At 69.3% G+C, this 56152-nt stretch carries 57 protein-coding genes (2 of these 57 running past the window's edge); 27 read left to right on the top strand and 30 right to left on the bottom strand.

Features of this window, described 5'->3' with window-relative positions; genetic code table 11:
* On the bottom strand, nt 1–140 hold the start of the coding sequence (locus ACFXI3_RS18370) for a serine/threonine-protein kinase (protein WP_378400639.1). The gene continues 1576 nt to the left of window position 1, outside the view; only the first 140 of its 1716 coding nucleotides appear in the window; it begins with the start codon at nt 138–140; the stop codon falls past the left edge of the window.
* 241 nt (nt 141–381) lie between these two features.
* Here ACFXI3_RS18370 and ACFXI3_RS18365 point away from each other — a divergent pair, with 241 nt between their 5' ends.
* The 5 genes from ACFXI3_RS18365 to ACFXI3_RS18345 all read left to right on the top strand — a co-directional run bounded on the left by ACFXI3_RS18365 (nt 382) and on the right by ACFXI3_RS18345 (nt 7395).
* Nucleotides 382–2256 (top strand): methylmalonyl-CoA mutase family protein, encoded by a 1875-nt coding sequence (locus ACFXI3_RS18365; RefSeq protein WP_378400635.1) that lies wholly within the window; start codon nt 382–384, stop codon nt 2254–2256.
* Nucleotides 2253–4421, top strand: a complete 2169-nt coding sequence (gene scpA, locus ACFXI3_RS18360; protein ID WP_344287501.1) for a methylmalonyl-CoA mutase — start codon at nt 2253–2255, stop codon at nt 4419–4421. Before ACFXI3_RS18365 ends, scpA begins: the two co-directional genes overlap by 4 nt.
* Before the next feature lie 3 nt (nt 4422–4424).
* Nucleotides 4425–5414, top strand: a complete 990-nt coding sequence (gene meaB, locus ACFXI3_RS18355; RefSeq protein WP_378400633.1) for a methylmalonyl Co-A mutase-associated GTPase MeaB — start codon at nt 4425–4427, stop codon at nt 5412–5414.
* A gap of 189 nt (nt 5415–5603) precedes the next feature.
* Complete coding sequence (locus ACFXI3_RS18350; RefSeq protein ID WP_344287497.1) at nt 5604–5918, top strand: hypothetical protein; 315 nt, start codon at nt 5604–5606, stop codon at nt 5916–5918.
* A gap of 190 nt (nt 5919–6108) precedes the next feature.
* Nucleotides 6109–7395 (top strand): amidohydrolase, encoded by a 1287-nt coding sequence (locus tag ACFXI3_RS18345; protein ID WP_344287495.1) that lies wholly within the window; start codon nt 6109–6111, stop codon nt 7393–7395.
* A 625-nt stretch (nt 7396–8020) separates the two neighbouring features.
* Here the strand turns inward: ACFXI3_RS18345 and ACFXI3_RS18340 are convergent.
* Nucleotides 8021–8473 (bottom strand): gamma-glutamylcyclotransferase, encoded by a 453-nt coding sequence (locus tag ACFXI3_RS18340; protein ID WP_344288881.1) that lies wholly within the window; start codon nt 8471–8473, stop codon nt 8021–8023.
* Between the two features lie 133 nt (nt 8474–8606).
* Here ACFXI3_RS18340 and ACFXI3_RS18335 point away from each other — a divergent pair, with 133 nt between their 5' ends.
* Nucleotides 8607–10010 carry an NAD(P)H-quinone dehydrogenase gene (locus ACFXI3_RS18335; RefSeq protein ID WP_344288879.1) on the top strand — a complete coding sequence of 468 codons (1404 nt, stop codon included), beginning with the start codon at nt 8607–8609 and terminating at the stop codon, nt 10008–10010.
* Nucleotides 10011–10088: 78 nt separating this feature from the next.
* Entirely contained in the window at nt 10089–10541 is a 453-nt protein-coding gene (locus tag ACFXI3_RS18330; protein ID WP_344288877.1) for a hypothetical protein, read from the top strand.
* On the opposite strand, the gene ACFXI3_RS18325 is transcribed toward ACFXI3_RS18330, so the two are convergent.
* The gene (locus tag ACFXI3_RS18325) at nt 10538–10741 is read right to left on the bottom strand and encodes a hypothetical protein (RefSeq protein ID WP_378400630.1); all 204 of its coding nucleotides are present in this window, start codon (nt 10739–10741) and stop codon (nt 10538–10540) included. The two genes, ACFXI3_RS18330 and ACFXI3_RS18325, sit on opposite strands and share 4 nt — an antisense overlap.
* On the opposite strand from ACFXI3_RS18325, the gene ACFXI3_RS18320 reads away from it, so the two are divergent.
* From ACFXI3_RS18320 to ACFXI3_RS18310, 3 genes are all read left to right on the top strand, one after another.
* Nucleotides 10740–11381, top strand: a complete 642-nt coding sequence (locus ACFXI3_RS18320) for a hypothetical protein (RefSeq protein ID WP_378400628.1) — start codon at nt 10740–10742, stop codon at nt 11379–11381. The two genes, ACFXI3_RS18325 and ACFXI3_RS18320, sit on opposite strands and share 2 nt — an antisense overlap.
* 58 nt (nt 11382–11439) lie before the next feature.
* The gene (locus tag ACFXI3_RS18315; protein ID WP_344288871.1) at nt 11440–12024 is read left to right on the top strand and encodes a class F sortase; all 585 of its coding nucleotides are present in this window, start codon (nt 11440–11442) and stop codon (nt 12022–12024) included.
* Nucleotides 12025–12130: 106 nt separating this feature from the next.
* Nucleotides 12131–12928, top strand: coding sequence for a VOC family protein (locus ACFXI3_RS18310; protein WP_378400626.1), 798 nt, complete (start codon nt 12131–12133; stop codon nt 12926–12928).
* A gap of 662 nt (nt 12929–13590) precedes the next feature.
* Here the strand turns inward: ACFXI3_RS18310 and glpK are convergent.
* Nucleotides 13591–15099, bottom strand: coding sequence for a glycerol kinase GlpK (gene glpK / locus ACFXI3_RS18305; protein ID WP_344288867.1), 1509 nt, complete (start codon nt 15097–15099; stop codon nt 13591–13593).
* A 22-nt stretch (nt 15100–15121) separates the two neighbouring features.
* Complete coding sequence (locus ACFXI3_RS18300) at nt 15122–15868, bottom strand: MIP/aquaporin family protein (RefSeq protein ID WP_344288917.1); 747 nt, start codon at nt 15866–15868, stop codon at nt 15122–15124.
* 213 nt (nt 15869–16081) lie between these two features.
* Between ACFXI3_RS18300 and ACFXI3_RS18295 the strand changes: the two genes are divergently transcribed.
* Nucleotides 16082–17851: a glycerol-3-phosphate dehydrogenase/oxidase gene (locus ACFXI3_RS18295; RefSeq protein ID WP_344288865.1), complete on the top strand. Its 1770-nt coding sequence runs from the start codon at nt 16082–16084 to the stop codon at nt 17849–17851.
* A gap of 45 nt (nt 17852–17896) precedes the next feature.
* On the opposite strand, the gene ACFXI3_RS18290 is transcribed toward ACFXI3_RS18295, so the two are convergent.
* Complete coding sequence (locus tag ACFXI3_RS18290) at nt 17897–18430, bottom strand: GNAT family N-acetyltransferase (RefSeq protein WP_344288863.1); 534 nt, start codon at nt 18428–18430, stop codon at nt 17897–17899.
* A gap of 150 nt (nt 18431–18580) precedes the next feature.
* On the opposite strand from ACFXI3_RS18290, the gene ACFXI3_RS18285 reads away from it, so the two are divergent.
* Nucleotides 18581–20035, top strand: a complete 1455-nt coding sequence (locus tag ACFXI3_RS18285; RefSeq protein ID WP_378400623.1) for a class I adenylate-forming enzyme family protein — start codon at nt 18581–18583, stop codon at nt 20033–20035.
* On the opposite strand, the gene ACFXI3_RS18280 is transcribed toward ACFXI3_RS18285, so the two are convergent.
* The 5 genes from ACFXI3_RS18280 to ACFXI3_RS18260 form a co-directional block, all read right to left on the bottom strand.
* Nucleotides 20029–21309 (bottom strand): sensor histidine kinase, encoded by a 1281-nt coding sequence (locus tag ACFXI3_RS18280; RefSeq protein ID WP_378400621.1) that lies wholly within the window; start codon nt 21307–21309, stop codon nt 20029–20031. The two genes, ACFXI3_RS18285 and ACFXI3_RS18280, sit on opposite strands and share 7 nt — an antisense overlap.
* Nucleotides 21294–21677 carry a DUF1707 domain-containing protein gene (locus ACFXI3_RS18275; protein ID WP_378400619.1) on the bottom strand — a complete coding sequence of 128 codons (384 nt, stop codon included), beginning with the start codon at nt 21675–21677 and terminating at the stop codon, nt 21294–21296. The genes ACFXI3_RS18280 and ACFXI3_RS18275 overlap by 16 nt, the downstream gene beginning before the upstream one ends.
* An 8-nt stretch (nt 21678–21685) precedes the next feature.
* On the bottom strand, nt 21686–22249 hold the full coding sequence (locus tag ACFXI3_RS18270; protein WP_378400618.1) for a DUF1707 domain-containing protein: 564 nt from the start codon (nt 22247–22249) through the stop codon (nt 21686–21688).
* A gap of 54 nt (nt 22250–22303) precedes the next feature.
* The gene (locus ACFXI3_RS18265) at nt 22304–24097 is read right to left on the bottom strand and encodes an acetyl/propionyl/methylcrotonyl-CoA carboxylase subunit alpha (RefSeq protein ID WP_378400616.1); all 1794 of its coding nucleotides are present in this window, start codon (nt 24095–24097) and stop codon (nt 22304–22306) included.
* Nucleotides 24098–24198: 101 nt separating this feature from the next.
* Nucleotides 24199–24519: an SAV_915 family protein gene (locus ACFXI3_RS18260; RefSeq protein ID WP_106961290.1), complete on the bottom strand. Its 321-nt coding sequence runs from the start codon at nt 24517–24519 to the stop codon at nt 24199–24201.
* 29 nt (nt 24520–24548) lie between these two features.
* On the opposite strand from ACFXI3_RS18260, the gene ACFXI3_RS18255 reads away from it, so the two are divergent.
* On the top strand, nt 24549–25268 hold the full coding sequence (locus ACFXI3_RS18255) for a hypothetical protein (RefSeq protein WP_344288851.1): 720 nt from the start codon (nt 24549–24551) through the stop codon (nt 25266–25268).
* A gap of 42 nt (nt 25269–25310) precedes the next feature.
* Here the strand turns inward: ACFXI3_RS18255 and ACFXI3_RS18250 are convergent, their stop codons facing one another.
* From ACFXI3_RS18250 to ACFXI3_RS18235, 4 genes are all read right to left on the bottom strand, one after another.
* The gene (locus ACFXI3_RS18250) at nt 25311–26657 is read right to left on the bottom strand and encodes a dicarboxylate/amino acid:cation symporter (RefSeq protein WP_378400614.1); all 1347 of its coding nucleotides are present in this window, start codon (nt 26655–26657) and stop codon (nt 25311–25313) included.
* A gap of 103 nt (nt 26658–26760) precedes the next feature.
* Nucleotides 26761–27372, bottom strand: coding sequence for a Maf family protein (locus ACFXI3_RS18245; RefSeq protein ID WP_378400612.1), 612 nt, complete (start codon nt 27370–27372; stop codon nt 26761–26763).
* A gap of 752 nt (nt 27373–28124) precedes the next feature.
* Nucleotides 28125–29744, bottom strand: coding sequence for a DHA2 family efflux MFS transporter permease subunit (locus ACFXI3_RS18240; protein WP_344288845.1), 1620 nt, complete (start codon nt 29742–29744; stop codon nt 28125–28127).
* Nucleotides 29725–30333: a PadR family transcriptional regulator gene (locus ACFXI3_RS18235; RefSeq protein WP_378400610.1), complete on the bottom strand. Its 609-nt coding sequence runs from the start codon at nt 30331–30333 to the stop codon at nt 29725–29727. Before ACFXI3_RS18235 ends, ACFXI3_RS18240 begins: the two co-directional genes overlap by 20 nt.
* 252 nt (nt 30334–30585) lie before the next feature.
* On the opposite strand from ACFXI3_RS18235, the gene ACFXI3_RS18230 reads away from it, so the two are divergent.
* Entirely contained in the window at nt 30586–31302 is a 717-nt protein-coding gene (locus ACFXI3_RS18230) for a tyrosine-protein phosphatase (RefSeq protein ID WP_378400608.1), read from the top strand.
* Here the strand turns inward: ACFXI3_RS18230 and ACFXI3_RS18225 are convergent.
* Nucleotides 31292–32596, bottom strand: a complete 1305-nt coding sequence (locus ACFXI3_RS18225; protein ID WP_344288839.1) for an MFS transporter — start codon at nt 32594–32596, stop codon at nt 31292–31294. The two genes, ACFXI3_RS18230 and ACFXI3_RS18225, sit on opposite strands and share 11 nt — an antisense overlap.
* A gap of 73 nt (nt 32597–32669) precedes the next feature.
* Between ACFXI3_RS18225 and ACFXI3_RS18220 the strand changes: the two genes are divergently transcribed.
* A complete protein-coding gene (locus tag ACFXI3_RS18220) occupies nt 32670–33281 on the top strand; it encodes a TetR/AcrR family transcriptional regulator (RefSeq protein ID WP_378400605.1) in 612 nt (203 codons plus the stop codon).
* A gap of 12 nt (nt 33282–33293) precedes the next feature.
* On the top strand, nt 33294–33698 hold the full coding sequence (locus tag ACFXI3_RS18215) for a hypothetical protein (protein WP_344288835.1): 405 nt from the start codon (nt 33294–33296) through the stop codon (nt 33696–33698).
* A gap of 1 nt (nt 33699) precedes the next feature.
* On the opposite strand, the gene ACFXI3_RS18210 is transcribed toward ACFXI3_RS18215, so the two are convergent.
* From ACFXI3_RS18210 to ACFXI3_RS18185, 6 genes are all read right to left on the bottom strand, one after another.
* Nucleotides 33700–34827 (bottom strand): alanine racemase, encoded by a 1128-nt coding sequence (locus ACFXI3_RS18210; RefSeq protein ID WP_378400603.1) that lies wholly within the window; start codon nt 34825–34827, stop codon nt 33700–33702.
* A 164-nt stretch (nt 34828–34991) separates the two neighbouring features.
* A complete protein-coding gene (locus ACFXI3_RS18205) occupies nt 34992–35597 on the bottom strand; it encodes a transcriptional regulator (protein WP_378400601.1) in 606 nt (201 codons plus the stop codon).
* A gap of 99 nt (nt 35598–35696) precedes the next feature.
* Nucleotides 35697–35909: an acyl-CoA carboxylase subunit epsilon gene (locus tag ACFXI3_RS18200; protein WP_344288829.1), complete on the bottom strand. Its 213-nt coding sequence runs from the start codon at nt 35907–35909 to the stop codon at nt 35697–35699.
* Between the two features lie 7 nt (nt 35910–35916).
* A complete protein-coding gene (locus tag ACFXI3_RS18195; RefSeq protein WP_344288827.1) occupies nt 35917–37554 on the bottom strand; it encodes an acyl-CoA carboxylase subunit beta in 1638 nt (545 codons plus the stop codon).
* A gap of 14 nt (nt 37555–37568) precedes the next feature.
* Nucleotides 37569–38336, bottom strand: coding sequence for a hypothetical protein (locus tag ACFXI3_RS18190; protein WP_378400599.1), 768 nt, complete (start codon nt 38334–38336; stop codon nt 37569–37571).
* 34 nt (nt 38337–38370) lie between these two features.
* Nucleotides 38371–38616: a hypothetical protein gene (locus tag ACFXI3_RS18185; protein ID WP_378400598.1), complete on the bottom strand. Its 246-nt coding sequence runs from the start codon at nt 38614–38616 to the stop codon at nt 38371–38373.
* An 83-nt stretch (nt 38617–38699) separates the two neighbouring features.
* Between ACFXI3_RS18185 and ACFXI3_RS18180 the strand changes: the two genes are divergently transcribed.
* On the top strand, nt 38700–39518 hold the full coding sequence (locus tag ACFXI3_RS18180) for a GNAT family N-acetyltransferase (RefSeq protein ID WP_378400596.1): 819 nt from the start codon (nt 38700–38702) through the stop codon (nt 39516–39518).
* Here ACFXI3_RS18180 and ACFXI3_RS18175 read toward each other — a convergent pair.
* Nucleotides 39515–40390, bottom strand: a complete 876-nt coding sequence (locus ACFXI3_RS18175) for an SRPBCC family protein (protein ID WP_378400594.1) — start codon at nt 40388–40390, stop codon at nt 39515–39517. The two genes, ACFXI3_RS18180 and ACFXI3_RS18175, sit on opposite strands and share 4 nt — an antisense overlap.
* Before the next feature lie 31 nt (nt 40391–40421).
* The gene (locus ACFXI3_RS18170) at nt 40422–41123 is read right to left on the bottom strand and encodes an NAD(P)H-dependent oxidoreductase (protein ID WP_378400592.1); all 702 of its coding nucleotides are present in this window, start codon (nt 41121–41123) and stop codon (nt 40422–40424) included.
* Between the two features lie 70 nt (nt 41124–41193).
* On the opposite strand from ACFXI3_RS18170, the gene ACFXI3_RS18165 reads away from it, so the two are divergent.
* Nucleotides 41194–42177, top strand: coding sequence for a GlxA family transcriptional regulator (locus tag ACFXI3_RS18165; protein WP_378400590.1), 984 nt, complete (start codon nt 41194–41196; stop codon nt 42175–42177).
* 126 nt (nt 42178–42303) lie between these two features.
* Here the strand turns inward: ACFXI3_RS18165 and ACFXI3_RS18160 are convergent, their stop codons facing one another.
* The 3 genes from ACFXI3_RS18160 to ACFXI3_RS18150 all read right to left on the bottom strand — a co-directional run bounded on the left by ACFXI3_RS18160 (nt 42304) and on the right by ACFXI3_RS18150 (nt 45080).
* Nucleotides 42304–43137, bottom strand: a complete 834-nt coding sequence (locus ACFXI3_RS18160; RefSeq protein ID WP_378400588.1) for an NBR1-Ig-like domain-containing protein — start codon at nt 43135–43137, stop codon at nt 42304–42306.
* 111 nt (nt 43138–43248) lie between these two features.
* Complete coding sequence (locus tag ACFXI3_RS18155) at nt 43249–44085, bottom strand: alkaline phosphatase family protein (RefSeq protein ID WP_344288813.1); 837 nt, start codon at nt 44083–44085, stop codon at nt 43249–43251.
* 134 nt (nt 44086–44219) lie between these two features.
* Entirely contained in the window at nt 44220–45080 is an 861-nt protein-coding gene (locus ACFXI3_RS18150; RefSeq protein ID WP_378400586.1) for an alpha/beta fold hydrolase, read from the bottom strand.
* A 70-nt stretch (nt 45081–45150) separates the two neighbouring features.
* Here ACFXI3_RS18150 and ACFXI3_RS18145 point away from each other — a divergent pair, with 70 nt between their 5' ends.
* Nucleotides 45151–48078 (top strand): BTAD domain-containing putative transcriptional regulator, encoded by a 2928-nt coding sequence (locus ACFXI3_RS18145; RefSeq protein WP_378400585.1) that lies wholly within the window; start codon nt 45151–45153, stop codon nt 48076–48078.
* Here ACFXI3_RS18145 and ACFXI3_RS18140 read toward each other — a convergent pair.
* Nucleotides 48038–48538: a hypothetical protein gene (locus tag ACFXI3_RS18140; protein WP_378400583.1), complete on the bottom strand. Its 501-nt coding sequence runs from the start codon at nt 48536–48538 to the stop codon at nt 48038–48040. The genes ACFXI3_RS18145 and ACFXI3_RS18140 overlap by 41 nt on opposite strands.
* 130 nt (nt 48539–48668) lie before the next feature.
* Nucleotides 48669–49775 (bottom strand): C40 family peptidase, encoded by a 1107-nt coding sequence (locus ACFXI3_RS18135; protein WP_378400581.1) that lies wholly within the window; start codon nt 49773–49775, stop codon nt 48669–48671.
* 80 nt (nt 49776–49855) lie between these two features.
* Here ACFXI3_RS18135 and ACFXI3_RS18130 point away from each other — a divergent pair, with 80 nt between their 5' ends.
* The 6 genes from ACFXI3_RS18130 (at nt 49856) to ACFXI3_RS18105 (ending at nt 53972) form a co-directional block, all read left to right on the top strand.
* Nucleotides 49856–50665, top strand: a complete 810-nt coding sequence (locus ACFXI3_RS18130; protein ID WP_378400579.1) for a biotin--[acetyl-CoA-carboxylase] ligase — start codon at nt 49856–49858, stop codon at nt 50663–50665.
* A gap of 83 nt (nt 50666–50748) precedes the next feature.
* Nucleotides 50749–51324, top strand: coding sequence for a PH domain-containing protein (locus tag ACFXI3_RS18125; protein WP_344288797.1), 576 nt, complete (start codon nt 50749–50751; stop codon nt 51322–51324).
* Between the two features lies 1 nt (nt 51325).
* The gene (locus tag ACFXI3_RS18120; protein ID WP_116204770.1) at nt 51326–52255 is read left to right on the top strand and encodes a hydroxymethylglutaryl-CoA lyase; all 930 of its coding nucleotides are present in this window, start codon (nt 51326–51328) and stop codon (nt 52253–52255) included.
* Complete coding sequence (locus ACFXI3_RS18115) at nt 52245–52820, top strand: GNAT family N-acetyltransferase (RefSeq protein WP_378400577.1); 576 nt, start codon at nt 52245–52247, stop codon at nt 52818–52820. The genes ACFXI3_RS18120 and ACFXI3_RS18115 overlap by 11 nt, the downstream gene beginning before the upstream one ends.
* Nucleotides 52821–52902: 82 nt before the next feature.
* Nucleotides 52903–53712, top strand: a complete 810-nt coding sequence (locus ACFXI3_RS18110) for a TNT domain-containing protein (RefSeq protein ID WP_378400575.1) — start codon at nt 52903–52905, stop codon at nt 53710–53712.
* Nucleotides 53709–53972 (top strand): hypothetical protein, encoded by a 264-nt coding sequence (locus ACFXI3_RS18105; RefSeq protein ID WP_344288791.1) that lies wholly within the window; start codon nt 53709–53711, stop codon nt 53970–53972. Before ACFXI3_RS18110 ends, ACFXI3_RS18105 begins: the two co-directional genes overlap by 4 nt.
* Here ACFXI3_RS18105 and hisN read toward each other — a convergent pair.
* Nucleotides 53966–54757 (bottom strand): histidinol-phosphatase, encoded by a 792-nt coding sequence (gene hisN / locus ACFXI3_RS18100; protein ID WP_378400573.1) that lies wholly within the window; start codon nt 54755–54757, stop codon nt 53966–53968. The two genes, ACFXI3_RS18105 and hisN, sit on opposite strands and share 7 nt — an antisense overlap.
* Nucleotides 54758–54799: 42 nt before the next feature.
* Here hisN and ACFXI3_RS18095 point away from each other — a divergent pair, with 42 nt between their 5' ends.
* Complete coding sequence (locus ACFXI3_RS18095) at nt 54800–55501, top strand: response regulator transcription factor (RefSeq protein ID WP_009072764.1); 702 nt, start codon at nt 54800–54802, stop codon at nt 55499–55501.
* A 12-nt stretch (nt 55502–55513) separates the two neighbouring features.
* Nucleotides 55514–56152 carry the 5' portion of an ATP-binding protein gene (locus ACFXI3_RS18090; protein WP_344288916.1) on the top strand. Its footprint extends 645 nt past the window's final position, so 639 of the gene's 1284 nt are visible here — the first part of the coding sequence; its start codon is at nt 55514–55516; its stop codon lies off the right edge, out of view.

The following is a 56152-nucleotide window of genomic DNA, read 5'->3' as shown; positions in this document are numbered from 1 at the left end:
CGCTCGCGGAGTTCGTCCGCCTGTTCGGCCGGGATGCCCGGCGGCACCTTCATCTCCTTGACCGCGACCGGGCGGTGCAGGAACTCGTCGTAGGCCGACCAGACCGTGCCCATCGAGCCCGACCCCAGAATCGACCGCAGCCGGTATCGCCCGGCGACTACCCGCGGCTGGTCGCCGCCGGGCGACGGCTCGGCGTTCGCGGAGCCGGTGCTGTCGGTGTTGCCGGGCTGGTCCAGGTCGCTGTTCTCCGAGGGCACCCCATGATTGTGGCCCACGCCGCGGTCCCTCTTCGACTCAGCACCGCTACCCCTGAGTTCACCCGTACGGGGGGCGAGCAGAGTCACAGGTGCGGGTGGTGGCCTGCCTCTACCATCACTGGGTATGACGAACGTGGCTGGTCCGGAGTCGGCGCCGACTTCCGAGCCCGGGCTCGCGCTCGCGGCGGAGTTCCCGACCGCGGACCGCGCCCAGTGGCAGGAGCTGGTGGCGGGAGTGCTGCGCAAGAGCGGCAGGCTCCCCGAGGATTTCGCGGGCGCGCCGGAGAGCAAGCTCGCCTCGCGCACCTACGACGGCATCGAAATCCAGCCGCTATACACGTCTGACAGCGCTGGTGTCGCTGGCGGCGACCTCGGCTTCCCCGGGTTGCCGCCGTTCGTGCGCGGGGCCCGGCCGGAGGGTGTCGTCGACACTGGGTGGGACATCCGGGTCCGTCACCAGCGCGAAGACGTCCGTGCGGCGAACGCGGCGATCCTCGCTGACCTCGAAGGCGGCGCGTCTTCGGTGTGGCTGCGGCTCGGCGCGGGTTCGCTGCCGATTTCCGCGCTCGAGGACGCGCTGAACGAGGTGTACGTCGGCCTCGCGCCGGTCGTCCTCGACGCCGGTGCGGAGTACGAAACCGCAGCTCAGGCGCTTCTCGACCTCTTCGCCGAGCGCGAGGTCCCGGCCAGCGAAGCCGTCGGCACGCTCGGTGCGGACCCGCTCGGCACCTCGGCGCGTACAGGGCAGGCCTTGCCGCTCGGTCCGGCCGCGGAATTGGCCGCGAAGGTTGCCCCTAAGTACCCCAAGGTTCGCACGATCGTCGCCGACGGACTGCCGTTTCATGAGGCAGGCGGCTCCGACTCGCAGGAACTCGGCGCGACGATCGCGTCCGGCGTCGCTTATCTGCGTGCGCTCACCGAGGCCGGTTTGGACGTCGCCGCGGCGGCCGCGCAGATCGAGTTCCGGCTCGCGGCGACTGCGGACCAGTTCCTGACAATCGCCAAGTTCCGCGCCGCGCGCCGGCTGTGGGATCGGGTCCTCGAAGTCTCCGGAGCGGCCGCGAACGCGCGCGGGATGCATCAGCACGCGGTCACGTCGCCGTCGATGTTCACCCAGCGTGACCCGTGGGTGAACATGCTGCGCACCACCGTCGCCTGCTTCGCGGCGGGAGTCGGCGGCGCGGACGCGGTCACCGTGCTGCCGTTCGACGCGGCGATCGGCCTGCCGGACGCGTTTTCCTCGCGGATCGCCCGCAACACCAACGCGATCCTCATCGAAGAGTCGAAGCTGGGCAGCGTGATCGACCCGGCGGGCGGCTCCTGGTACGTCGAGAAGCTCACCGACGAACTCGCCGAAGCCGCGTGGCGCGAGTTCACCGCGATCGAGGCGGCGGGCGGCATCGAGGCCGAGCTGGCGTCCAGCGCGTTGGCCGGGCGGCTGGCCGAGACCTGGGAGAAGCGCGCGAGCCGTCTCGCGACCCGGCGCGATCCGCTGACCGGCGTCAGCGAGTTCCCGAACCTGGACGAAAAGCCGGTCACCCGCGAGCCAGTGCCGTCCACTGTGGACGGCGGACTGCCGCGGCACCGGTACGCCGAGGAGTACGAGAAGCTGCGCGACGCGTCCGACGCCTACCTCGCCGAGCACGGCGAGCGGCCGAAGGTTTTCCTAGCCACGCTGGGTCCGGTTGCCACGCACACCGGCCGCGCGTCGTTCGCGACGAACCTGCTGCAGGCGGGCGGTATCGAGGCGGTGAACCCCGGCGCGACCGACGACCTGCCCGGCGCGTTCCGCGAGAGCGGTGCCAAGGTCGCCTGCGTCTGCGGCACCGACGCGGCGTACGAGGAACAGGCCGCGTCCGTCGCGGCTTCGCTCGGCGCGACGGAGGTTCTGTTGGCGGGCAAGGGAACCTACGACGGAATCAGCGGCAATTTGTACGCCGGGTGCGACGCGCTCGAAGTCCTGACCAGCCTCCACGCACAGCTGGGAGTCTCCGCATGAGCATCCCGAATTTCGCCGACGTTCCTCTCGGCACCCCAGAACCAGGCGACCGCGCCGCGTGGGCACAGGCCGTGCAGGAAGCCACCGGCAAGGGCCCGGACGCGCTGGCCTGGGAAACCCCCGAGGGCATCGGCGTGAAGCCGGTCTACACCGCCGCCGATCTGTCCGATGTGGACTTCCTCGGCACGTACCCGGGCATCGCGCCGTACCTGCGCGGGCCGTACCCGACGATGTACGTCAACCAGCCCTGGACGATCCGCCAGTACGCCGGGTTCTCCACCGCGCAGGAGTCGAACGCCTTCTACCGCCGCAACCTCGCGGCCGGGCAGAAGGGCCTGTCGGTCGCGTTCGACCTCGCGACCCACCGCGGCTACGACTCCGACCACCCGCGCGTGTCCGGCGACGTCGGCATGGCCGGCGTGGCGATCGACTCGATCTACGACATGCGCCAGCTGTTCGACGGCATCCCGCTGGACAAGATGTCCGTCTCGATGACGATGAACGGCGCGGTCCTGCCGGTGCTCGCGCTGTACGTGGTCGCGGCCGAGGAGCAGGGGGTGAAGCCGGAGCAGCTCGCGGGGACCATCCAGAACGACATCCTCAAGGAGTTCATGGTCCGCAACACCTACATCTACCCGCCGCAGCCCTCGATGCGGATCATCTCCGACATCTTCGGCTACACCTCGCAGCACATGCCGAAGTACAACTCGATCTCCATCTCCGGCTACCACATGCAGGAGGCCGGAGCGACCGCCGACCTGGAGCTGGCGTACACGCTCGCGGACGGCGTCGAGTACATCCGCGCGGGCGTCGAAGCCGGGCTGGACGTCGACAAGTTCGCGCCGCGGCTCTCGTTCTTCTGGGCCATCGGCATGAACTTCTTCATGGAGGTCGCGAAGCTGCGCGCCGCTCGGCTGCTGTGGGCGAAGCTCGTGAAGCAGTTCGACCCGAAGTCGCAGAAGTCGCTGTCGCTGCGTACGCACTCTCAGACGTCAGGTTGGTCTCTCACCGCGCAGGACGTCTTCAACAACGTCACGCGTACGTGCGTCGAGGCGATGGCCGCGACCCAGGGACACACACAGTCGTTGCACACCAACGCTCTCGACGAAGCGCTGGCGCTGCCCACCGACTTCTCCGCGCGGATCGCGCGCAACACACAGCTGTTGCTGCAGCAGGAGTCCGGCACAACGCGCGTCATCGACCCGTGGGGCGGCAGCGCGTTCGTAGAGAAGCTCACCTACGACCTCGCGCGCAAGGCGTGGGGCCACATCACCGAAGTCGAGGGCGCGGGCGGCATGGCGCGCGCGATCGATGAAGGCATCCCGAAGCTGCGCATCGAAGAGGCGGCCGCGCGTACGCAGGCGCGCATCGACTCGGGACGACAGCCGGTCATCGGCGTGAACAAGTACCAGGTCACTGACGACGAGCAGATTGACGTGCTCAAGGTCGACAACGCGGGCGTACGCGCACAGCAGCTCGAGAAGCTGCGTCGGCTGCGCGAAGAACGCGACCCGCAGGCCACCGAGGACGCCCTGCGCCGCCTCACCGAAGGCGCGCAGAACAACGGCAACCTGCTTGAGCTGGCCATCAACGCCGCGCGCGCGAAGGCCACCGTCGGCGAGATCTCCGACGCCCTGGAGAAGAACTGGGGCCGCCACTCCGGCCAGATCCGCACGATCTCCGGCGTGTACCGGGAAGAGGTGGGGAAGTCGGACAACGTCGAGAAGGCCCGCGAGCTGGTCGACAAATTCGCTGAAGACGAAGGCCGCCGCCCGCGCATCCTCGTCGCGAAGATGGGCCAGGACGGCCACGACCGCGGCCAGAAGGTGATCGCGACCGGCTTCGCCGACCTCGGCTTCGACGTCGACGTCGGCCCGCTGTTCTCCACCCCGGCCGAGGTCGCGCGCCAGGCGTCGGAAGCCGACGTGCACGTGATCGGCGTGTCCTCGCTGGCCGCCGGGCACCTCTCGCTGGTGCCCGCGCTGCGCCACGAGCTGGCCGAGCTGGGCCGCGAGGACATCATGGTCGTGGTCGGCGGCGTGATCCCGCCGCAGGACTACCCCGAGCTGCGCGAAGCGGGAGCGGCGGCGATCTTCGGCCCGGGCACGGTGCTCGCGGACGCCGCGATCGACCTGCTCCAGCAGCTGGCCGCGCAGGAGTCCTGAACCTTGCCGCGGCGGATCGACGTCGGCGAATACGCCAAGGGCGTGCTCGCGGGCGACCGGGGGACCCTGTCCAAGGCCATCACGCTGGTCGAATCGCACCGGGAGGACCACCGGCGGCAAGCCCAGGAACTGCTGGTCGAGCTGCTTCCGCACGCCGGCGGGGCGAAACGCGTCGGCATCACCGGCGTGCCCGGAGTCGGTAAGTCGACATTTATCGACCAGCTCGGCACCGACCTCACCACGGCCGGGCACCGGGTCGCGGTGCTGGCCGTCGACCCGTCCTCGACCCGCACCGGCGGCTCGATCCTCGGCGACAAGACCCGGATGGCGCGGCTGGCGGTCGATCCGAAGGCGTTCATCCGGCCGTCGCCGACGTCCGGCACGCTCGGCGGCGTCGCCCGCGCGACCCGCGAGACGATCGTGCTGATGGAGGCGGCCGGCTTCGACGTCGTGCTGGTGGAGACGGTCGGGGTCGGGCAGTCCGAGGTGACCGTGGCGAACATGGTCGACTGCTTCCTCTTCCTGACGCTGGCGCGCACCGGCGACCAGTTGCAGGGCATCAAAAAGGGCGTGCTGGAACTCGCCGACGTCATCGCCGTGAACAAGGCCGACGGCCCGCACGAACGCGACGCCAAGCGCGCCGCGCGCGAACTGCAGGGCGCGCTGCGGATGATCTACGGCAAGGACGCGCTCTGGACGCCGCCGGTGCTCACGTGCAGCGGGCTCGAAGGCAGCGGCCTCGACGAGGTGTGGGCGGCGATCGGGAAGCACCGCGAGGTGCTCACCGAATCGGGTGATCTTGGCGAGAGGCGCAAGAAGCAGCAGGTGGACTGGACCTGGTCGATGGTTCGCGAGCAGCTGCTCGACCGGCTCACCGCGCATCCGGCGGTCCGCGCGCAGGTAGCCGACGTGGAACGAGCCGTGCGCGACGGAGAACTCACCGCCACGCTGGCCGCGCAGCGGATCTTGGCGGCGTTCACCGAGCCCTCGTGACCTCCCCTTCTTGAACGTTGTCCAAGAAGAAAGAACGCTGTGCGCACAAGTGTCTTTTGACCGTCTCAGGGGCTTGATGCGCCCGGCGGTCGTCAGCACGGGGCGAGCGGACCCGGCTCCACCGCGTGGCGGCTGACGCGCCGAAGCTTCGGCGGGCACAATGCACGGTGACGGCGTAGAAGGGAAGTCATGGCGAAGGTGCGGGGACTGCTGCTGGCCGGATTGCTCGGCGTGCTGCTCACCGGGGTGCTGCCGGTGGCGGCGTCCGCGGCGACCTCGGCTCCCGCCGCGGTCACGGTGGCGGCTGAGACGGCGATCACGCAGGTGAACGCGGTCCATCAGGCACCGCCCGGCCCGGTGCTCGACCCCACGCAGACCGACAAGGCCAACGCCGACAAGACGAAGAAGAACCTCATCGCGGGCGGGGCCGCGGTGGTGCTGCTCGCCATCGTGTTCTTCGGCCGCCGCCACCGCATCAAGCGCCGCAAGGCCCAAGGCGGCTGAGCTTTCCGGCGTTCACCCACGCCGAACTTCGTCAGCCGTTCGCCGCAGATCTTCTACCGGCCGTCTTGGTCGGAGCGCACCGCACCGCCGCTTGCCACCTGCATGGTGCACGATCGACTCCAATGCGTAAGACAGATCGATCGGCACGTTGCGTGTTCCCCTGCGCTCGTGTTGCGGGAGGAGGTGCGGCGTGACGGTGCTGGACTCACGGCCGGACGTTCCAGGTGACCACAACCCGATCGCGGCGCCCGGCGCGCTGCTCTCCGAAGCCGGCGTCAGCATGGCTCCGGTGGAAGACCTTGGTGCGGGCCGCGGCCCGTTCTGGCTGGACGACTGGCTGCGCGCGAACGCGACCGACGTGCTCGCGTGGCGGCGGCACATCCACGCCCACCCCGAGCTGTCGCGCGACGAGTACGCGACGACCGAGCTGATCGTGTCGCTGCTGCGCCGGGTCGGGCTGAAGCCGTGGGTGCTGCCCGGCGGCACCGGCGTGGTGTGCGACATCGGCAAGGGCGAGCGCTGCGTCGCGCTGCGCGCGGACATCGACGCGCTGCCGCTGACCGAGGACACCGGCCTGCCGTACTCCTCCACCACTGAGGGCGCCGCGCACATGTGCGGCCACGACGCGCACACCGCGATCCTGCTCGGTGCCGGCCGCGCGCTCGCCGGCGCGCCCGAGCTGCCCGGCCGCGTGCGGCTGATCTTCCAGCCCGCGGAGGAGGTCATGCCCGGCGGCGCGCTGGACATGATCGCCGCGGGAGCGCTGGACGGCGTCGAGCGGATCTACGGCCTGCACTGCGACCCGCGGCTCGAAGCGGGCAAGGTCGGCACCCGGGTCGGCGCGCTGACGTCCGCCGCCGACCTCATCGAACTGCGCCTCACCTCGCCCGGCGGCCACACCTCGCGGCCGCACCTCACCGCGGACCTCGTGTACGCGCTGGGCACGGTCATCACGTCGCTGCCGTCGGTGCTGTCGCGCCGCGTCGACCCGCGGTCCGGCACGGTGCTGGTGTGGGGCGCGGTGCACGCCGGGCAGGCCGCCAACGCGGTGCCGCAGGACGGCGTCCTGCGCGGCACGCTGCGGACCGCCGACCACGAGGTGTGGAAGGCGCTGGAGCCGCTCGTCGCGTCGTCGGTGGAATCGCTGCTGGCCCCGACCGGCGTCGGCTTCTCGCTCGACTACCGGCGCGGAGTGCCGCCCGTGGTGTCCGACGCCGAGTCGACCGCGCTGATGCGCGCCGGCGTCGAGGCGGCGGTCGGCGAAGCGGGGCTCGCCGGGACGGAGCAGTCGTCCGGCGGCGAGGACTTCGGCTGGTACCTGGAGCACGTCGGCGGGGCCTTCGCCCGGCTCGGCGTGTGGTCCGGCCCGCCCGCTCCGCAGGCCGACATCCACCGCCCGACGTTCGTCCTCGACGAGCGCGCGCTGCTCGTCGGAGTTCGCACTTTGGTGCACACCGCGCTGGCCTCGCTGGCCTGAGTTATCCACAGGCTGCGGGTCGATGTGGATAACTTGGGTGGGTGAGAGGTACCCCTCGTGCGGGGGTGTCAGCGGGGAGTTACGCCCTGTGGTCTAGACCGCCGATGCCCTCGCTCTGGTCTGTTCACCGAGAGTCATTTCGGACTTTTGTGCTGCCGTGGTTGGGCAGGTGGCCGTTGACTGCCTCTGGTGGATTTCGTGTTGTGCGGCAACGGCTTTGGCGGAATCCGCGGCTGGCGGCGGTGCTGCGCTGACCTGATTTCTGCCGCCATTTCTGGTCACGCGCTGCTGTTTTTCCTGCGCTCTGAGGTGCTCGATGCCCGTGTGGGTGAGCCTCTGCCGTGTGGTATTGGGCGACTGTCCGGCCGGGCTGTGGATAGTCCGGAGACGCAGAGTTATCCACAGGGCCGCACCGCTGGGGACAACTTCCCGGCTCGCCTGGGGACGGCCTGGGCGGGCTGTGGATGGCTCGGAAAACGAGCCTCCCGGACCGCCGCCGCGAGGCCGGGCGCGCTCCGGAGGAGCGGTTTGGTTCGCCTCTCGAACGGCTGAAAGTCCGTGAGGGGAACCCTGAGGGACTCAGAGTCCGTGAAGGTTCCCCTCACGGACAGTCAAGCGGAGAGCGTCAGCCGCTGATCCCGGTGCACGGCCGGGTGCGCAGATCGTCCACGTAGTCCACCGGGGCCCCGGCCGCCTCCGCGGCATCAGCGAGCACCCCGAGATACCGCGCCGAGGGCAGGCCGCCCTCGTAGGCGTCCAGGACGTACAGCCAGGCCAGCACCGATCCGTCCATGGTCTGCACGCGCAGCCGGATCTTCGTGTGCATCCCCAGCTCGCCGCCTTCCCAGCGGTCGAGGCGTTCCTCGTCGAGCCCGGTCACGTCGTAGATCACCACGAACACCCGCGACGACGGGTCCTCGACGATGGTGGCCAGCGCGCCTTCCCACCCGATGTCCTCGCCGCCGAACGTCAGCCGCCAGCCTTCCAGCCAGCCGGTGCCGGCCATCGGCGAATGCGGGGCGCGCTCCAGCATCTGGGCGGGCTCCATGTTGGATCCGTAAGCGGCATACAACGGCACGCGGCACAGCCTAGCGACCCTTCCTTCGCATATCCGGATGCACATGCCGTGTCCCGGGCACTTCGCCTGCCGGTCAGGTTCGCCGCGTAGGGTCAGGACCACCGCCAAGCACGTGTGACATAGGAGGACCCAGGTGACCAGGATCGTGATCATGGGTGGCGGCCCGGCGGGCTACGAAGCCGCCTTGGTCGCGGCGCAGCACGGCGCCGACGTGACGATCGTCGAGCGGGACGGCCTGGGCGGCGCCTGTGTCCTCTACGACTGCGTGCCCTCGAAGACGTTCATCGCGTCGTCCGGCGCGCTGGCGAAGATGCACGACCTCGGTGAGCTCGGCATCAACACCGACCTCGCGGACACCACCGTCGACCTGCCGACTGTGCACGGCCGGGTGAAAGGTCTCGCGCTCGCGCAGTCGGCCGACATCCGTGCCCGCGTGCAGCGTGAGGGCGTGCGCGTGATCACCGCCGAGGCCCGCTTCGCCGACGACGAGCCGGGTTTGGCCACCCACACGGTGGAGATCACGCACGCCGACGGGAAGGTGGAATCCCTGTCCGCCGACGTCGTGTTGATCGCCACCGGCGCGACCCCGCGCGTGCTGCCCGGCGCGGTGCCCGACGGCGAGCGGATCCTGGACTGGCGTCAGCTGTACGACCTCACTGAGCTGCCCGAGCACCTCGCGGTGATCGGCTCCGGCGTCACCGGGGCCGAGTTCGCCTCCGCGTACACCGAGATGGGCGTGAAGGTCACCGTCGTGTCCAGCCGCGACCGCGTGCTGCCGCACGAGGACGCCGACGCCGCCGCGGTGCTCGAAGAGGTCTTCACGCAGCGCGGCACCACGGTGGCCAAGCAGGCCCGCGCGGAGCGCGTCGAGCGCACCGAGAAGGGCGTCGAAGTTCACCTGGCCGACGGTCGCGTGATCGAGGCAAGCCACGCCCTGATGACCGTCGGGTCCGTCCCGAACACCGCCGACATCGGCCTCGACCGCGTCGGCATCGAACCCGGCCCCGGCGGCTTCATCGCGGTGGACCGGGTGTCGCGCACGAGCGTCCCCGGCGTCTACGCGGCGGGTGACTGCACCGGCGTGCTGATGCTCGCGTCCGTGGCGAGCATGCAGGGCCGCATCGCGATGTGGCACGCGCTGGGCGAGGGCGTCGCGCCGATCAAACTCAAGACCGTCGCGGCGAACGTCTTCACCCACCCGGAGATCGCGACTGTCGGCATCAGCCAGCAGGCGATCGACTCCGGCGAGGTTCCCGCGCGCACGATCATGCTGCCGCTGGCCACCAACGCGCGCGCGAAGATGGAAGGCCTCCGCCGCGGTTTCGTGAAGCTGTTCTGCCGCCCGGCCACCGGCGTCGTGGTCGGCGGCGTGGTGGTCGCGCCGTCGGCGAGCGAGCTGATCCTGCCGATCGCGCTGGCCGTGCAGAACCAGCTGACTGTGGACCACCTCGCGCTGACGTTCTCGGTGTACCCGTCGCTGTCCGGATCGATCACCGAAGCGGGCCGTCAGCTCATGCGGCACGACGATCTGGACTGATTTTTCTCCTCAGGGCAACCCCGTGCCGCACACCGCGTCTAGCGGGATGAAGACGTGTGGCACGGGGAAGGAACGAGGGTGCGCAAGAGCGCGATTTTCGCGGTGGCGGCGGCGATCGGACTGGCCGGGACAGCGGTCCCGGCGGTAGCGGCGGACGGGCCGGCCCCTGATCCGGTGACCGTGCAGCTGAACCAAGACACCGCGGTGCTGCACGGCCAGGTGAACGCCTACCAGCGCGGCTCTGAGCCGAACCTGGCGCTCGCTTACTGCCCCGGAGCCAAGGCGGGTACGGCGACGTTCAGCTCGCCCGCCCTGAAGTTCTCCCAGTACTTCTACGGCGAGATGGTCGGCGTGAAGGCCACGATGAACGCGCACGCGAGCCTGGTGCCGGGCACCAAACCCGGCAGCTATCCGCTCACCGTCACGTGTGACGGGAAGCAGTACACCGCGACGTTCACCGTGCCCGCCGCGCAGGTGTCACGGGTGCCCCAGGGCGCGGCGAAGGCGGGCGACGGAAGCCTCGCCGGCTAATCGTCCATGCTTGCCGAAAACCGCCGGAAAATTGTTTCCGGCGGTTTTTTCGTTCCCGGGGCAACCCCCGGACGGGTGGAGACGTCTTGGTTGTTGTCGGAACGAAAACGCCCGGGCCGCAGGGGGAACTGCTGGCAGGGCGCGGATTCGCCGCTGTCGTATGCGGCGGGAATCGCATTTTTCATCAAGGGGAGTGTCATGAAGCGTACCGTTGTTTTCTCCGCCCTGGTCGCCGCCGGAATGCTTTCGGCCGCACCGGCTTTCGCCGCCGAAGCGCCCACTACGCCGCCCGCGACGAGCGCTACCGCCGCTCCGTCTTCCTCTCCTGCCACCGAGGAGCCGACGGATGACAACGCGGGTGTCCCCAAGGCGTTCATCCGCGTGCTGCCGTCGTCTGGGCACGCCGGGGACCGCGTCACGGTGCGCGTCGGCTGCGAGGCCTCGGAAATCAAGAACCTGAACTCGGCGGCGCTGCAGTTCGGCAAGCTGCACCCGGTCGGCCCGCAGAACGACCCGTCGAAGGCTCCGATCTCGCAGGGCACCGCGACCGTTCGTACGGGCGTGAAGCCTGGCGTGTACAAGGTGGCGTTCTCCTGCGGCAGCGCCGATCTCAGCACGAAGTTCACCGTGCTGGGCGCGAAGCCCGCGCCGAAGCCGACGCCGACTCCCGCGCCCAAGCAGGTCAGCAAGGTCCCGTCCGGCGCTCCGCAGACCGGCGGCACGGACGGTCCGATCGCGGACAGCTCGAACCTCGGCCTGCCGATCGCGGCCGGCGCGATGGGCGTGCTCGCACTCGGCGGCACTGGGCTCGTGGTGGCGCGTCGTCGCCAGCGTGGCTGACTAGTCTCCTGGGCCTGGCTGCGTTTTCGCGGCCAGGCCTAGGCGGATAGGGGGAATGATGATCAGGAAGACAATCGCCGCGTCGGCCGTCGCGCTCGCCGCGCTGACGGCCGGATGCTCGGTCGGCTCGACGACCGCGGCACCCGCGTCCAGCGCTCCGTCCGCTTCGTCGGCCGCGATGCCGAAATCGGAGCCGGTGTCGCTGGACATCCCGAGCATCGACGCGCATTCCAGCCTGGTGCCGCTCGGCCTCAATCCCGACAATTCGGTGCAGGTGCCGCCGGTCAGCACGCCGTTGCAGGCTGGGTGGTACGAAAACGGCCCGACACCCGGCGAGGTCGGCCCCGCGGTCGTGCTCGGACACGTGGACGGAAACAAGCACAAAGGGATCTTCTACCGGCTCAAGGAAATGAAGCCGGGAGACGACGTCGACATCGCCCGCCGCGACGGCTCCACCGCGCACTTCGAGGTGACCAAAGTGGACCAGGTGCCCAAAGACGTCTTCCCGAGCGACGCGGTCTACGGGGACACTTCGGACCCGCAATTGCGCCTGATCACCTGTGGCGGGGCGTTCGACCGGGCCGAGCACAGCTACGTGGACAACATCATCGTGTACGCCCACCTGGTGAACGGTTCGCACTGATCGGGCGATTGCCCGGGCGATTGAACGGGCATTGAAGAAGACGCCCCCGATTTTGTCGGTCCCCGGTGCGACACTGTGGCGGTTGGCACAATTCTGGGAGGCACGCATGATCACCAGGACTGAACCGTGGCCCGCGGGCACACCGTGCTGGGGCGACCTGATGGTGCCCGACCGCGACAAGGCGGTCACGTTTTACGAGGGTTTGCTGGGCTGGAAAGTCGAATCCGGCGGCCCGGAGACCGGTTTTTACGGAATGGCGCAGATAGCCGGAAAACCGGTGGCGGGGATCGGCCAGATCCCGCCGGAGCAGGCCGGCATGCCGCCGACGTGGACGACGTACCTGTCAGTGTCCGATGTGGACAAAACGGTGGCCGCGATCGCCGAGGCGGGCGGGCAGGTCATCGCCCCGCCGATGGACGTCCTCACCGAGGGCAGGATGGCCATCGCGACCGACCCGACGGGCGCGACGTTCGGGCTGTGGCAGCCCGGCCGACACTCGGGAACGCAAGCTACTTTGGCTCCGGGCGCACCCGCGTGGAACGAATGCATGACGCGGGATTTCGCTGCGGCTAAGCAGTTTTACGGGGATGTGTTCGGGTACGGGTTCGGGGATATGTCCGGGCCTGGGTTCACTTATGCGACCTTGGATGTGGATGGCCGTCCTGTCGGCGGCCTTGGCGAGCTGTCCGCGGACAGCCCGGCGCAGCCCGGGTGGGTGACGTACTTCTGGACGTCAGATGCGGACGCGTCCGCGGCGCGGGTTGTTGAGCTAGGCGGGACGGTGGTGAACCCGCCGGTGGACACACCCCATGGGCGGCTGGTGGTCGCGATGGACGACCAGGGGGCGGGGTTTTCGCTGATGGCGCCCAACGCCCAGTCGGGGACGCAGGACGGGTGGGGGTGAGGTTGGGGAGAGGCTGATTCGGGGCTCGCGGGACCGAGCGGGGCGAGTTGGCTGAGGGTTGCGGTGCTGGGCAGGGCATTTGCCGGGCTGCGCCGTATCGCGCTGAGCCGTGCTGCGCTGAGCCGTGTCGCGCCGGGTTGAGCCGAGCGGTGGTGGCGGTGCGCTGCGCTGGGTCGAGTCGGGGATTGCCGAGTGCTGGGCTGAGCCGCGTTGTGCCGAGTTCGTGCTGGGCCGCGCTGTGCGGTGGTGGGGAGAGCTAGCGCCGATCTGCGCTGTGCCCCGCTGGTTCGTGTCGCATTGCGCCCCGTTTGCCGCGGCTGGGCGGTGCCGGTTCGCGTTCTGCTGCGCTGTGCCGGGCGAGTCGCGCTGAGCGGAGCCAACCGGGTGCGCGCCGAGCCGTGCTAGTGCCGCGGTGCGCTGTGCGACGCCTGTTCGCGCCAAGCGCGTCGCGTCGACTCGGCGTGTCTCGCACCTGGCCCAGAAGTCCGTGAGGGGAACCCCGAGGGACTCAGAGTCCCTCAAAGTTCCCCTCACCACACTTCAGCCAAGCCGCAAGCCATCGCGGCGGTCGTGACCGCGCAGCAACTCGCCGGGCTAGCGATCGCTCAAGCGCAGCCCGGAGAAGCCGCCAAAGCGTCGTAAATCAGAGCCAGCCGGAAGGATCAGTCCTCCACCCAGTCGAACGTCTTCGTAACCGCCTTCTTCCAGTTCCGGTATTCCTTCTCCCTCCGGGACTCGTCCATCGACGGGTCCCACTGCTTGTCCTTCGCCCAGTTGGTCCGGATGTCGTCCTCCGACTCCCAGAAGCCGACCGCCAGCCCGGCCGCGTACGCGGCTCCCAGTGCGGTCGTCTCGTTCACCACCGGGCGGATCACCGGCACTCCGAGGATGTCGGCCTGGAACTGCATCAGCAGCTCGTTCACGACCATCCCGCCGTCGACCTTCAGCGACTTCAGCGGGACACCCGAGTCGGCGTTCATCGCGTCGATCACCTCGCGCGACTGGAACGCCGTCGCCTCCAGCACCGCCCTCGAGATGTGGCCCTTGTTCACGAACCGGGTCAGGCCGACGATCGCGCCGCGGGCGTCGGAGCGCCAGTACGGGGCGAACAGGCCCGAGAACGCCGGGACGAAGTACGCGCCGCCGTTGTCGTCGACCGTTCGGGCGAATTCCTCGATCTGGCCCGCCGACGAAATCAACCCCAGGTTGTCCCGCAGCCACTGCACGAGCGAACCGGTGACCGCGACCGAACCCTCCAGCGCGTACACCGTGTCGTTCGAGCCGATCTTGTAGCAGACCGTCGTCAGCAGGCCGTTCTCCGACAGCACCTTCTCCGTGCCGGTGTTCAGCAAGACGAAGTTGCCGGTGCCGTAAGTGTTCTTGGCCTCGCCCGGCGAAAGGCACGCCTGGCCGAACGTCGCCGCCTGCTGGTCGCCCAGGATGCCGGCGATCGGCACCTCGGCCAGTGCTCCGCGCGGGCGGACCTTGCCGTACACCTCCGACGACGACCGGATCTCCGGCAGCATCGACAGCGGAATCCCCATCTCCGCCGCGATGTCCTCGTCCCACTTCAGGGTGTCGAGGTCCATCAGCAGCGTGCGCGACGCGTTCGTCGGGTCGGTCACGTGCACGCCGCCGTCAGTGCCGCCGGTCATGTTCCACAGCACCCAGGTGTCCATGTTGCCGAACACCAGATCGCCCGCCTCGGCCCTGGCCCGCGCGCCCTCGACATTGTCGAGGATCCACTTGATCTTCGGGCCGGAGAAATACGTCGCGAGCGGCAGACCGGTCTTTGAGCGGTAGCGCTCCTGGCCGCCGCCGAGCGCTCCCAGCTCACCGGCGATCTTGTCGGTGCGGGTGTCCTGCCAGACAATCGCGTTGTACACCGGCTTCCCGGTGTTGCGATCCCACACGACAGCCGTCTCGCGCTGGTTCGTGATGCCCACCGCGGCGATGTCGGTCGGCCGCAGGTCGGCCTTGGCGAGCGCGCCCGCCGCGACCGCGCGGGTGTTTTCCCAGATCTCCTCGGCGTTGTGCTCGACCCAGCCCGCCTTCGGGAAGATCTGCTCGTGCTCGCGCTGGTCGACCGCGACGACACGGCCGGAGTGGTCGAAGATCATGCAACGCGTCGACGTGGTGCCCTGGTCGATCGCGGCCACGTACGAAGTCATGGATTTCCTCCAGGAAAGGGGATCAGGTCAAGTTGTGGACGGCGAGCCACACCACCGCGGCCAGCGCCGCGCCGACGAGCGGCCCGACGACCGGCACCCACGAGTAGCCCCAGTCGGGGTCGCGCTTGCCCTTGATCGGCAGCAGGAACGCGTACGCGAGCCGCGGGCCGAGGTCGCGGGCGGGGTTGATGGCGTAGCCGGTCGGCCCGCCGAGCGAGATGCCGATCACCAGCACGACGAACGCGACCCCGGCGTAGCCGAGCGCCGAGTTGCCGAAGTCCGGCCCGGACGAGGCGGTCTTGTAAGCCGGGTTGAACAGGATCCAGCCGACCAGCACGAAGGTGCCGATGATCTCGGTCACCAGGTTCCACGCCTTGTTCCGGATCTGCGGGGCGGTGGAGAAAATGCCGAGCGTCTCCTCCGGATTCGGGTGGTCGTCGAACTGGAGCTTGTACGTCAGCCAGCACAGCACGGCGCCGAGAATCGCGCCGAGCATTTCCCCGATCAGGTAATACGGCACGACCGTCCACGAGACTTTGCCCGAAATGGCGAGCCCCAGCGTGACCGCCGGGTTCAGGTGCGCGCCGGTCGGCGCGGCGATGCTGGCCCCCGCGAACACCGCGAAGCCCCACCCGAAAGTGATGAACAGCGTTCCGGCTTGGAAGCCGTTGTTCTTGCGCAGCACGACGTTGGCCACGACGCCGTTGCCCAGCAAGATGAGAACTGCTGTGCCCAGCAGCTCCCAGACGATGATCGCGCCCGGACTCAGACTTACGCTCACGCTCTCCGCACCTCCACACTGGACAGTCTGTGCAGGGCCGAACACGTCCGGCCACAGCCCCGTCGCCGACCCCAGTCCGCGGCACGTTACCGCCGCGTACGCGCGCAATCCATAAGCCGGGCGAAGCAATGTGACCATGATCGTCATGGGTTCCGCCACACGTGTCACCTCGGGGTCAGCAGACGATCACGCAAGCGTGCGATGCTGGGGAAGGTGGAGCACGAGGAGGAACGAGTGGTGACGAACCCGCAGAATGGCAGCGAGCCGGCCCAGCTGGGTCCGGCGGGCCGGGAGGAATCCTGGCGGCGCTTCGGCGACGAGACCTTCGACCTGGTCGTGATCGGCGGCGGGGTCGTCGGCGCGGGCACGGCGCTCGACGCGGCGACCCGCGGCCTGCGGGTGGCTCTCGTCGAGGCCCGCGACCTGGCGTCCGGCACGTCGAGCCGGTCCAGCAAGCTCTTCCACGGCGGCCTGCGGTATCTCGAGCAGCTCGAGTTCGGCCTGGTGCGCGAGGCGCTGCACGAGCGCGAGCTGATGCTGACGAAGATCGCGCCGCACCTGGTGAAGCCGGTGAGCTTCCTGTACCCGCTCACCCACCGGATCTGGGAGCGCCCGTACACCGCTGCCGGCTTGCTGATGTACGACACGATGGGCGGCGCCCGGTCGGTGCCCGGCCAGAAACATCTCACCCGCGCGGGTGCCCTCCGAATGGTCCCCGCGCTCAAGCGGTCCGCGCTGATCGGCGGAATCCGGTATTACGACGCGCAGTCGGACGACGCGCGGCACACGATGACCGTCGCGCGCACCGCCGCGCATTACGGCGCGGTGGTCCGGACCTCCACCCAGGTCGTCGGCTTCCTGCGCGAGGCGGACCGGATTTCCGGCGTGCGCGTGCGCGACGTCGAGGACGGCCGCGAGACCGAGATCCACGCCGGCGCGGTGGTCAACTGCACCGGGGTGTGGACCGACGAACTGCAGCGGCTGTCCGGCGGCCGCGGCCGGTTCCGCGTGCGTGCCAGCAAGGGCGTGCACATCGTGGTTCCGCGCGACCGGATCGTGTCGGAGTCGGGGATGATCCTGCGCACCGAGAAGTCGGTGCTGTTCGTGATCCCGTGGCGCAACCACTGGATCGTCGGCACCACCGACACGGACTGGAACCTCGACCTCGCCCACCCGGCGGCCACCAAGCACGACATCGACTACCTGCTCGAACACGTGAACTCGGTGCTCGCGACGCCGCTCACGCACGACGACATCGAAGGCGTGTACGCGGGTCTGCGCCCGCTGCTGGCCGGCGAGAGCGAAGAGACGTCGAAGCTGTCGCGCGAGCACGCGGTCGCGCGCGTCGCGCCGGGCCTGGTCGCGATCGCGGGCGGCAAGTACACGACGTACCGGGTGATGGCGGCCGACGCCGTCGACGCCGCGGTGGTCGACCTGCCGGGCCGTCCGCCGTCGTCCATCACCGACAAGGTCCCGCTGATCGGCGCGGACGGCTACCACGCGCTGGTCAACCAGGCGGATCACCTGGCCGCCGAGCACGGGCTGCACCCGTACCGCGTGCGGCACCTGCTCGACCGCTACGGCTCGCTGGTGCACGAGGTGCTGGCGCTCGCGGCGGACCGGCCGGAGCTGCTCAAGCCGATCGAGTCCGCGCCGGACTACCTCGGCGTGGAGGTCGTGTACGCGGCGAGCCACGAGGGCGCGCTGCACCTGGAGGACGTCCTCGCGCGGCGCACGCGGATCTCGATCGAGTACGCCCACCGCGGCGTCGACTGCGCCGAGCAGGTCGCCCAGCTGGTGGGTGGCGTGCTGGGCTGGTCGGAGGAAGAGACGAAGCGCGAGGTGGAGGTCTACCGGGCGCGGGTCGAGGCGGAGCGGGATTCGCAGCTGCAGCCGACGGACGAGTCGGCGGACGCGCTGCGGGCGGCGGCTCCGGAGGCTCGGGCGGGATTGATCGAGCCGGTTAGCTGAGATGGTCTCGTGAGTGCCTGTCACGGTCAGAACCGCGATAGGCACTCACGAGGGCTTGAGGATCCACCGAATGAGCGTCTCCCCGCTGGGCGAGGGCCGCTCCTCCGGCCCGACCCGGCTGAACCCGGCTCGTCGCGCGACCACCTCGGACGCGGTGTTGCTTTCGTCGTGCCGGTAGGCGATCTCGTGCAGCCCCAGCCGAGCGAACCCGAACTGGATCGCGGCCGAAAGCCCTACTGCCGCAATGCCTTTGCCCCGTTCGGCCGGATGCGTCCACACCGACGCCTCGGCCGTGCCGAAGTCGAGGTCCAGGTCGCGCAGCCCGACCTCGCCCAGCAGACGGCCGGTCGCCGGTTCGGCCACGGCCCATGAGCAGCGTTCGTCGCACGCCCACTGCGCGGCGCGCAGGGTCACGTATTCGGTGGCTTCGTCGGGGGTGCGCAGCCGGTAGTTCAGCACGTACCGCCGATGCCGCGGGTCCGCGAACGCCTCCATCAGCGCGGGCCGGTCGTCGAGATTCCGGTCCGCGCGCAGCTGACGCAGGTAGTACGCGCCCGCGTTGATTTCCACGGGTTCCACAAACTCGAGCCTAACCGTCCGGAACCGGAAAACGGCTGCGTGCCGCGTCACGGCCGGGGCGGCGCCAGGGTGAAAAATCCTTGCCGTTTCGGGCAGCGCTGAGGGAAAAGCCGTCGCGCGGTGATGATCACCCTGGCAGCGTTGCGAGGTATGCCGGACAATCTGACCCAGTTTGCCGTCGACCATTCCCATCTGCACGGATGGGACGAACTTCCCGCTTTCCTCGCCGACGACCGGACCTGGACGTTCGCCGAGGTCTACGCCGGGGCCGCGCGCGTCGCCGGAGGTTATCGCGCCGCCGGGCTGCGCCGCGGCGATCGTGTTCTGCTCGCGCTTCCGGACAGCATCGAAATGGTCTGGTGCCTGCTCGGCGCGTGGCAGGCCGGAATCGTCGCGATTCCGGTGAATGTCCAGATGAGCCGCGACGATTTGACCCGGGACATCCGGACCGCCGAACCCGCGTTGATCGTCGCCGACCCGGAATTCGCGGGCTGGCTCGACAACGCCGGTCTCGCTCCGACCACCGGTGCGGATGTGCTGGCGAAGGCGGAACCGGAGACGGAGTTCGCGCCAGGCGGGGACCATCCGTCGCACGCGATGTTCACCTCTGGAACCACCGGCGCGCCCAAGCTGTGCTTCTACCTGCACAGCAATTTCGATCCGTCGATGCTCCGCACGGACGGCGTCGGCACGGTCGCGTTTTCGGTGTCCCGCATGTATTTCGCCGGTGGTCTGTACTCGTCGGCGATGGCGACGATGTGCACCGGCCAGACGTCGGTGCTCTCGCGACCGCGCGCGACCCCGGCCGCCGCGCTGGAGCTGATCCGCCGCCACGGCGTCGCGACGCTCTTCGCACAGCCGAGTTTCTACGCGCGTCTGCTGCAAGAACCGGGACACGCCGAGACGCTCGGAAAGCTGAGCGGCGCGATGTGCGCTGGCGAAGTGCTTTCCGCGCGGCTGCGCGAGAAGCTGGTGCCGATTTTCGGCGACCGGCTGATGAATCTTTACGGTTCCACCGAAGGCGGCGGATACGCCGTTGGCCGACCGGCGGATTACGCCGACCCGTCGGCGGTCGGGCCGGGTTTCGAGGGGCGTTCGGCGCGCGTCGTGGTCGACGGGCAGGAGGTGGCCGCCGGTGTGCAAGGCGAACTGCAGGTTCTGGTCCCGTTCGCCACGCGGGGTGTCGCTCGCGGCAGTCTCGGCCCGGATCAGGTGACCAACACCTGGTGGTCGACCGGCGATCTCGGGTCGATCGACGCACAGGGCGTCATCCACGTCTACGGACGGCTGGACGACGTCGAGGTGATCGGCGGGCAGAACGTCGTGCCCGGCGAGGTCGAACGGCTTCTCGAAAGTCACCCGAAGGTGCGCGAAGCGGCGGTCAGCGCGGTGCGGCGGGAGGCGGGGGACACGACGCTGCGCGCGTATGTGGTCACGACGTCGGGACCTGGCGACGACGACCTCGGCGCGGAGTTGGTCGCGCTGACTCGCGAGCACTTATCGTGGTACAAGGTGCCGCAGGATGTGACGTGGCTGGAAGCGTTGCCGCGCAACGCAAATGGCAAGGTGTTGCGGCGGCATTTGCGTACTGCAGGCGGTCAATGACCTAAGCCGGGTGAGGGGATCGCCGGGAACTCCGCGTGTACGGCGGTCCCTTCTCCTCGCGCGGATTCGACGATCAGCGATCCCGCGACCCGCTGCACGCGCTGACGCATCGCTTCCAGCCCGAAGCCGGTGCCGTCGCCGCGGTCGCCGGGGGCGAAACCCCTTCCGTCGTCGCGGATATCGAGCATGACCAGGTCAGTGGTGTAGGTCAGGGTGATGCCGATCCGGCTGGCGTGCGCGTGTTTTTCCGCGTTGGCCAAGGCTTCCTGTGCCACCCGGTACATCGCCACCTCCAGCTCCGGCAGCAACGGCCGCGCGTCGCCTTCGACGTCGGTGGTCACCTTGGCGCCAGAGGTGTCGGACACTCGATTCGCCAGGCCAGCCAACGCTTCCGGCAGGTGCGAGTCGGCCAACGGCTCCGGCCGCAACGCCTGCACCGCTCGGCGCGCCTCGGTGAGACTGTCCTTCGCCAGCGTGTGCACGTGGTCGAGGTGCCGCTGCCGATCCGTGGCTTCGGTCGCCTTATCGGCGGCTTGCAGTTGCGTGACGATGCCGGTCAATCCCTGGGCGACGGTATCGTGGATTTCGCGAGCCATCCGCTGCCGCTCGTCGAGCACGCCTGCCTCGCGGGCTTGGGTGAGCAATTGTGCGTGCAGTGCCGCGTTTTCCGTCAACGCCGTTTCCAGCTGCGCGTTCGACTGCGCGAGTTTTTCGTTGGTACGACGGCGTTGCTCGTTCTCCGAACCGACGAACCACGCCACGTACAGGATCGGCCCGACGATCGACACCGCGGTGATCCACGGCGGCGACGGCTGCCAAATTCCTTTGGCCAGCAACGGAACCACGGCTGTCGCAGCCGCCGCGAAGATGCTCCAGCGCGTCGGGAACAACACAAACGCGATCGGGTAACCGATCGAAGCGAAGGCGGTGAACGGGTCCAGCCGGGAGGCGAGCACGGTCGCGCCGGCCAGCAACACGACGAAGAATCCGATGGCCAGCCACGGGTTTCGCGTGCGGTGCGGGAAAACCGGGATCAGCACGAGCAGCCACAGTCCGGTCGCCGCGGCGAGAAGCAGCGTGGTGCGCCACTGCGCGGGAGTGCCATGCGGCTGACCTGCGGCGATGACGGTGCACACCGCGAGCGCCAGAATGCCGATCCCGGAGAACACCGGGCCCGCCCATCGCTCGGCCTTCGGGTCGACCGAACCCGGCCGCAGCCCCATCATCGGGCTGAGCCGCGGCGCGCGTTCTCGCGGGCTCAGCGGCGTCGCCATCCGCTGAGCAGGATCAGCAGCAGCGGCAGCGCGAACACGATCAGCAGCCGTCCGCGCGTCACGATGAGCACGATGACCGCAAGGGCGATCGAAAGCGGCACCGAATACCGCATCACGAACGAACCGAGCTTGCCGTTTCCGGCGGACGGCACGACCGGTTGCGGCCGGGCCGCGGCCAGCAGCGCGCTCGGGCGCGGCGAGGGCAGGTCGTCGAACAGCGGCACCAGCTCGCTCACCAGCTTGGCTGACGTGACCTTCGCCGAACGGCTGCCGTACTCGTCGATGTCGAGGCGTCCGGTGCGGACGTGCTCGGAGAGGACGTCGAGCGCGTCCTGCCGTTCGTCGTCGCTCAACCGCAGGTCAGGCATGGTTCGCCTCAGCGGTCCAGACGGCGCTGCCGCCGGTGTTCGTCGCGCATCGCCCGGAATTCCTCGCGGCGTTCCCGGTGCCGGTCGTGCCGGTGGTGATGGTCATGGTGCTCGAAACCCTTGCCCCAGAGCGCGCGGCCGACCGCGGTGAGCGCGATCGGCGCGAAGATCACCGGCCAGCCCGCGGTGCCGGTGGCGATCAAGGCGATCGCCGCGATCCACACCAGCGGAATCAAAGCCGCGACGGCGCGCTGGCCAGCCGACCACTCCGGCTGCCGCGCGGCTAGCTCGCCGGACGCCGCGGGCTGCGGCACGGGCATCGGAGGCGGTGGAGCCACGGCCGGTTCTGGCGCGGCGGTCGCGCCCGCGCCGAACACCGGATGCGGCACCGGCAGGTCATTGAACAGCTCGCCCAGTTCGCCGCGGGTCTTGGCCGCGGTGATCCGGGCGGAGCGCTCGCCGAACTCGTCGATGTCGATCCGCCCCGCGCTCATGTGCTCACCGAGCGCATTCAGCGCGGACTCTCGCTCCTGGTCGCTGATCCGCAGCTGCGGAGACGGAACCTCAGTCACGTAGTCGATGGTAGGCCGCGCGAGCGCGCGGCACCCACGACATTCAGCACAACTTCAGTCCTTGAGTTCCAAGAGTTGCGTTCCCTGCGTGACCGCGGAGCCGATCTCGACCGAAAGCCCGGTGACAGTGCCCGCTTTGTGCGCGGTTACCGGGTTCTCCATCTTCATCGCCTCGAGCACGACGATCAGCTCGCCCGCCTCGACCTGCTGGCCTTCCTCGACCGCGATCTTCACGATGGTGCCCTGCATCGGCGCGGTGACCGCGTCGCCACTCACCGCTGCCTTCGCGCCGCCTGCCCGCTTGCGGGGCTTGGCTTTCGCAGCCGCGGGCGCGCCGCCGCCTTCGAGGGCGAACCCGCCCGGCAGCGACACCTCGAGCCGGCGACCGCCGACCTCGACCACGACGTTCTGCCGCGGCACCTCTTCCTCGGCCTCGACGTCCGGCGCGACGAACGGCTCGATCTTGTTGTCGAACTCGGTCTCGATCCAGCGGGTGTGCACGCTGAAGCCGTTGTCGTCGCCGATGAACGCCGGGTCGTTCACGATCACGCGGTCGAACGGCAGCACCGTGGCCATGCCCTCGACCTCGAACTCGGCCAGCGCGCGACGGCTGCGTTCCAGCGCGTTCTCCCGGTCCGAACCGGTGACGATGAGCTTGGCGAGCATCGAGTCGAACTGGCCGCCGATCACGCTGCCGGACTCGACGCCGGAGTCGACGCGCACGCCCGGCCCGGACGGGGCCACGAACTTCGTGACCGTGCCCGGCGCGGGCAGGAAGCCGCGGCCGGCGTCCTCGCCGTTGATCCGGAACTCGATCGAGTGGCCGCGCGGCGTCGGGTCCTCGGTGATCCGCAGCTTCTCGCCGCGCGCGATGCGGAACATCTCGCGGACCAGGTCGATGCCGGTGGTCTCCTCCGAGACCGGGTGCTCGACCTGCAGCCGGGTGTTCACCTCGAGGAAGGAAATGGTGCCGTCGACCGCGACGAGGTATTCGACGGTGCCCGCGCCGTAGTAGCCGGCCTCCTTGCAGATGGCCTTGGCGGACTCGTGGATCCGGGCGCGCTGGTCGTCGGACAGGTACGGCGCGGGGGCCTCTTCCACCAGCTTCTGGTGGCGGCGCTGCAGCGAGCAGTCGCGCGTGCCGACGACGATCGCGTTGCCGTGCTGGTCGGCCAGCACCTGCGCCTCGACGTGCCGCGGCTTGTCGAGGTAGCGCTCGACGAAGCACTCGCCGCGGCCGAACGCGGCCACCGCCTCGCGCGTCGCGGATTCGAACAGCTCAGGGATTTCTTCGCGGGTGCGGGCGACCTTCAGGCCGCGGCCGCCGCCGCCGAACGCCGCCTTGATCGCGACCGGCAGGCCGTGCTCGTCGGCGAACGCGATGATCTCGTCGGCGTCCTTCACCGGCTCCTTGGTGCCGGGCACCAGCGGCGCGCCCGCGCGCATCGCGATGTGCCGCGCGGTCACCTTGTCGCCGAGGTCGCGGATCGACTGCGGGCTCGGCCCGATCCAGGTCAGGCCCGCGTCGAGGACGGCCTGGGCGAACTCGGCGTTCTCGGAGAGGAAGCCGTAGCCGGGGTGGACCGAGTCGGCGCCGGCCCGCTTGGCGGCGTCGAGGATCTTGTCGATCGCGAGGTAGCTCTCGGCCGCGGTGTTCCCGCCGAGGGCGAACGCCTCGTCGGCGAGGCGCACGTGCGGAGCGTCGCGGTCCGGGTCGGCGTACACGGCCACGCTCTGCAGGCCCGCGTCCTTCGCTGCCCGGATCACGCGAACCGCGATCTCGCCCCGGTTCGCGACCAGGATCTTGGTCACCGGACCGCCTGTGCTCGCGGTGTCCTGCTCGCTCACCACATACCTCCCGTGCCCGTCGCCGCGCTGCTGGTCAACCGGGAGTCTACGGATCAGGACAGAGCCTGGATTGAGAGGTGGACCACCCAGTTCGGTCCTGTTTATACCCGTCCGGCCGGGGCCTGATGCCGCAGTTCGGCCGGTAGTTCGGAGTCGAGCACGATGACGTCGTAGGGGTTGACCTGGTGCACCAGGGCCAGGTTCTCGGTGTTGACCAGGATCCACGGCTGGTGCTCGCCACAGCAGTCGACGAGCCGGTCGAGCGCGGTGAAGGCGACCAGCGCGGTGCGGCCGTCCGGGGTGCGGCGCAGTTCGACGTTGGCTCCGGTCTGGCCGTCGGTGGTCGGGCCGGTGGGGCCGGTCGGCAAGTAAAGGGCCGGGGGCAGGTTGGGGTTCGTCACTCCGACAACATAGACGGACACGGTGCGCAAGGTCGCTTACAGTCTCGGATATGGGGACTTGGCCCAATCGCATCCCGCGATCCGCGCTGCTCACCGCCGTTATCGCGGCGGTGGTGACGGCGGCGGCGCTCGTGGTGGTCGTCGTGCTGCGCCCGAAACCGGACGGCGCGGTCACCATGGCGCCGCGCGAGCCGGCGGCGGCTCCGGTCGACGGATCGTCCTCGGCCTGCGGGAACGGCCCCTGCAAGCAGTTGGCGGCGGTGAGCGTCGGCGGGACCCCGGTCGTGCTGCTGGCGGACGCGGCGGGCGGATGGGGCCGCGTCCAGGTCGGGCAGCAGCCGTTCGAACTGGCGATCACGAACCTGGGTGCGAAGCTGACGGCGAATTCCCTGCGCTGCGTCGACGGGTCGACCGCCGCGTGCCTGATCCGCGGCGACGCGGCGGGCGGTTCGTACGGCGAGTTGCTCACCGCGTCCGGCGGGGTGTGGCGCGACTACGGCAAGCCGTATTTCTCCGACGCGGGTTCACTCTCGCTCTACGACGTGAGCCAGGACGGCCGTCCGGACGTGATCGTCGTCCGGCACGAATGCCCGCAGGCGGTATCCGGCACGCCGCGCTGCCAGGCGGCTCCGGTGGTGGCGGAGGTGTACGAACTCGACGGCGAGGTGATGGGCTGCACGAGCACCGTCACCTCGCCGTCGAATTTCCGGGGCTGGCCGGACGTCGAGCTGAAGAAATCCCAGCTGCGGCGGTGTTCCGGCAGCTCGTGAGCGGCAATTCCGGTTCTGGCCGGCGTTGCCGCCCACGAGGTGTCAGGCGGTCGCGGGACGGGCGGCGCCGCCCTCGTCGCGGTGGTTCGGGCGAGCGGTCTGGGTGTTGAGGATTTCCTCGTCGAGCAGGCCCTCGCTGCGGGCGACGATCGTCGGGACCACGATCTGGCCCGCGACGTTCGTGGCGGTGCGCATCATGTCCATGATCGGGTTCACCGAGTAGATCAGTGCGATGCCGAGCGCGACCTGCTTGGCGTCGAGGCCGATGAACGCGGTGGTCAGGGTGAGCGCGGTCAGCCAGCCGGTGGTGCCCGCGGTGGCCAGCGCGCCGACGACGGCGACGACCACGATGCCGACGTACTGCCCGAAGCTCAGCGGCACTCCGGCGAGGTTGGCGATGAAGATCGCGCCGATCGCCGGGAACACCGCGGCACAACCGTCCATTTTGGTCGCGCTGGCGAGCGGGGTGGCGAAGGCGGCGTACCCGGGGTCGACGCCGAGGTTCACCGCGGACTGCCGGGTGAGCGGCAGCGTCGCCGAGCTGGACTGCGACGCGAACGCGAACTGGATCGCGGTGCCCGCCTTGGCGAAGAACGTCAGCGGGCTCACCTTCGCGACGAACTGCAGCAGGATCGGGTAGACCACGAACAGGATCAGCAGGCAGCCGACGTACACCGCGATCGTGGTCGACAGCAGCGGGCGGAACAGCGCGTCGCCGTAGTTGGAGACCGCCGCGCCGATCAGGCCGATGATGCCGATGGGCGCGAGCCGCACGATCCAGCCGAGGTAGCGCTGGACGATTTCGAAGACGCTCGTGGTGAAGTCGACGAACGGCTTCGCCTTGTCGCCCAAGCTGTAGGCGGCGGCGCCGATCACCACGGCCAGGAAGAGCACCTGCAGCGTGCTGCCCTCAGCGAAGGCGGAGAAGAAGTTCTCCGGCAGCAGGCCCTTGATGAAGGCGTCCCAGGAACCCCAGTGGCTCATGCTCTTCGCGGCCTTGTCGGCGTTCTTCGCGGTGGCCGCGACGCCCTCGCCGAGGCCGCCGGAGCCGGGGTTGAACAGCTTGCCGATCGCGATCCCGATCAGCGAGGCGATGAACGAGGTGATCGCGAACCACAGCACGGTCTTGCCGCCGAGCCGCGCGGCGGTGCGGCCGCCGCCGAGGCCGCGGAGGCTGTTGATGCCGACCACGATCGCGGTGAAGACCAGCGGGATGACCGCGATCTGCAGCAGGGTCGTGAAGATCGTGCCGATGTGGTCGAGGGTGTCGGTCAGCCAGGCGGCTTCGGTCGTCCGCGCGAGCACGCCGAGGCCGGCGCCCACGACAAGCGAGCCGAGCACGGCCGCGGCGAACACGCGCGGTTTGGTGTACGTCCTGACGAAGGACATGTGCCACCCCAGGGAGGTCGAGAGTTTCCGCTGGCCCGGGTGCGGGCCGGAGTCGACTTTCCCCGATCACTCGTCCGAGTGACACATCGTCCCAGTATGTGAACTATTTCCACATCTCGGTGACGCTGACGCCCACCTCGGCGAGGAGCTGCCGCAGCAGCGGAAGACTGATCCCGATCACGCTGGAGGGATCCCCCTCGACGCCCTCGACGAACCACCCGCCGAGCGCGTCGAGCGTGAACGCCCCCGCGACGTGCAGCGGTTCGCCAGTGGCGATGTAGGCGTCGATCTCGGCTTGGCTGGGGTTGGCGAAGTGCACGGTGGTGGACCGGGTGCCGGAGGCTTCCTTGGTGCGCTGCCCGCCGTCGAGCCGGACCACGGCGTGCCCGGTGAGCAGGACGCCGGAGCTGCCGGCCATCTTCGCCCAGCGCTGCTTCGCGACTTCGGCGTTGGCGGGCTTGCCGACCATCTCACCGCCGATGGAAAGCATGGAATCGCAAGCGACGATCACGGCGTCGGGTTCGGAAACCATCTCGACGACGGCGTTGGCCTTGGCTTTGGCGAGCGCCGTGACGAGCTCGGCCGGGGCGGGATCGGTGAGCGCGGCAGCGACAGCGTCCTCGTCGACGCCGGACACGACGACGGCCGGATCCAGACCGGCGCTGCGCAGCACGGAGAGGCGGGCGGGGGACTGGGAGGCGAGGACTAGACGCACGGTTTTGAACGCTACCTCGGTGGGGTGCGGTGCGGGGGTGTGGCCCGGGGCGGGGTGTCGTGGTGGGGCGGGGTTCGGGCGTGGCCCAGGGGCTGAGGTGTCGTGGTGCGGCGGGGGCCTGGGGTGGAGTCGGGCGGCAGCGTGCCGAGCTGGGCGATTCCGGTATGCGGTGCGAAGGCGCGGGGCGCGGGAGAAATGCGTGGGGGGGTGCGGGAGCGAGGCGCGCGGGAGCGAGGCGCGCGGGAGAGGTGCGAGAACGAAGGGCGCGGGAGAGGTGCGAGGCGCAACGGCGCGGGGCAAGGGAGAGGGGCAGCGCGAAGACCGGTGGTGAGGGCGAGGGGCGGTGGCGCAGTGCGAAGGGCGGTGGCGCGGTGCGAGCGGCGGTGGCGAGGACAACGGCGCGGTGCGAGTGGCGCAGCGCCGTGGCGCGAGGGCGGTGGCGGTGCGAGGGAGCGGTGCGAGGGGCACTGGCGCGGAACGAGGGAGAGGGCGGTGCGAAGGGCAGTGGCGAGTGGCAGTGTCGAGGAGCGGGCTGCGATGTTGCTGGGCAGCGGGAAACCTCGCGACCGCGCACGTGGCAATCGCTGCAGGCGGGTTTGTGTTGCGCCGCAACCACGACACCGCTGGCGTGATGCCGGGGCGCGCTCAAACCCGGACTCGCCCGGCATGGTCTCTTGCTCGCGTTGCCCCTCTCCCATCGCCTTCCCGCCCCGGCTGGGTCTGGGCCAGCCGGGGCAGGTGAGGTCAGTTGGTCATCGGGCTGGTTCCGGAGCGGGAGCGGTCGGAGCCGGTGTGTGCGACCGGGGTGTCACTCGGCGCAGGGCGGCTGCGGACAAGACTCCCAGTACCAGCACCGCGATCGGCAGGATCAGCGTCGCGCGGGCGGCGTCGGTGAGTCCATTGTGGACTACCTCTCCGGCGAGCCGTCCTGCTTGGGCGGCGATGTCCGCCGGGAGACCCGGGATCGGGGCGGGGCCGCCGGAGGAGCCGAATTCGCCGGTGGAGGCGGCGGCGTGGGCGATGCCTTCGGTGAAGGGTGCGCGGTATTGCTCTGGGAGTTGCTGGGCGGCGGTGGCGGCTTCGCTCGTGATGGAAGCGCTGATCCGCGCCTGCAGGAGCACGCCGATCGCGGCGCTGCCCAGGACTCCGCCTACCTGGCGGGCGGTGTTGAAGATGCCCGAGGCAGTGCCGGTGAGCCGCGGTTCCACCGACGCCATCGTCAGGTTGCTCATGGGGGAGAAGATGCAGCCGACGCCTAGGCCGCACACCAGCAGGGCCGGGATCAGGGCCCACGGGCTCGTGTCCGGACGTGCTTGCAGCGCGATGATGCCCACGCCCGCGGCCAGCAGGGCGAGGCCGCCCATTACCAGGTACTTGCCGTTGATCCGGTCCGAGGCGCGGCCTACGAACGGAGCGATCACCCCGGACAGCAGCGACATCGGGGCGGTGAGAAGACCGGCCATCGTCGGGGAGAGGCCGAGCACCGTCTGGATGTAGATGATCAGCGGCAGGAACATGCCGGTCATCGTGAAGCCGACCGTGGTCGCGGTGAGAGTGCCCGCGGAGAAGTTGCGGTTCGCGAACACCGCCAGCGGGACCAGCGGTTCGCGGCGGTTGTAGTGCTGCCACAGCACGAAAGCGACCAGCAGCACCACGCCGGCGCCGATGATTTCGAAGACTGTGATGCCGCCGAACACCGTGCCCCAGTCGTACTGCTGTCCATTTTGGACACCGAACACGACGCAGAACAGCCCGGCGGCGGAAAGCAGAATGCCGAGCAGGTCGAAGGAGTGCGAGTGCTTCGGCTGCCAGTCCGGCACGAGCCACAGCGTCAGCGCGATGGCGACGACGCCGATCGGCACGTTCACGTAGAAAATCCACTCCCAGCCGAGGTGCTGCACCAGCACGCCGCCCAGCAGCGGGCCGGTGATCGTGGCCAGTCCGGCTACGCCGCCCCACGCGCCCATCGCCGCGCCGCGCTTCGCGGGCGGGAACAGGTGGCTGATGAACGCCAGCGTCTGCGGCGTCATCAGCGCCGCGCCGAGGCCTTGCACGGCACGGGCGGCGATCAGCATTTCGACGTTGCCGGACAGGCCGCACCACAGCGACGATGCGGTGAACACGACGAGCCCGGCGACGAAGACGCGCTTCGGGCCGAAGCGGTCGCCGAGGCGGCTGGTGAACAGCATCGGCACGGCGTAGGTCAGCAGATAGACGCTGATCACCCACACCACCGAGTTCAGCCCGGCTCCGAGGTGCTGCAGCATGGCGGGCACCGCGATGGACACGATCGTGGTGTCCAGCAGGATCATGAAGAACCCGATGCAGAGCGCGCTGAGCGCGGCCCACGGGTTAACTGGTCTTGCGTTCATCGTCTTCCTTGAGCTTGAGTTTATTGTCCTGGAAAGGGATCCGGCCGCTGTCGAGGTCCGCGGACAGCTGCTCGATCCACGCGAGCTCGAACTTCCGCTGCGCCGCGCTGTAGCGGAAGTCGAGCCAATAGATGTCGGGGGTGCCATCGGATTCCAGCCGGTCGATGAGCACCTCGTCGGAGGCCACGGCCGCGCGCAGCCGGGTCATCCGGTGCTCCAGTTCGAGCAGCGCCACGTCGCGCCCCAGATCGTCGATCACGGCGAGTCCGCTGAGTACGTCGCTGTAGTCCGGCACCACGTCGCCCAGCATTTGCCGGGCTCGTTCCTGGAAGGCGTCCTTGCCCGCGGCCGTCATGGCGTACACCGTGCGCTCCGGCCGCCTGCCGTCTCGCTGGGTTTCGACGACGTCGACGAAACCGTTGCGCTGCAAGCGATCCACCGTGTGATAGAGCGAGCCGGCCTTGAGCTTCACGCGGGCTTCGACGTGGCGTTCCCGCATCAGCTGGGCCATTTCGTACGGGTGCATCGGCCGCTCGTGCAGCAGCTCGAGCACGGCGACGCCCAGCGCCGTGAGCTTGGCCGCGACCATGACGGTGTTCCTCCAGGGATCCAATCGAGTGATACCAAGTGGGTTATTCCACGTGGACTATACGGTGTGGAGCAAGCTGCGGTCCAGTGTGATCTGCGCTGGTGAGCAGCTCGTGGCTGACGGTGATGGGTGCTGCGAGATGGGGAGAGCGTAACCAGGACCACCGACAAAAACCGACGATCGCCTGTTCGACGGCCCTTTTCCGGCCTCGAAAGGCTGGCCGCGACCGGCAGCGCGAGCCAAGATCGGCTGATGGGCGAGAACCGGGCAGTCGGCTGGGAAGGCTTCTTCAACACCCGAGACCTCGGCGGTCTCCCGACTCGATCCGGCACCCGCACCGAATCCGCGCGGTTCTACCGGTCTGCCAGCCTCCGGTTCGTCACCGGCGAGGGCTGGGCCAGTGCGCGAAAATCCGGCCTCCGCACCGTCATCGACCTGCGCAACCCCGTCGAAATCAGCACCTGCGATGCCGCCGTGCCGCCCGGAATGACGCGCCGCGAAGTCCCGCTGGACGACATCGAAGACACCGAGCTGTGGCAATACATCGCCGATGAACAGCTGGACGGAACCCCGCTGTACTATCGCGTTTTCCTTGACCGCAAAGCAGAACGCTGCGCAACGGTCCTAAGAGCACTGGCCCAATCCGAAGGCGGAGTGCTCTTCCACTGCACTTCCGGCCGGGACCGAACCGGCCTCATCTCGTTGCTTCTGCTTGCGCTGGCCGACGTCGCACCGGAAACCATCGCCGCCGACTACGCACTCTCGACCGAGGCCGTCGTGCCGCTGTATCGCGCGCTAGGCGTCGAAGACCAAACGGAGATGCTCGAAGCAGCCTTGGCCCGCCGCCAAACGACCATCCGCGAAGCCGTCATCAAGACCCTCGACGGCTTCGACGTCACCGAATACCTCGTCCGCGCCGGAATGGCCGCGGACGAGGTAGCCCGTCTTCGGGACCGGCTCAGTCGGTGACCTGGTGCAGCTGTCGCGCCCGGCGGCTGCCCAGCGAATACCAGCCGGCGATCCCGGTGCCGACGGTGAGCGCGGCCGCGCTGAGGCCCAGCGACCAGTGCACCCCGACGGCGGAACCGAGCAGCCCCACGGTGAATCCGCTGCCCGCGCGAAGACCGTTCGCGGACACGCTGTACACGCCGATCACCCGCCCGCGTTCCTCCGGTTTGGCCAGCAGTTGCACGACGGTCTGGCCGATCGACATCGACGCCAGGTTCGCCACGCCGCCGATCACCAGCAGCGCCACCGCGATCGGGTAGCTGGCGGTCATCGCGAAGAACAGGCTCGAGATCCCGTAAATCGCCGTGCTGATCACCGCCGCGGGCACGTTCGGTTTGATCTTTCCGGTCGCTTCCAGCAGGATCCCGCCGATCACGCCGCCCGCGCCGTTGGCGAACAGCAGCACGCCGTACGCGGTTCCGGCGCTGCCCGCGCCGAGGTCCTGCGCGAAAATCGGCATCGAACTCTGCATCGAAGCGCCGACGAAGAACGCGCCGAGCCCAGCGAGGATGATCATCCCGACCATCGTCGGATTCCCGCTGATTTCCTTCAGCACCCGCACCGAATCCATCAGTCCGACCCGTGGTCGGCGAATGATTCCGCCGTCTCGCGTGTGTCCGGTGAACTTGGTGCGGAACAGGAACACCGTCAGCGGCAGGTAGAACGCGACGTTCACGAAAATGCCCGCCACCGGCCCGAGTCCGAGCAATAGCGCCGAACCGACGACCGGGCCGAAGAGAATGCCCAAGCTGCGGAAGGTGGCGTTGAGCCGGACCGCGCTCGGCAATTCGGCCGGCCCGACGAAATCGTGCAGCATCAGCTGCTCGCCCGGCCCCCAGATCGCGCCCGCGCAGCCGTGCAAAATCAGCAGTACGCAGGCACTCCACACCTCGAGGGTGTTGGTGAGGATCAGCACGCCCCAAGCCGCGGACACCGCCATGAACAGCACCTGCGCGGCTTGGATGATCCGGCGGCAGTCGTGCCGGTCGGCCAGCCCGCCGAAGTACACCGAGAACAGCAGGAACGGCACCCAGTGGCTGATCACCTCGAACCCGGTCAGCGCGGGCGACTGGAACTTCTCCCACAGCACCCAGTAGGTGATGACGTGCTCGACGTTGTCGGCCATCATGGCGAGGCCGGTGCCGATCAGATACGGACGGCAATCCTTGTTGTAGAGCGCGGCGAATTTGCGCGGGGCCGCGGGGGCAGCCTCGGCTTCGGGTTGGTGCGTCGGCACCCCGCACGCGGAACACATGACTGAGAACCCCCTAGTGAGCTGGTGCGCTCAACGCTAGACGAGACGTTGCGTCTTGGCTAGACTTCTTCACGTGGGCGACGTCACTGAGCCCGGCGAGCGCCGGCATCACGGGAACCGTTACGGCCGCAGCGAGAACGCGCGCCGCGCGGTGTTGCACGCGGTCGACGATCTGCTGGTGGAGGTCGGGTTCGCCCGGCTCACGATGGAGGGCATCGCGGCGAAGGCGGGCGTCGGCAAGCAGACCGTCTACCGCTGGTGGCCGTCCAAAGTGGACATTCTGCTCGAAGCTCTCGGCGACGACCTCGTCGAAGAACTCGCCCCGCCCGATACCGGCGATCTCCGCAAGGACCTCTGCGCGCATCTCGCCGCGATCGCGTCCTTCCTGACCACCGCCGACGCCGGTGCGGTGTTCCGCACGCTGCTCGGCCAGGCCCAGCACGACCCGGACCTGGCGCGACTGCTGCGCGAGGACCACATCCGCGGCCAGCACGCGCGCGACCGGCTTCCGCTCGAACGCGCCGTCGCCCGGGGCGAACTGCCGTCGGACGTCGATCTGGACAGCGCGGTCGAGCAACTCGTCGGGCCGATCCACTACCGCGTGCTGGTCACCGGCGCGCCGGTGCCGCCGGAATTCACAGATGGCCTGGTTGAGCGATACCTCCGGGAGCATCAGCCCGAGTAGGCTCCCGGAGACATGGGAACGGTCTGGTGGCTGATCGGTCTGGCTGTGGCCGCCGTGGTCATGGCCGGGATTGTCTGGGTTTTCCGGGATCGCGCGGGCGGGCTCGATCAACGATTGCGGGCGGCCGAACAGGCGTCGCGCTGGCGATTCCTGCAGCAGCGCTGGGAATCGGAACCGATGGCGCGGCTCGCGACGGTCCAGCAGGTGCACGCGCTCACCCAGAACGGCGGCTGCCAGGTCCGGATCGTGTGGACCGACAGCTATCACGCCGAGGACGTCGAGATCGAGCACGACCAGGCCGACGCCGGCGACTATCTGTTGCTGCGCGGAGTCGGCCCGCTCGGTTCGATCACCCGGGAGGAGCTGCTGGCGCACGCGGGTGCGGACGCTCCGGAGTGGGCTCAGCGCGGACGTTGATTCACCAGCCGCTTATCCGCTGCCACGTGTCGACGAGACGGCCGTTCTCCACGATCCGGTAGCCGCTGTGCTGTGCGGCGGTGGCACAGGCGTGGTTGGGCAGGACGCGCAGGCGGGTGCCGATCGGCAGGTCGGGCAGCGGATGTCCGTCGCGGGCGGTGAGGATTCCGTGTTCCTGGCTCGCGCCGGTCACCACGAGGCCGGGCACCAGGGTGCCGTCGAGGTCGGCGACCAGGCCGTATCCCTGGTCGACAGCTTGATTCGCGGTGCCTCGGTCTCGCGACAACGCCATCCAGCCGCCGTCAGTGAGGATCCAGCCGTGCTCAGGGCGGTGTCCGATCACGGTGACGACCACGGACAGCGCAAGGTCTTCGACGCGGCAGACGCCGAGCCCGGCCATCACCAGGTCGAAGAAGACGTAGTTGCCAGCGCGGACTTCGGTGACGCCAGTGAGGTCGTCGGCTGCGTGCGCGGTCGGGGTCGAGCCGACGCTGACGGTGCCTGCGTACAGGCCTTCGTCGCGAAGGCGTTGTGCTGCAGCGACAGCGATGTCACGTTCGTGCGCGGCGGCTTCGCGTTGCGCTGCCGGGGTTGTCGCGAAGTAGGACTCACCGGCGTGTACGAGGACACCGTCGAGACAGTCGTGCAGCTGTCGTCCGATGTCAAGCAGCGCGGGGTCTTCGGGCAGTACGCCGCCACGGTGGCCGTCGCAGTCGACCTCGATCAGCGACGGAATCCGTAAACCGGCTTCGCGCGCCGCAGCGGTTACCGCGGAGGCTTGCGCGACGCTGTCCAGCAACACGCGCACGGTGATACCTCGTCGCAGCAACGCAATCACGCGCGGGAGCTTGTGCGGATCGATGCCGACGGCGTACGTGATGTCGGTGTAGCCGCCGTCGGCGAAGGCTTCTGCCTCGGCCAGCGTCGACACCGTGATCGGGCCGGGCTTTCCACCGTGCATCAACGCCGTCGCGGGTAGCGCCTTCGCCGTTTTCGTGTGTGGACGAGGGGAAACGCCGAGTTCGCGCATCCTCTGCGTTAAAAATTCAGCGTTGCGCTGGGCGCGGGAAAGCTCGACGACGGCGAACGGCGTGTCCGGGTCAGCCAGTGTTTCCTCAGACGGCGGCAATTGCCTGCACCTCGACCTTCGCTCCAAAGTGGAGGGTGCTCGACCCTACGCAGTGACCGACAACAGTCGATCCCGGCTCGTGCCAGCAGCGGCGAGACAGGCGTCGATGTTGGCCAGAACTTGCTTAGCCTGTACGGAAAACGGCTCATTGGTCATCGACGGGCTCATTTCGCGTAGTTGTAGACAGTCGCCCGGGATACGCCGAGCAGGTCGGCGATGATCTGGGCAGCGTCGCGGGATTCGAAGTACCCCTCGTCGCGCAACCGGCGGACGAGGTCGCGTTTGGCGTCGCGGGAAAGAGAACGCGGGCTGCCGCCGGCCGCGCGTTCGATCCGTTCCCGCAGTTGACGCGACGTGCGGGAGCGCAGGTCTTCGACGACGCCGGGCTGCGCGGCGTCGGTGGCGACCAGGTTGGTCAGCGTGTGCGTGAGCGGCGACAGCACCGAGACGTCGAGATTCAGGCACAGCGCGGCGACGTACTCGCCCGCGGCGTTCTTGATGCCGATCGACGTGCTTTTGACTGGCCGCCCGTCCGGGAACTGGTTCGGGTAGTTCTGCAGGACGCTCGGGTAGTCCGGGTCGCTGATCCGCTGCAGCCCCAGTTCGGTGGCCGGATCGCCGACCTCGCGGCCGGACAGGTTGTTCTCGATCGCGCGGATCGCGTGGTCCGGATCCCGCAGGTCGTGCAGCACGACCTCGCACAGTCCGGGGAACATCCGGCCGACCGCGACGGCGATCTTCTCGGCTTCCCGGATGAGGTGCTCGTCCACGCTGCCGCCTTTGACTCAATATCCAACTTTAGAAAATGAGTCTAGCAGGTGGGCAAAAAGTTGATCCCGGCTCGGAAACCGGGATCAACCAGAGAGATTTCAGCGAGGCAACGACGAAGCGCGCCACGCCCCGTCACCAGCCGCGATCGGCGCGTGCACCGCGGCCGACCGGTCGCCCCACCACGACGTACGACGCCGCGCCGGAGCGGGTGCCGACGCCGAAGCGACAGTGGCCACCACCGCGGTGAGCGCGGCGAGTTCGGCGTCGTCCGGGTTGCCGCGGACCACGCGGAGCAGGGGAGCGTCCGTCATCGCGACCTCACAGGGGGATGTTGCCGTGCTTCTTGGGCGGCATCGATTCGCGCTTGCCGCGCAGCAGGCTCAGCGCCTTGGCGACGTGGCCGCGGGTGTGCGCCGGCACGATCACCGAATCGACGTAACCGCGTTCGGCCGCCGCGTACGGGTTGAGCAGCGTGTCCTCGTACTCCTGGATCAGATCGGCGCGCAACGCGTCCACGTCGCGACCCTCCGCCGCCGCGTTCGCCAGCGTCTTGCGGTGCACGATGTTCGCCGCGCCCTGCGCGCCCATCACCGCGACCTGCGCGGTCGGCCAGGCCAGGTTGATGTCCGCGCCGAGGTGCTTGGAGCCCATCACGTCGTACGCGCCGCCGTAGGCCTTGCGCGTGATCACCGTGATCAGCGGGACGGTCGCCTCCGCGTACGCGTAGATCAGCTTCGCGCCGCGGCGGATGATGCCGTTCCACTCCTGGTCGGTGCCGGGAAGGAAGCCGGGAACGTCCACAAAGGTCAGCACCGGGATGTTGAACGCGTCGCAGGTCCGCACGAACCGGGCGGCCTTCTCGGACGCGTCGATGTCGAGGCAGCCGGCGAACTGCGTCGGCTGGTTCGCGACGACGCCGACGCTTTGGCCGTCCACCCGGCCGAACCCGACCAGGATGTTGGGCGCGAACAGCTCGTGCACCTCGAGGAACTCGCCGTCGTCGAGCACGCGGGTGACGACCTCGTGCATGTCGTACGGCGTGTTCGGCGAGTCGGGGATGAGCGTGTCGAGCTCGCGGTCGGTGTCGGTGACGTTCTCGAAGAACCCAGCCGGCGGCGCGTCCGCGTCGAACTCCGGCGGCTCGGACAGGTTGTTCTGCGGCAGGTAGGAGAGCAGTTCCTTGACGTAGGCGATGGCGTCCTCGTCGTCGGAACCGAGGTAGTGCGCGACGCCCGACTTGGTGTTGTGCGTGCGCCCGCCGCCGAGTTCCTCGAAGGTGACGTCCTCGCCGGTCACAGTCTTCACGACGTCCGGTCCGGTGATGAACATCTGCGACGTCTCGTCCACCATCACGACGAAGTCGGTGAGCGCGGGGGAGTAGACGTGCCCGCCCGCGTTCGCGCCCATGATCAGCGAGATCTGCGGGATGACGCCGGAGGCCATGGTGTTGCGGCGGAAGATCTCGCCGTACAGGCCGAGCGAGACGACGCCTTCCTGGATCCGCGCGCCGCCGCCCTCGTTGATGCCGATGATCGGACGGCCGGTCTTGATCGCCAGGTCCATCACCTTGACGATTTTCTCGCCGTAGACCTCGCCGAGCGCGCCGCCGAAGACGGTGACGTCCTGGCTGAACACGCACACCGGACGCCCGTCGACGGTGCCGTACCCGGTGACGACGCCGTCGCCGTACGGGCGGTTCTTCTCCAGCCCGAAGTTCGTGGAGCGGTGCCGTGCCAGCTCGTCCAGCTCGACGAACGAGCCCTCGTCGAGCAGCAGATCGATCCGCTCGCGGGCGGTTTTCTTGCCCTTGGCGTGCTGTTTCTCGATCGCGCGCGCCGAACCGGCGTGCACGGCCTCGTCGTAGCGGCGGTAGAGATCCGCGAGCTTGCCGGCCGTCGTGTGGATGTCCGGTTCTCCCTCGGGCGGCGTCCCGAGCGGCTGCGTCGCACTGCTCATGTGGCGGAGCTTAGCTACTGCGCGGTTGCCGCGCGTGTGGCGTAGGACTCCCTTGTCGCTGTTTCGCACACCAGGACGCGGCCGTCGAGCGTGCCGATGACTAGCCGGTCCGGGCTTCGTGCGCTCAGCGAGAGCGGGACGACGGGGTGTCCGTTGACCTGCAGGTGCTGCCTGCCGAGTTCGCGACCGTCGGCGGCGTCGAGGGCGACGATCTCGCTGGAGTTGAACGCGACATAGACGGTGTACCCGATGGTGTCGATCGCGGTGACCTGGTGGTCGGCGGTGAAGACCCAGTGGGCTTTTCCGTCGGGATAGGAGCGGCGGACGACGCAGGAGTTGCCGGGCTGGGCGTGGATCTCGACGGCGTGGACGATCGCGCCGTCGACGAACACACCCGGTCCGCTGAGTAAGTGCCGGTCTTGGGCCGCGTCCCAATCCAGCGGAAACAAGCGCTCGATTCGCTGCCACGCGGGATCGAAGGCGACGACCCATTTGTCCTGGTGGGCTTTTCGGCCCATGCCTTGCAGGAACAACAGGACTGGGGCGCGGCGGATGTCGAAGAAGTGGTTGATCAGGTCATAGCCGCCGAGGTTCGTGGCGGGGCCGTCGACCTGCAGCGAACGCGCTTCCATGGCTCGCCAGTCCGGCACGGCGATGGCGACGTCCATCGTGGTGGTGCCGAGCTCTTTCTCGTCGTCCTCGGTGGGGACCGAAATTTTCGCGTCGAGAGTGTGCCGGTCGCGCCAGCGAAGCTCGGTGACCTCACGGCGGTCCTTCAGCAACTAGGTCGCGTGGCCGGATTCGAGGTCGAGACGGTCAGTTCGCCTTCGTAAGCTGAACGCATTCGAGCGTGTCCGCGCGGTAGACGCCGACACGGTTCCAAGCGGTCGGGCCGGACGAACTCTCCACGCTGTGCCCGGCCCACAGCGGACGTCCCAGCGCACCCCCGACGGCCACATAACCCGTGCGGGAATCGGTCTCGGTCAGCCGCACCTCGCCGACTTCGGCGAACTGGCCGTCGCCGAGAACCTGCTGGACGGTCAGCACTTCGGAGTCGGTCACCAGCAAAGCCTATGCCGGGCGTCAGTTGAATTTTCGGCGTCGAGCAGGCCCGGGCGGGCGTTCTCCGGCCTAGGGTGGGGAGCGTGCTGCTCGCCGACGCCTCGGTCCGCTCGCTCGGGCCCGCCGACCTGTCCGCTTGCCTCGACCTCGGAACCGATCGCGGGTGGCCGCGCGAAGAACGGAAATGGGCGATGCTGCTGGACGTCGGCCGCGGATTCGGCATCGACGCCCCGGACGGCGGCCTCGCCGCGGCGGCGGTGGTCACCCGGACCGGGCCGACCGCGAGTGTGTCGATGGTCGTCGTCGCGGAGCGGTTCGCGCGGCAGGGGCTCGGTCGTCGCGTGACGGCGCGGGCGCTCGACGAAGCCGGTGACGCCGTGGTGTCCTTGCACACCACGGAAAACGCGCGTCCGCTGTACAAATCGCTGGGCTTCGAGTTCGACGGCGGCTGCAACGACCATCGTGGCCGGTTCATCGACGACGGAGGCCCGGGGTCGCGGCCGATCGGTCCGGCGGACGTGGCGCGAGTGTACGAATTGGACAGTGCTGCACAGGGCTTCGCGCGGCGGGAGTTGTTGAACCGCATGCTGTTTGAGGCCGACCACGTCTACGTGACTGACGGCGGTTACGCGCTCGGCACCGCGCAAGCCGGGGTGCTGGTGATCGGTCCCGTGGTGGCGGCGGACGAGGAACAGGCTCGCGCGTTGATCCGCGGCATCGCCCGCACCACGTCCGGCGATCTTCGGCTAGCCGTGGATCACCGGTTCCCGGAGCTGTCGGCGTGGTGCGAGGCGCGCGGGCTCGCGGTCCACGGCCCGGCGCCGCGGCTGGTGCTTAACGGAAAGGCGTTGCCGGGACCGGCGGAGGTGCGGTTTTCGCCGTACAACACCGCTCTCGGCTAGCTGTACCGCTTCCTGATCTCGGCGCGCCGCTCCGCCGACCAAGGCTCCAGCTCCACCTTGAACGTCCCGGCGAACAACGCGTTCAGCTGCTCATGCCGAGCCGTCAGCAGGTCCGGCAGCTGATCGGCAAGCTCCGTCGGAACGGTCTGGGTCAGCTCCACCCGCACGCCGTCCAGCGGATCCGCGGTCACTTCCCACCGCACGCGCCCGGCCGGTTTCCCGTCGTGCAGCCAGGTGTAGGCCAGCACCTCCGGCGGCCGCGATTCCAGCACCTCCGCCCCGTCTTCCGGCTGCGGCAGCCGCTTCCAGACGTCCTCGGCAGGCGGCCAGACCAGATCGCGGCGGAAGCGGATCGTCCCGCCGTCCAGGACCTCGCCGTCCTCCAGACCGAATTCCTCGAGGTAGTGCACCATCCGCGTGTGCCAGTCGGTCGGCATCTCCGGCGTCCGGCCGTCCAGCGAGGCTTCGAGGGAATCCAGGCAGGCGACCCAGCCGGTGACGTGCCGTCCCGCGCCGAGCAGGGCGATGTCCGATTCGCCGCGGTTGAAAACGTGCGTGAAGGCGAGCTTGCTGCCCGCGCCGTCGGCCGACACCTCGATCCGGATCAGGTCCGAGTTCCAGGTGAACTCGAAGACCTCCGGCGGCCGGTAGCCGAGGATCTCGCCCTCGCTGACGTCCCCGGTTTCGGTGAAGGTGAACGTGATCTTCCCGCCCGGGGCCGGGGTTTCCGGCAGGGCGACGGCGGCCGGGAACCAGTGCGCCAGCTCCTCGGGCGAGGTGACCGCGCGCCACACCTTCTCCGGCGGATGCGCCAGGGTCCGTTCGAGTTTCACGCTCGGTCGTCCGCCAGGAGTGGTTCGCAGGATCGCCATGCCCGTATATAACCACGGAGGTATATACGGGTCAAGCCGTCAGGTGCACCGCGTACCCGGTCTGAACTGGGGCGACCTCGGGCAGCAGGACGAGTCGCCGGTCGTAGTCGCCGCCGTCCTGGGTGCGATACGGCAGCGGATCGGTCGTTTCCAGGGAATGCAAACGTTTGCGCAGCTGCTCGGCGACGCAGTCGAACTTCTCCGGCGTCATCCGGTTCGTGCCGGTCACCTTGAGCGGCGGCAGGACCGTCATGCCGGTGTAGAAGAGCGTGGCGTGCTGGACGTTGAACAGCAGATCGTCCAGCGAACCGTGCGCGCCGCGCGGGCCGAGGCTGTCCTCGTGCGCCCCGGCGGTGACGATGACCATCGCGCGTTTCCCGGCGAGCACGCCGTTTCCGTAGCGCAGGGTGTGGCCGGTTTCGTCGCGGTAGTCGTAGCCGTATCCCTGCACGAAAACGCGGTCGAACCAGCCTTTGAGGATGGCCGGCGTGTCCGCCCACCAGAGCGGGAACTGGACGACGACGGTGTCCGCCCAATCGAGCTTTTCGTGCTCGATCCGGACGTCCTCGGGCACTGTCGCGATCTCGTCGACGATCGGGTTCCAGCGCATCGCGTAGAGATCGGATTCGCGCACATCATGGCCGAGGTCGCGAAGGGTGGTGACGCCCTCGTCGCGGAGCGCGCCGTTGAGGGAGGCGGGGTCGGGGTGGGCGTAGATCCACAAGACGTTCATGAGGCCAGGGTGCAACCGGCGAAAGGGTCAAAACAGTGGCCCGATGGCCACCTTGTGCAAGAATCGGGCCATGGCTGTTTTTCGTCATCCGGAGCGGCACAAGGTCGCGGTGCTGGTGCGGCACGGCATGCTCGTGATGGAGCTCGGCATCGTCCACCGGCTGTTCGGCCAGGCCAAATCCGCGGACGGCGAGCGGTTGTACGAGGTCGTCACCTGCACGCCGGAGCCCGGCGACATCCGCACCGATTCGGACTTCACCATCCCGGTCGCGCAGGGTCCCGAGGCGGTCGCCGAGGCCGACACGGTGATCGTGCCCGCGTCGTCGCTCGAGTACGAGCCCACCGGACGGCAGCTGACCCCGCAGCTCAAGCACGCGATGAGCCTGGTGTGTCCGGACAGCCGGATCGCCTCGATCTGCACCGGCGCGTACGTGCTCGCCGCGATGGGCCTGCTCGACGGCCGGCGCGCGACCACGCACTGGCGTTCGGCGTGCGAATTCCAGCTCGAATACCCGCGCGTGCAGCTCGACCCGGACGTGCTCTACACCGAGGACGGCAACGTCTTCACCTCGGCAGGCGTCGCGTCCGGCATCGACCTTTGCCTGCACATGATCCGCCGCGATTTCGGCGCGACGGTCGCCAACGAGGTCGCCCGCGGCACGGTCGTTTCGCCGCATCGCGAAGGCGGTCAGGCCCAGTTCATCCGCCGTCCGGTGCCGGAGCCGAGGTCGTCTTCCACGGCGGCCGCGCGGGCGTGGGCGCTGGAGCATCTCGACCAGCCGATCACGCTGCGCGACCTGGCGGTGCGCGAGTCGATGAGCACGCGGACGTTCACCCGGCGGTTCCGGGACGAGGTCGGGATGTCGGCGCTGCAGTGGCTGACCCAGCAGCGCGTGGAGCGCGCGCGGCAGTTGCTGGAGGAATCGGAGCTGCCGGTGGACCGGGTCGCCGCGGCGTGCGGATTCGGGACGGCGGCGTCGCTGCGCCAGCACCTGCAGGCCGCGCTCGGGGTTTCGCCGAGCGCCTACCGGACGACGTTCCGCCGTCCGGCCTGAATGCGGCGGTCCGTGGCAGCGCTGTTCGCAAGCTGCCACGGACCGACCCCCAGCGGCACTCATCCTCATCGAGCGGGCTGGGTGTTCGGTACCCCGATGACCAGGTCTTACAGAATCTGACACGCGTCAGGAGACGACGGTCACCAGTACATACACCGGGCGGCGGGTCGAGAAGAACTCCGCGCCGTGCGCGTCGACCATCTTCCAGCCGATCCAGCAGCGCCCCGGCGCGGGCGAGGCGGTCAGCGGAACGCTCACCATCACGTGGTCGCCGGGCGGGGTGTCGCCGATCAGCACCCGGTCCGGGGTGCGGCAGGAGCCCGGGGCCGGCGGCAGGTCCATCCGCTGCAGGTACCGCTGATGCCAGGCCACCGAGCCGGTGTTCTTCAGCTCCCACACCTTTTGAACGGTCTCGCCGACGTGGATCACGGTGCCGTCGGGCACGGTCACGTCGCCGACGAACTGGGAATTGTCTCCGGGGAGGCGGGCGCCGACGTCGACCATGGTGCCGCTGTTCAGCTTCGGCACCACGATGGCGGCGACGGCGGCGAGCAGCACGACGACGAACGCGACCGCGGCCAGCGCGTACTTGCGGCGGCGCCGGGGTTTCTCCGGGGCGACCGGGTCCGAGGTGATCAGCACCGGTTCCGCCGACGCGACCGAGGCCGTTTTGACGATCTCGACCTCGGTCGGTGCGGAGACCTCAGGTTCCGGCGGCACGCCTTTCAGCTCTTCCCAGCGTCGCCGCCACTGCTGTTCGTCCGCGTCGCACGCCCGGACGAACTCGCGGGTGGTGTCCCATGAGGGGAACCGGGTGCCGCGAACTGCCTCGTGCAGCGTGGTGTGCGAGATCTGGCCGGAGCGGTCGGCCATCTTGCGGAACGACGGATTCCCGGCCCGCGCGCGCAGTGCGGCGAGTTCCGCGGAGAGCACCTCGGCGGCAGATTGCCCGTCGCCCATCGCTCTCCCTGGTTGTCAGATCCGCTGGTCGGACCAGTCTGACATTCCAGTTCGGCACAGCTGGGCGCACCCCGGTCGCGGCCCCGGCGTGGGAGCCGCGACCGGCGCGCGTCACTGCCAGGCGTCGGAGATCGGCGTCTCGTTCGCCGCGTTGCCGATGCCGGGGAGACCGTTGGCGGCCTCCATGGTGCGCAGCACGGTGTAGTGGTTGATCGTTTCCGAGTAGTCCCCCTGCTTCACGTGCGCGCCGGTGAAGCTGGTGTAGATCTGGTTCGTCGAGGTGCCTTCGTCCTCGTCGAACGTCACGATCAGCAGGCTGTTGTGCGTCTTGGCCCACTGTGCGTAGCCGTCGAGGTTGTTCTTCAGCCAGGTGTCGCCGGTGCCGACCGAGCAGTCGTGCATGTCGTTGCACATGTTCGGGGTCACGAACGAGACGCTGGGCAGCTGCGAGTAATCCGACGGGAACTGCGAGTAGCGCAGGTTGCTCGACGCGGGCACGTTCGAGAAGTCGACCCAGCTGTTGTGCTTGCGCCGGTACTCGCCGGACGAGCAGCCGGTGTAGCCGTCGGACGGCATCGACTCCGAGTAGCCGGTGAAGGTCTTCCCCGCGCCGGCGAGCTGCGAACCGAGGTTGTCCACCGCACCGAGGTTTTGCGGGCAGGTGTCGTCGGTGACGCCCTGGGTGTCGCCGGAGAACAGCGCGACGTAGTTCGGCTGGCTCGGGTGGGTGAGCGCGTGGGAGTCGGTGAAGTTCGCGCCCTGCGCGGCGAGCGAGGCGAAGTAAGGAGCGGTGGTCGAGTCGATCGACGTCGACGACTCGTTCTCGAACATCACGAGCACGACGTGGTCGAAGGTGGGCACGGTTGCCGCTGCTGAGGCTGGTTGGGCGGCGGTTGCCGCACCGAGAATTGCCGTCGCGACGGCGGCCACGATCCGCTTGCGGAACACAGGTCCTCCAAGATCGGTCGGGAAATGCGCTCAGGTGGGAGCGGCATAGACCGTGCCACGGCGGAGGTGTCCCGGAGAGCGGTCGGTGGGTGAATTACTGGCGACCACTCGTCCGGGGCACGACTTTCGAAGGGTCAGCGTGCGAGCAGGTCCCGCAGTGATTTCGTAACGCTGGCAGGGGAAGTCTCGGCCATGAAATGTCCACTGTGTACGGTTTCGTGCACGCAGTCCGGTGCCCACGCGCGCCAGAGCGCGGCCGCGTCGAAGCCCAGCGCGTCGCCCCAGCCCTGCTGCAGGACGGTGGTCGGCATCTTCAATTGGCGGCCCGCGTCGCGGTCGATGCGGTCGTGTTCGAGGTCGATGCCCGCGGAAGCGCGGTAGTCGGCGACGATCGACGGAACGGCGTTCCGGCTCGCTTCGAGGTACCGGGCGCGGATATCGGCCGGGATCGACTCCGGGTCGGCGCCCCACTGGTCGAGGAAGTAGCTGAAGAACGCGTCCGGCGCGCCGCTGATCAGCTGCTCGGGAAGGCCGGGCGGCTGCGCCATGAGGTAGAGGTGGAAGGCGACGGACGCCGTGACGCCGTGCAGCACGTCCCACATGTCCAGCGTCGGCAGCACGTCGAGGATGGCCAGGTGGGATACGTGGTCCGGGTGGTCGAGGCCGGCGCGGATCGCGACGAGCGCGCCGCGGTCGTGTCCGGCCAGCGCGAACTGTTCGTGGCCGAAAGCGCGGGCCAGGGCGACGACGTCGGCGGCCATCGTGCGCTTCGAGTAGGTCTCGCCGGCGTCGGCGGGTTTGTCGCTGTCGCCGTAGCCGCGCAGGTCCGGGCACAGGACGGTGTGGTCGGCGGCGAGGTCGGCGGCGACGTGCCGCCACATCAGGTGGGTCTGCGGGAAGCCGTGCAGCAGGACGACGGGCGAGCCGGAGCCCGCGACCGCTACGTTGAGGGACACGCCGTCCGCGACGGGCACCCGCTGGTAGTCGAAGTTCATGCGACCCAGCGTGCGCCGGGCCGATCAGCAACCGATCAGCGCCGACTGAGCTGATTACAGTACGGAATTGATGACCATCTCGTTTTCGGTGCTGGGCCCGCTGACGGCCCACGACGCGCGCGGGCCGGTGACGTTGCCCGGGCCGCGGCATCGTGCGGTGCTCGCGCGGCTGCTCGTCGCCCGTGGACAGGTGGTTTCGACGGACGCGCTGGTCGACGCGTTGTGGGCCGTTCCGCGGGCGGGTGCGGTCGGCGCGGTGCAGACCTTCGTCGGCGCGCTGCGGCGTTCGCTCGAACCGGACCGGCCGCCGCGGACGCCAGCGAAGCTGCTGGTCACCGCGGGGCCGGGGTATGCGCTGCGCGCTGAACCGGAGCAGGTCGACGCGTGGCGATTCGAGGCGTTGCTGCGGGGGACGCCGTCGGTCGCGCAACTGGACGAGGCGCTCGGCTGGTGGCGGGGCGAGCCGTACGCGGAGTTCGCCGACGAGCCGTGGGCGCGCGCGGAACGGGCTCGGCTTGACGAACTGCGGTTGCTCGCGTTGGAACGGCGGGCGGCTGGCTTGCTGGATCTTGGCCGCGCCGCCGAAGCGGTACCGGATCTGGAGTCCCTTGTGGACGCTCATCCACTGCGCGAGGAAGCGTGGCGGTTGCTGGCGCTCGCGTTGTACCGCGCTGGACGTCAGGGTGATGCGCTTGCCGCGTTGCGGCGGGCGCGGTCCGGGTTGGCGGCGGAGTTGGGTGTTGATCCTGGACCGGCGTTGCGGCAGGTGGAGCAGGACATCCTCGCGCAGGCTCCGCAGTTGGCGCCGTCGGTTCCGGGCCGGTTGGCCGGGCGAGACGCGGAGCTGACGCAGCTTGCCGAAGTCGCGGCGGAAGTGGCTGAGCGCAAGCGATTCCGGCTCGTGCTCGTGTCCGGTGAGGCAGGTGCGGGCAAGACCGCGCTGGTCGAGGAATTCGCCGCACGGCTCGGCTGGACGACGGCGTGGGGCGTGAATCCCGACGGTGCCGGGGTGCCGCCCGCCTGGCCGTGGACGCGGATTCTCGCCGCGCTGGGCGAACCGGTCCCGCCGCGGTCTGCAGGCGGTGATCCGGCGGTGGCGCGCTTCGAATGGCATCAGGCGATGACCGCGCGGATCGCGGAGGTCGCTCGCCGGGGTCCGCTGCTGCTCGTCCTCGACGATTTACATTGGGCGGGCGAGGAAACCCTGGCGCTGCTGACGTCGATGACCGCATCTCCAGTGTTGTTGATCGCGACGTATCGGACCACCGAAGTCTCCGCAGAACTTACTGCGGCGCTGGGCAGACTCGCGCGCGCCGACCCGATTCGGCTGTATCTAAGCGGACTTTCGGTCGAGGCGGTGGCCGAGTTGGTCGGTCCCGAATCCGCGGCGGTGATTCATCGGCGGTCTGGCGGAAATCCGTTCTTCGTCAAGGAATTGGCTCGCGCATTGGATGCCGAAGGCGACTTGCCGGACGGAGTACGCGACGTCGTCCGGAACCGGATCGCCGCTCTGCCGGACCAGGTGCGTACGGTGCTCGGAAAAGCCGCGGTAATCGGAGCGGACGTCGATCTCGGGTTGCTCGGCAACGTCCTGGATGAGCTGGAAACCGCTGTACAGGCAGGATTTCTGACCGAAAGCGGACCGCGAGCTTTCCGGTTCGCGCACGCGCTCGTCCGCGACGCTGTCTACGACGACCTTTCGCTGGCTCGGCGAGCGCAACTGCACCGTGAAGTCGGCGAGGCTTTGGCCAGCCGTCGACCGTCTGAGATTTCCTTGCTGGCCCATCATTTTCTGCTTGCCGGAGACGATCGCGGTACCGGCTATGCGCAAGCTGCGGCGGAACGCGCCGAACGGGATTTCGCGCCGCACGAAGCACTTCGGCTCTGGCAAGCCGCTTTGGCGCAAGGACCGCGTACCGTCGAATTGCTGATGGGTCTCGCCCGGACGTCCGCGTTCACCGGGTCTTTGGCCGCCGCACGCCGTTACCGCGCCGAAGCTTTGGACCTCGCCGGTGACGACACAGCGTTGACCATCCGGGTTCTGACCGCGTTCGACGTGCCAGGAATCTGGACCGAGAACGACGACCCAGTGCTGGCCCGCCGCATCGCCGACGCCGCCGAGCGCGTCCACACCACTGACCCGCTTATCCGCGCCCGGTTGCTGGCGACCATCGCGTTGGAACTGCGCAACGAAGGCGGTCAACGCGCCCACGAAGCGGCCGTCGAAGCGGAGAAACTGGCACGCGCCGTCGGGGATCCGGCGCTGCTCGCGTTGGCGTTGAACGCCCGCTGGACGCAGACCTTCACCCGCGCTGGCCTGGCTCCGGAACGCGCCCGGATCGGCGAAGAATTGGTCGAACTCGCTGCCCGGCACCGATTAGTGACGTTCGAGGTGCTCGGTCACCTCGTGCTGATGCAGGCCCGCTCAGCACTCGCCGACTTCACTGCCGCCGACACTCACGCGGCGGCAGCGGATCGGCTGGGGGAGCAGTACGACCTCCCTCTCGTCAGCGTGTTCACCGACTGGTACCGCGCGCTCCGCCTGGCCGTCACTGGCCCGATCGCCGCTGCGGAAGCCGCCTATCGCAGCGCCGCGGCCAGGTTGTCCGGCAGCGGAATGTCCGGAGTGGACCGTGGCCTGCTGCCGCTCGCCCGGCATTGCCTTTATGTCCAGCGCGACCTGGAGTCCACAGTGGACTTCACACTGCCGCCAGAGCGCCCGGATCTGTTCCTGGAACTGCGCGCCTGCCTCACCGTCGAGACCGGAGACGCGCGCGAGCTGTACGAGCGACTGATCCCAGCGGAGAACGAACTGGCCGGCGCCGGTTCCGGCGTGGTGACGTTAGGGCCGGTCGCGTATTACCTAGGCGAGCTGGCTGTCCGATTAGGACTGCCGCCCGTGGAGCACTACCGCAAGGCCGCCGAAGTAGCTCGCCGCGCGGGTGCCGCGCATTGGGTCAGTCGACTACGTACCATTTGCCGCCGCGATTCTCCATAACCGCGTCGCCGAGGTCGCTGTCGGTGAACTTGACCGACGCCTTCACCGCGCGCGCCGGGATCTCGACCTTCTTGGCCCCGTCCTTGATCTTGGAACGGTCGACCGTGGCGGTCTGCAGAGCCTTCTTCTGGGTCGGGGAGATCAGCTGGAACGCCATCGGCATCGTCTTCTCGCACGGGCCCATGCCCTCGTTCTCCGCCTTCTTGGCGGCCGGACCGGCGATCTCGCAGACCGTCGCGAGGTCCTCCTTGCCCGCGGCGTGCATGAAGGCTTCATACCGTTCGACCGCGTCACCGCCGGTGGCCTCGGCAACCGACGACGAGGGCGCGGCAGAGGTCGACGGCGAGGGCTTTGCGGCCGAAGAGGACACGGGCGCGGCGGAGGGTGCGGGCGAGGGCGCGGGAGAAGCTGTTCCGCCGCTTTCGCCGGAGCAGCTGGTGATCAGGAGGGCAGCGCCCACGGCCAGAAAGGGGAGAATGCGAGCGGACATGGCGTGCCTTTCCCGTCAGGAAGAATGCTCGGGAGCATAAGCGACAGACGGGCGTGGCGTGCGGAAACGGGAATTTTGCCGCTGGTCGTGAGGCTCGACGTCAGTTCGCCGGATGCCCCGCCCCGGCGTAGTCGTCGCCAGGCCGGTGGAACGTGTGGATCTGGATCGCCTGCCCCTCGGTCGGCGCGTTGATCATCAGGCCGTTCCCGAGATACAGCCCCACGTGGTGGATGTGCGCCGGGCTGCCGTAGAACACGAGATCGCCCAGCTGCGGTTCCTGGCCGCCCGGAACCTGCGGCATCGAGCGGAACTGGCTGTCCGCCGTGCGCGGCAAGGAAACCCCGGCGCTGTCGTAGGAAGCCTTGGTGAGCCCCGAGCAGTCGAAGCCGGCCGCGCCCGCGTCGGGGCCGTTGCCGCCCCACACGTACGGCAGGCCGAGCTGGCCGAGCGCGAATCGCGCGGCGTGCACCGACGGTGCGTTCGACTTCGCCGGGTCCAGGGACAGCGTCGCGTACAGCTGGGCGTAGCCGAGCACCCGCTGCCGGAACAGCTCCATGCCGCTGCCGTTCTCGTACCCGGCCAGCGCCTTCCACCAGCCGTTGCCCGCGGACAGGTCGACGCCGCTCGCGCACAGTGCGCGGCCCGCGGCGACGGAGGCGGATGACGGGTCGGACAGCGCCGGGTTCGCGATGCCGGGAATCTGCGCGCCGTACTTCTTCCACTGCGGCGTCGAAAGCCCCATCGCGGCACCGTCGCCGCGGCCGTGGTTGTTGCCGGCGACGCCCAGGCCCGCCAGCGTGACCCACGACAGGTGACAGTCTGGGCGCTCCTTGCGCATAGTCAGCTCGCCGTTCGCGTAGCCGAGCAACGCGGGCGCCGGGATGTCGAGCGGCCCGGCGAGCGAATCCGCCCACTTCTGCAGCGGAGCCGGACCGCCGCCTCCGCCAGCCGCGCCCTGCGCCGGTTCCTGCGCTTGCACCGGGGCGCTCGCCTGCAGCACCGACGGACCGCTGACGGTCTGCGTGGGCACCGGCGCGGTGAGCGCGGCCTGCGCCGGAACGGGAGCGGGCTGATCGCGCCCGGCGACCAGCCAGCCCGCGGTGGCGAGTCCGGCGACCAGCGGCAACGCCACGAGCCCTCGATACAGCGCGCCACGAGCCCAGGTGGGCTTCTGCGGCGCGTCGGCGGTGGGGGTCTCCGGCGTCACGGCGTCCAATCTAGAAGAGCGCACCTCTGGGTAACGAGCGAACGGCTTGCACGTTAGGGGGACTCTCATATTGTGGGCACATGGCTGAACTCGACGCGGCGCGGCTGCGGGACGGACTCGGCGGCCGCTACGCCCGCCTCGACGTCGTGGAGACGACCGGTTCCACCAACGCTGACCTGCGGAAAGCTCTCACCGAAGGTGCGGCGGACCGGACCGTTTTGCTGGCCGAACACCAGACGGCGGGCGTGGGACGGCGGGCTCGTTCCTGGAGTTCGCCGAAGGGAGCCGGGCTGTACCTGAGCATCGCGCTGCGCCCGGCGGGGGTGCCGTTCTCCGCGCTCGGTTCACTGTCGGTGGTCGCCGGTCTCGCGGTGCACGCGCTCGCCACCGATCTGGGTGTCGACGTCGCCCTCAAATGGCCTAACGACGTGCTTGCCGGGCCGGACCGGGCCAAGTGCGCGGGCATCCTCGCCGAGGCCGTCGGCACCGGTGACGCGGCCGTGGTGCTGGGCATCGGGCTGAACGTGCTGCCGCTCGGCGACGACGTCCCGGCCGGTCCGGGCGGCCTGCCCGCGACCTCGCTCGCCGAGCAGGGCGCGACGACCACCGACCGCACCGAGATCGCGCTCGGCCTGCTGACCAGGTTCGACGACCTCGAACGCCGCTGGCGCACCGCGGGCGGAGACCTCACCGAGGCGGGACTGCTCGGCGACTACCGCGCCCGGTGCGCGACGCTCGGCCAGGACGTCCAGGTCCAGCTGCCGGACGGGTCGACGCTCACCGGCCGCGCCGCGGACCTCGACGCGTCCGGCCAGTTGCAGGTCGACGTCGCCGACGGGCGGCGGCTGACCGTTTTCGCCGGCGATGTGGTGCACGTCCGCCCGGCTTGACCGGAACGGGCGCGCCCGCGCGGGGCCAGCGCCGGTACGGTGGATCCACCACATCGGCACACATTCGCAGGGGAGCGCCCGCCGTGGCCTATCCGGACGATTTGCTCAGCCAGAACGAGCGCGTGGTGGTGCACAGCCACCCGCACTTCAAGATGCTGATCTTCCCGTTCCTGGCGTTCGTGATCACCGTCGGCGCGGCGGTGTGGCTGTTCCTGGTCACGAAGGACCTGGCCGCGCCGTGGAACAACGTCTCGATGATCGCGATCGCGGTGGTGGCGCTGGTCCTCGTGGTGTGGCTGTTCCTCTCGCCGCTCGTCCGCTGGCGCACGACGCACTTCATCGTGACCACCGACCGGCTGATCGCGCGCGAGGGCGTGCTCAAGCGCACCGGCATCGACATCCCGCTGTCGCGGATCAACAGCGTGCAGTTCGAGCACGGCCTGATGGACCGGATCTTCGGCTGCGGCACGCTCATCATCGAATCGGCCTCGGACGAGCCGCTGCGCTTCGATGACATTCCCCACGTCGAGCACGTGCACACGGTCATTTACCGCGAAGTCAACGACAATCCCTACGACGACTACCACGGCGCGCCCGGTCCGCAGGACACCGAACCTCTGCCCCCGCGCGGCCGGGAACCGCGCGGAAGGAGACGCTGACGTGGGTGCTCGAGAGGTCGGCCTGCCGGAACGGGTCCCCGCGGGCGGATTGCCGCCGCGGGTCGAGATCTGGGAGGTCGGGGCGCGCGACGGGCTGCAGAACGAGGGCTCGGTCGTGCCGGTCGAGGTCAAGCTCGAATTCCTGGACCGGCTCGCCGGCGCCGGGCTGACCACTCTCGAGGCGACCAGCTTCGTGCACCCCAAGTGGGTGCCGCAGCTCGCCGACGCCGAGCAGCTGCTCGCCGGGCTCGACCGGCACGACGGCGTCCGTTATCCCGTGCTGGTGCCGAACGACCGCGGCCTCAACCGCGCGCTCGACGCGGGCGTCGACCACATCGCGATCTTCGCCAGCGCCACCGAGACCTTCGCTCAGCGCAACCTGAACTCCACGTTCGACGACCAGTTCGCCATGTTCGAACCGGTGGTCACGCGAGCCCGCAAGGAGGGCCTCGAGGTCCGCGGCTACCTGTCGATGTGCTTCGGCGACCCGTGGGAAGGCGTGGTCGCCGCGGAGCAGGTCGTGCGCGCGGGCAAGCGGCTGCTCGACTTCGGCTGCTCGCAGCTCTCGCTCGGCGACACCATCGGCGTCGCCACCACGAACCAGGTCACCCGGCTGATCGAGGCGTTCGGCGACACCTCCGCTCTCGCCGTGCACTTCCACGACACCTACGGCCAGGCGCTGGCCAACACCGAGGCCGCGCTTCGCGCCGGAGTGTCCACTGTGGACTCGTCGGCGGGCGGCCTCGGCGGCTGCCCGTACGCCGAGTCGGCGACCGGCAACCTGGCGACCGAGGATCTGGTCTGGCTGCTGGAAGGGCTCGGCGTGGAGCACGGCGTCGACCTCGGCAAGCTGGTGGAGACCAGCGTGTGGATGGCCGGGCAGCTGGGCCGTCCGTCGCCGTCGCGGGTTGTGAACGCGCTTGCCGGATAGCACCGTCGAATTCGTCCCGCTCAGCGCGGAGACGTGGCCGTTGTTCGAGCGGCTCTTCGGCCCCGGCGGGGTGCAGGGCGGCTGCTGGTGCTCGTTCTTCCGGCTCAGCGGTCCGGACTACAAGGCCGCCGGCCGCGAGGGTCGCAAGGAGCACGTCCGAGGCGAGGCTCAGGACGGGAAACCGTTGGGGCTGCTGGGAATCGTCGACGGTGAACCGCTGGGCTGGGTGGCCGTGTCGCCGCGGAAGGACAATCCGCGGCTGGTCCGGTCGCGCGTGATGGCGTCGGACGAGCCGGGCGCGGTCTGGTCGGTGACCTGCTTCTACATCCACCGGCGCGGCCGTCGGCGCGGGCTGGCGACGGCGTTGCTGCGGGCCGCCGTGGACTACGCCGCCGAGCAGGGTGCGGAAAGCGTCGAGGGATACCCGGTGTCGGACGCGACGCGTTCCGCGGCCGACCTCTACCACGGCACGACCGGCATGTTCACCGACGCGGGCTTCGAGCTGGTCGAGGAGCGCGGCCCGGCCCGCGCGTTGGTGCGGCGGCGCATCCCCGTCGCCCGATAAGGTGGGTTTCCCGCTCGCCCGGAACCTTCCGGTGCGAGCGAGCGTCCGACCCGGTGCCGGCACGACCGAGAAGAGGGTGCCAGTGTCCGACCGACCCGAACCCGCAGACACCGACGTCGCCACCGGCCCGGTGCGCGTGCCCGCGCAATACGGCGGGTTGCTCGAACGCGGCTTCGACGAGGTGCCCACCCCGCCCGCGGGCACCGGTGTGGTGCCCGCGCACAGCCGTCCGCCGGTCGGTTCTCCGCGCACAGACCGGGAAAGCGTGCTCGCGTTGTTCGCGGTCCACATGTTCCCGCTCGGGCATTTGCCGGTGGCCGCGGACCGTCCGGACCGGCAGTTGCCGCTGCCCTCTGGCGGAGACACCGAGGGGGCGCGGCGTCCGTTGTTCGACCATCCGGAGTCGGCGTTGCTCGATGACACCGCGGTGCTCGGATACGTCAAACAGGGCTTCCGCCGTTCGCCCGCGCCACCGGTGGATCCGGAGCCGCCCGAGGCGGTCACCGAAGGCTATGCGCCGCCGGGGGGTCCGGAGTGGGAGCGCCGGTTCGTGGTCGGCGCCGAGTACGTGTGGCCGCCCGCGGAGGGCGGCGTCGAAGAGCCGAATCCGGTGGTATTGCCGGAAAACACGCTGTTGGACCGCTTCGGCAGCGATCACGGCCGGGTGTTCGCTCCGGACGGGACACCGTTCGCGGAGCGCGCTTTGCCGCCCGCCGCGCTGCGTTCCGGCTACCGTCGCTACCGCGTGCTGAAGCCGATGCCGGTGTGGCAAGCGACGTCGGCGGAGTGGTTCGACGGGCCGGGCGGCGGAATCCGCTACCGTGCGGTGCTCTCCGCGGACGAACTGGTCACGCTGGGATTCCTGGTTGATGTCACGCGGGAGGCACGATGAACACCCAGTCGATTCGCAAGTGGCTGGACGTCATCGGAGTGCCCGAGGAAGTCGTGTCGATCGGCCGGGAAGCGGACAACACGTGGTGCCTGCTCCCGACCTCCGACGGCGGCTGGGAAGTGTTCTGGCGCGAGCAGGGCAACCGCTACGACTGGGCCGCGTTCACCTCCGAACAGGTCGCCTGCCACTACCTCTTCGGCAGGCTGACCTGGTCACAGGTGGCGCGCGGCGCGGTCGGCGTGCTGCCCGGCGCTCACTGACGGCGCAGGATCTCCAGCGCCTCGTCGTGCAGGAGGCCGTTGGTGGACAGCGCTGAGCCGCCCTCGTAGGTCTCCGCACCGGAGAGATCGGTGAACCGGCCGCCCGCTTCGGTGACGATCACCTGTGCGGCGGCGACATCCCACGGGTTCACGATGCACTCGGCGGCGACGTCCATCGCTCCCTCGGCAACGAGGCAGTGGCTCCAGAAATCGCCGAACGCGCGGGATTCCCAGCACGCCTCGGTGAGCGCGAGGTACTTCTCGCGGGAGTGGTACTCGGTCCAGCTGTTCAAGTCCGTCGTGGACAGATAGGCGTCGCCGAGCGTCGCCACCTTCGACACCGACAGGCGCCGTTCGCCCGCCGCGTCGCGCAGGTGCGCGCCTTCGCCGCGAGCCGCCCACCAACGGCGGCCCAGCAACGGCGCGCTGATCATGCCGACCACCGGCGTGCCGTCCTCGACGAGCGCGATCAGCGTCGCCCACACCGGGACGCCGCGCAGGAAGTTCTTGGTCCCGTCGATCGGGTCGATCACCCACGCCCGGCCTTCGCTGCCCGCGGTCCCGCCGCGTTCTTCGCCCGCGACGGTGTCGCCGGGCCGTTCCGCGGCGAGGATTTCGCGGATCGCGTCCTCCACGGCGGTGTCGGCGTCGGTCACCGGCGTGCGGTCCGGTTTCGCGGACACCGCGAGGTCGAGCGCACGGAAGCGGGCAGTGGTCAGCGCGTCGGCGGCGTCCGCCAGCCGGGTGGCGAGAGCGAGGTCATCCGAGTAGGCAGGCACGGTCACGATGGTTTCACGCCCGTTCGCCGTAAGGTTGGCCAGGTGAGCATGGTCCTACTTGCCGAAGACGATCCGGCCATCGCCGAGCCGCTGTCCCGCGCGCTGCACCGGGAGGGGTACGAGATCGAGGTCGTCACCGACGGGCCGGCGGTGCTCGCCGCGACCGCCGCGCACCGCGTCGACCTGCTCGTGCTCGACCTCGGGCTGCCCGGGATGGACGGGCTGGAGGTGTGCCGCAGACTGCGCGCGAGCGGCACCGAACTGCCGGTGCTGATGCTCACCGCGCGCACCGACGAGGTCGATTTCGTCGTCGGCCTCGACGCGGGCGCGGACGATTACGTCGCCAAGCCGTTCCGTCTCGCGGAGCTTCTCGCGCGGATCCGCGCGCTGCTGCGCCGCCGGGTGCCGGAGGTGCTGGAAGCGGGCGGCGTCCGGATGGATCTCGGCGCGCGACTGGTCACAGTGGACTCCCACGAGGTGCAGCTGGCGAACAAGGAGTTCGAGCTGCTGCGCGTGCTGATGAGCCGGGCCGGGCAGGTCGTCAGCCGCGACGAGATCCTCGCCGAGGTGTGGAACGACCTGGAGTCCAAGACGTCGAAGACCCTCGACATGCACATGTCCTGGCTGCGCCGCAAACTCGCGGTCGCCGCCGACGAGGCGGCGGGCAGGCAGGCGAAACCGGCGCACTCCGACGCCGAACGGCGCATCGCGACCGTGCGCGGCGTCGGGTTCCGGTTCAATGTCGAGTAGCCGCCGATGAGCATGCGCCGCCGGATCCTGCTGGCGATCCTCCTCGCCGTGCTGGTCACCGCGGCCGTGCTGGGCATCCCGCTCGGCGTCACCGCGTGGCGGCTGGTGGAGAACCTCAACCGGGAAAGCCTGGCCGAACGGGCCCGCAACATCGCCGCGACGGTGGACACGCAGGTCGCGAACGGCCAGGAAATCGACCTGGAGCAATTCCGCGTCGGCGTTCCCGAGGGCGGCATGCTGATCGTGCGCGCCGAGGGTTTCAGCGAAAAACACCTCGGCGCGAACCCCGGCCCGAACCCAGTGGTCGAATCGGTCCCGACCGCGCGCAGCGGCACGGTCATGCTGGCGATCCCGAGCGGTCCGGTGCGCACAAAACAGACGCAGGTGACGCTGCTGGTCGTGCTGCTGGTGGTCCTGTCGGTCGGTACTGGCACGGTGGTGGCGACAGTGACCGCCCGCCGCCTGGCGAAACCGCTGCGGCACGTCGCAGACCGCGCGTCCCGCCTGGGCGGCGGCGATTTCCGCCCCGATCCGAGCCGGTATCGCGTGGCCGAACTGGACATGGTCGCCGAAGCCCTGGACACGTCCGGGTCCGCCTTGGCGCAGCTCGTGCAGCGAGAACGGCAGCTGGTCGGGGATGTCTCGCACCAG

This window comes from Amycolatopsis sp. NPDC059235, assembly GCF_042754125.1.
Classification (GTDB): Bacteria; Actinomycetota; Actinomycetes; order Mycobacteriales; family Pseudonocardiaceae; genus Amycolatopsis; species Amycolatopsis albidoflava.
Note: the sequence above shows the minus strand (reverse complement) of the source record. Positions and strands in the feature narration are given on the sequence as shown.

What these genes read in the sequence shown, in the direction of transcription:
- glpK (WP_344288867.1), bottom strand. Translation starts at nt 15,099, where the DNA reads ATGACTTCGTACGTGGCCGCGATCGACCAGGGCACCACGTCGACGCGT.
- ACFXI3_RS18310 (WP_378400626.1), top strand. Translation starts at nt 12,131, where the DNA reads ATGATCACCAGGACTGAACCGTGGCCCGCGGGCACACCGTGCTGGGGC.
- ACFXI3_RS18215 (WP_344288835.1), top strand. Translation starts at nt 33,294, where the DNA reads ATGGGAACGGTCTGGTGGCTGATCGGTCTGGCTGTGGCCGCCGTGGTC.
- ACFXI3_RS18320 (WP_378400628.1), top strand. Translation starts at nt 10,740, where the DNA reads ATGAAGCGTACCGTTGTTTTCTCCGCCCTGGTCGCCGCCGGAATGCTT.
- ACFXI3_RS18105 (WP_344288791.1), top strand. Translation starts at nt 53,709, where the DNA reads ATGAACACCCAGTCGATTCGCAAGTGGCTGGACGTCATCGGAGTGCCC.
- ACFXI3_RS18235 (WP_378400610.1), bottom strand. Translation starts at nt 30,333, where the DNA reads ATGGTCGCGGCCAAGCTCACGGCGCTGGGCGTCGCCGTGCTCGAGCTG.
- ACFXI3_RS18250 (WP_378400614.1), bottom strand. Translation starts at nt 26,657, where the DNA reads ATGTCCTTCGTCAGGACGTACACCAAACCGCGCGTGTTCGCCGCGGCC.
- ACFXI3_RS18285 (WP_378400623.1), top strand. Translation starts at nt 18,581, where the DNA reads ATGCCGGACAATCTGACCCAGTTTGCCGTCGACCATTCCCATCTGCAC.
- ACFXI3_RS18240 (WP_344288845.1), bottom strand. Translation starts at nt 29,744, where the DNA reads ATGAACGCAAGACCAGTTAACCCGTGGGCCGCGCTCAGCGCGCTCTGC.
- ACFXI3_RS18130 (WP_378400579.1), top strand. Translation starts at nt 49,856, where the DNA reads ATGGCTGAACTCGACGCGGCGCGGCTGCGGGACGGACTCGGCGGCCGC.
- ACFXI3_RS18315 (WP_344288871.1), top strand. Translation starts at nt 11,440, where the DNA reads ATGATCAGGAAGACAATCGCCGCGTCGGCCGTCGCGCTCGCCGCGCTG.
- ACFXI3_RS18325 (WP_378400630.1), bottom strand. Translation starts at nt 10,741, where the DNA reads ATGACACTCCCCTTGATGAAAAATGCGATTCCCGCCGCATACGACAGC.
- ACFXI3_RS18275 (WP_378400619.1), bottom strand. Translation starts at nt 21,677, where the DNA reads ATGCCTGACCTGCGGTTGAGCGACGACGAACGGCAGGACGCGCTCGAC.
- ACFXI3_RS18145 (WP_378400585.1), top strand. Translation starts at nt 45,151, where the DNA reads ATGACCATCTCGTTTTCGGTGCTGGGCCCGCTGACGGCCCACGACGCG.
- ACFXI3_RS18175 (WP_378400594.1), bottom strand. Translation starts at nt 40,390, where the DNA reads ATGGCGATCCTGCGAACCACTCCTGGCGGACGACCGAGCGTGAAACTC.
- ACFXI3_RS18170 (WP_378400592.1), bottom strand. Translation starts at nt 41,123, where the DNA reads ATGAACGTCTTGTGGATCTACGCCCACCCCGACCCCGCCTCCCTCAAC.
- ACFXI3_RS18160 (WP_378400588.1), bottom strand. Translation starts at nt 43,137, where the DNA reads ATGGGCGACGGGCAATCTGCCGCCGAGGTGCTCTCCGCGGAACTCGCC.
- ACFXI3_RS18195 (WP_344288827.1), bottom strand. Translation starts at nt 37,554, where the DNA reads ATGAGCAGTGCGACGCAGCCGCTCGGGACGCCGCCCGAGGGAGAACCG.
- ACFXI3_RS18255 (WP_344288851.1), top strand. Translation starts at nt 24,549, where the DNA reads ATGGGGACTTGGCCCAATCGCATCCCGCGATCCGCGCTGCTCACCGCC.
- ACFXI3_RS18150 (WP_378400586.1), bottom strand. Translation starts at nt 45,080, where the DNA reads ATGAACTTCGACTACCAGCGGGTGCCCGTCGCGGACGGCGTGTCCCTC.
- ACFXI3_RS18280 (WP_378400621.1), bottom strand. Translation starts at nt 21,309, where the DNA reads ATGGCGACGCCGCTGAGCCCGCGAGAACGCGCGCCGCGGCTCAGCCCG.
- ACFXI3_RS18295 (WP_344288865.1), top strand. Translation starts at nt 16,082, where the DNA reads ATGCTGGGGAAGGTGGAGCACGAGGAGGAACGAGTGGTGACGAACCCG.
- ACFXI3_RS18095 (WP_009072764.1), top strand. Translation starts at nt 54,800, where the DNA reads ATGGTCCTACTTGCCGAAGACGATCCGGCCATCGCCGAGCCGCTGTCC.
- ACFXI3_RS18350 (WP_344287497.1), top strand. Translation starts at nt 5,604, where the DNA reads ATGGCGAAGGTGCGGGGACTGCTGCTGGCCGGATTGCTCGGCGTGCTG.
- ACFXI3_RS18165 (WP_378400590.1), top strand. Translation starts at nt 41,194, where the DNA reads ATGGCTGTTTTTCGTCATCCGGAGCGGCACAAGGTCGCGGTGCTGGTG.
- scpA (WP_344287501.1), top strand. Translation starts at nt 2,253, where the DNA reads ATGAGCATCCCGAATTTCGCCGACGTTCCTCTCGGCACCCCAGAACCA.
- ACFXI3_RS18230 (WP_378400608.1), top strand. Translation starts at nt 30,586, where the DNA reads ATGGGCGAGAACCGGGCAGTCGGCTGGGAAGGCTTCTTCAACACCCGA.
- ACFXI3_RS18365 (WP_378400635.1), top strand. Translation starts at nt 382, where the DNA reads ATGACGAACGTGGCTGGTCCGGAGTCGGCGCCGACTTCCGAGCCCGGG.
- ACFXI3_RS18200 (WP_344288829.1), bottom strand. Translation starts at nt 35,909, where the DNA reads ATGACGGACGCTCCCCTGCTCCGCGTGGTCCGCGGCAACCCGGACGAC.
- ACFXI3_RS18225 (WP_344288839.1), bottom strand. Translation starts at nt 32,596, where the DNA reads ATGTGTTCCGCGTGCGGGGTGCCGACGCACCAACCCGAAGCCGAGGCT.